Raw genomic sequence first — 54,004 nt, 5'->3', positions numbered from 1 at the left:
CTAAAAACCTTTTTTGTGCCTGACTGTTTAAAAAATCTGCTCAGTCCTTTAGATGCTGTAACTCACTACTTTTAGGGTAATCATCTAATCATCGATCATGACACTTGTCATAATGGAGCGTACTTGACAAGGTGTCATCTTCTGGATGATATCATCTAAATCAGGTTTTTCGGTTAAGCCTAACCAATAGGAAAATCCTACTTGCGTTAAGTCTACACCGCTGTGAGTCGTATAACCAATGCCACCTGATGGGCGGCTGTTAATCTCAAGGACGCGCTGCTGGCCAGTATCATCTGCCTTAGTCTGTACACTGACGATACCATCGCAGCCGAAAACTTTAATCAATGGAATGACGACATTCATAACTGAACGCTCATAGCCGATGTGCTGGATTTTACCGGTTTTATGGCGAGTGATTGCTGCTAAGACTTCACCATATTCGCACACGACATCGATAGAATACTCTTGCCCGGATAAGTAAGGCATCAACAGCATTGGGATAGGGCGTTCGTGTATCATTTGGCTATTAGTATAGGCATTCAAAAACTGGTCGGTACTAATCTTCTTCTCTTCGGTAAAGTACAGATGCTCAAAGCTATCGTAGGTCCCATCCTCTTCTTTACCTGAATCAAGTCGCCAAAATCCTTGTGCAAATATACCGGTAACAGGCTTAACGCATAAGGGTTGATGACCATGTTCGGCAAGTAAAGCGTCAAGTTCAGCAGTATTATCAAAACGCCACGCATCTGCAACTGGAATATTATGCAAGTGGCAATGCTGCATAAAGGCAAACTTGTCATCGATTGATTCTAATGCTGCTACGCTAGTTGCCCCTGTCAATAGACGAATACCAGCCGCACTAAATGCTTCGCGCTGCGCCTCGTAGTCGATACCATTGCGACCCGTAAGTAGCACTTTCACGTTATGCTGCTTGGCTTGTTCCAGTACAAATTGCCAGCGTGGAATAATAGCTTCGGGTATCGGTTGCTCATTATCATCTAAGGGATTTAAAGATGGCTCAAGGTAAAAACTATCAGCAAATTCAAAAATCTCAGGTCTATTTTGGCGATGGGACGCAATGATATTAAATGGCGTATCAGATCTGGTTTTTAGGGATTGCAAGCTTGCTAACATATCACGCTGGCTGGATTGACCTTCAGCTAACCAAGCGGCTACTGTTGTATTATGATTGGTGTTTTCAGGGTTATCCATAGTTCTCTCAGCGTTATAATAAATTTTATAGGTAGTTAGATAAATCGAGATAATTATCAAAGAGTGGTTGCTTAGCGTATGCTCCATTATATACAACTGCCAGCAGTTATAAATGCTCCTGATGAAATAGTATCAAGGATTTGTAAGGCGGTTTGTTGACTATTTACTTAGCGAGTTTGCTTATTAAAACTCTAGTAATATCCGTGCTACTATATGAAGATAGTTAATACAATAAACAAAACGAGATAATAAGTAATTCAAAGGACATATTATGAGTCAAGCCCAACCTCAAAAACTGGTTGCAGGTGCTAATGCACCACTACCAACTGATAATATTAGTATCAGAATTTTAAGCCAAAATGCTATCGATTGTGCCGCTTATCGCCTAACAAGTGAAGGTAAAGTACGCGGCGATGGTGACATGATATTTTATGGACAGACGCGTAGTGATGATGGTAGCGTGAGTTTCCGAGGTCATGATAGCGATGGGTTTTTTGATATCAACTTGCCTGTGCAGCCCGCGAGTATTGATAAGATTGCCCTTGCGTTTTCTAGCGCGCAGACACTGGCTCAAGTCGGCGATGTAGATATTCAAGTGCTGCAAGGTAGCCAAATATTGATGACTTGCCAGCTCAGTAGCACTGGACGTAATGAAAAAGCCATTATCTTAGCTGAATGTTATCGTCGGCAAGGTAGCTGGAAGTTTCGTTTCATCGCTCAAGGTTTTGAAGGTGGTCTTAAACCGTTGTCTGAGCATTTCGGTGTTGAGATTGCTGATGAAGCGCCGACTCAGTCCCAAGCTCAAAGTCAGGCGCAAAGTCAAGCTCAAAACCAGTCACAGGGTCAGTCACAACCTATCAATACCCAAAGACCTATTAACACGCAAAAAGCGGGCAGTTCTGCAAATAAAGCAAGTACACCACCACCGATTCCTACAAGCTCCACTAGCCCTTCAATCAATTTAAGCAAAATCACCTTAACCAAAAACCAATCTAGTATTAATCTTAAAAAACGCGATGATTTTGGCAAAATATCTGTCAACCTAAACTGGAACCAACGCCCAAATATTGACAAGCAAGCGCCTAAAAAAGGCTTGCTAGGCGATTTATTTAAGCAGCATGGTAAAGGCGGTATTGATCTCGACGTTGGTGCAATGATTCATCTGAAAAATGGCGAAAAAACACTGATTCAAGCCTTGGGAAATCGCTTCGGTAATCTACAATCAGCGCCTTATGTGTTGTTACGTGCTGATGATAGAACCGGACAAGTCAGCGGCGGTGAGTGGCTTGATATTAATGGTCAACAGTGGTCACAGATTGAGGAAGTATTCATCTTTGCTTTTATCTACGAAGGTGCACCGAACTGGGCGCAAACGGATGGGGTAGTGACCATTCATGTGCCAGATCAGCCACCCATCGAAACACGATTAACGGAAGGGACAGGCAATTTGCCGATGTGCGGTATTGCACGTTTGGTCAACCAGCAAGGTAGTATCAATGTTGAGCGTATTAACCAATATTTTAAAGGCCATCAAGAAATGGACAAAGCCTTTAACTGGGGATTTAGTTGGAAGCGTGGGCGCAAGTAGGCGCTTCAGCTTTACTTGACATACCAGTTATGATTGCGGTCTAGTGAAAAATCTGATGGTAATTATTAGGTTGATTCTTATGTGCTAAAAGGTTTATATCCACTATAGAAATGAGAGAGTTCGATGTGGGAAATACTGACACAAATGCTATCAAGAATGACCCTTATTATCACTATTGCTTTTTTGATAACTAGACTATCTATCTTTAGAAAAATGATTTACCACCGAGTTGGAATAGTTGACTTATTTTTCTTAACCATGATATTCGGTATGTTTGGAGTAATTGGTAATTATACGGCCCTTGTTGTAGAACCAGGGAACCATACCATTATATCTGATTTATGGAACCCTACTCTTCAATCAAACAATGCAGTAGTGGACACACGAAATATTGGCATCATTATCGGTGGATTTTTTGCAGGTCCGATAGTTGGTGTAGGAGCCTCTCTAATTGCAGGAGCTCATCGCTTACTAATGGGTGGCTTTATCAGCAGCGCTACTTTTTGGGTATCTATTTTAGGCGGTTGCCTTGCAGGATGGTTTGGATATAAGTGGCGCGGAGTAGGTTTAATCAAGCCCAAATATATGTTTTTTATTAGTATTGTTATTTTAACCATTCAAATTTTAGTCATTCCAGTCTTAACTGCCGATCATACTGCTGCTCTTACATTAATTAGTTTTACAGGTCCCCCAATTATCATTATAAATAGTATTGGTATATGGATTTGTGCGATGATTTTTTATAATGCCATACAAGAAGAAGAGCGAACGAGAGCAAATCAAACGGTCAAAACATTCTCAATTGCTGATCAAACCTTTTCCTTATTTCGATCGGGTTTGAATGAAAACTCGGCTAAAAAAAGTACAGAAATTATTAAAAAATTAACTGCTGTAGAGCATGTAGCGATTACTAGAGGGTTACGTGAACTGGCTTATACTGGAGAAGTAACCAATCAAAAGAGAAATGATAAAGAAGATTTGATTTCGCGTAAGTTAGTTTTAGCAACGGGCAAATCCGTATTAAATGAATCAAAGTCAAAATGGCTGTTTTCGAATAAACCTAATAGTAGAGCTTCTGTGGTAGTCCCATTTTGCGTAAAAAATAAGGTAATTGGTACCCTGAGCTTCTACTATAGAAGCTCAGCACACATTACTTCCGTCGAAAAAGAGTTGATCGAAGGATTAGGGAAGCTGTTCTCAAATCAGTTAGAGCTTGGTGAGATTGAGCGTCATAACCAACTACTACAAAGTGCAAAAATCGAATCACTACAATCCCAACTGCAACCGCATTTTTTATTTAATGCTCTTAATACTATCGTCGCTTTATGTAGAATTGATCCAATGCTGGCGCGAAATCTATTAGTACATTTATCAACTTATTTACGAAATAATTTGACAGGTATTGGCGATTTTTTGGTCCCTATCCATAAAGAAATGGATAATGTACAGGCCTATTTAGCTATTGAGCAAGCTCGCTTTCCAGACAAGTTTGCGATGCGTATAGAGATAGATTCTGATTTAATGGATTATCTTATTCCTCCATTTATCATTCAACCCTTAGTTGAAAACGCGATAAAGCATGGTGGATTTAAAAGGTTACAAGTAAAAGGTGCGGTTTGTATTGAAATTAAAAAAGTATCAGAGATCTTAATTTCAATCAAAGTATCTGACAATGGCGTTGGTATTGAATCAAACCGAATAGTGGATTTAGGTGAGCGTGTTGTAACCTCGTCTAAAGATGGAAGTGGTACTGCACTTTTTAATATAAAAGAACGACTGACAGCATTGTATAATCAAGAGGTCCGCTTTAGTGTAGATAGTGATATTGGTATAGGAACTTGTGTTTCAATTATATTGCCAGCTAAAGATTAGGGAAGAATGCGGATGAATGTGTATGTTATTGAGGATGAGATATTAGCTAGGCAAGAGCTGATTTATCTTCTACATGATACAGGGAAGATAAAAGTGATCGGTGAGGCAGAAGACACGCATCAGGCGTTATGGGATATTAATGAGAAGCAACCCGACGCTGTGTTTTTGGATATAGAACTTGAAAATGGTAACGGCCTTGATCTTGCAAAGCAATTTAACAATATGAAAAAACGTCCTATGGTTGTATTCGTAACTGCTTATGGTGAGTACGCATTAGACGCCTTTGAGCTTGATGCTATAGATTATATCGTTAAGCCCATTGATAAAGTCAGGCTACTAAAAGCGGTGGACAAGTTAGCAAACTTGAATAGTACGTCTCATTTAGAGAATAATGTTGAACTCGTACCCTCAATAAATAAAGAGAAAAAACATAGCATTACAGTAAAAGAAAATGATCGAATCATTGTCATCGATACTAAAGATATTCTATATATTGGTACTGAAAATCGTCAAGCTTATATTCAAACTCTAGAAAAAAAATACCTGACAGATACCTTACTTTATAAAATGAAGGAAAAACTTGGTAGTAATTTTATCCAAGTGCATAGAGGTTATATCGTTAATATCAAACAGATAGCAATTTTAGAGCCTTGGTTCAATAGAACTTATTTAATTGTACTAAAAAATGGCTCTAAAATCTCGGTAAGTCGCTCGTACGTTAAAGCAATCAAAAAAGCGCTTGGATTATAATATGAATAAGAGGGATAGATGTAGGAAACCTCTATCCCTCTTATTTGTGAATGAGATTATCTCATTGTCAGTTATGACCAACCAATAATCTGAGCGATAATTAGCGCGCCAATGGCAATCATGGCCCAAACTGCAAAAATAGGTAAGAAAAAGCGTAACCACTTTTGATAAGGAACACCAGCGATAACTAATGCTGCCATAAAATATCCACTAGTTGGGAAAAGAACATGAGTAAAGCCATCACCAAGTTGATAGGCTAGAACTGCAGTCTGTCTAGTTACACCTACAAGGTCAGCAAGTGGCGCCATAATAGGCATAGTAACAAGGGCTTGTCCACTACCAGAAGAGATCACAAAATTAATTGCTGTTTGAACAAAGTACATGCCAACAGCTGCAAGCTCAGGAGGTAGATCTCCAACTAATACGCCTAAAGAATGTACAATTGTGTCCATAACATTGCCATCTTCTAAGACTACAGCAACTGCACGAGCTAAGCCAACAATGAATGCTCCCATTAATACATCTTTAAAGCCTTGGTTAAACCCATCACATATTTCAGTAAGCTTAAGACCAGCAATCATTCCAACTACGATGCCCATGATGACAAATAGTCCGGACATCTCTACCATGAACCAACCCTGCTTAAGTACTCCGTATACTAGTACTACGGATAGAATAAGCATTGCGTATGCAGCTAGCTTTTGACGAAATGACATGGTAAGAGCAGTACCGCCGACAATTTGATTAAACTCTATTCTCTTTTCACTGTCCTCTTCATAGACGTAACTTTTAGATGGATTGTTTTTAACTTTCTTTGCATATCTTATAATAAAGAAAATAACTGTAGTGACTGCTAAAACGAATACGATTGAACGTAATCCCATTCCTGAGAATACTGGTAGTCCAGATAACTTTTGTCCAAGCCCCGTATTGATTGGGTTGAGCACACCGGCGCTAAAACCAGCACCAGTTCCACATAGTGCAATTGCAGCAGCCGTTACCGAGTCGTATCCTAAGGCAATAATTAAGGGCATAATGACTGGAATATATACTAATGATAATTCCGGTGTACCAATTAATGTGGCAATAAAAGCAAATGTTGTTGTTAGTACTGCTATTAATAGCAAGCCGTTATTTGCAAATTTTCGAGCTAGCTTATCAACAGCAACTTCGATAATTCCTGTTCTTCTAAGTACCATAAACATACCACCGATAATAAATGTGAAGAACACGACTTCACCTGCATCGATAAGACCTCTAGGCACCGCAGTTAGAAATTCGGTGACACCAACTGGAGTTTGCTCTATAAGATGGTAGGACGTGGCATCAATGGTTGTTCTACCTTCTGGCCCAAGAACTCGGTCGTATTTGCCAGAGGGTACAAAGTGCGTAAGAATAGCTGCAATAGCACTAAATACAAATAATATGACGTAAATATGCGGCATCTCAAATTTTTTCTTTTGCGTACTCACTAAATCTGTATTATCAATTTTGTTCTTTGACATGCCGTTTACTCCAAATAATCCGTTTTAGAGAATGTGATGTATCTTTCAATAGAAACTAAACTGTAATATAGAAACGGCTTATAGTGTCGTGAGACGTACGAGATGAGCATATAGGTGACCAGTTGTACATTATGAGTAACGAGTTGCACACTTCTATACTATTTAGAAGTTATCAGGAGAGTGATAAAACCTCCTATTGAAGTTTTAGCTGATAAGTGTGGTAGAAAGAGGAAGTAGAGAGAAATAATCAAAGAGCTTTAATTTAATATTAATAATTTGCAAATTAAAAAGCCCAGCTATTATAAATAACTGGGCTTTTTTGACATTCTATACGCTACTATAATAGCGATCTATTTATGCATGCGGTGTAATAGCAGGCATCAAATCATGGAACGTGCGACCAGAAGCGGTTTCGCCAATAGCATGCATCTTCCATTCATCGTTGTGGCGGTATACTTTTGCCATAACCATTGCCGTATGACTACCTTGTGCAGATAGGTTGTAGCGTGCTACTTCTGAGTTATTATCAGCATTGACGATACGGCAAAATGCATTCTCTACTGTTTCAAACGTCTGTCCAGTAAAGCTATTAACGGTAAAGACCAATGACACCACATCAGCAGGTACTTTTGACAGATCAACGTTGATTACTTCATCATCACCGTCACCATCGCCAGTGCGGTTATCACCTGTATGAACGATACTGCCATCTTTTGATTTAAGCTGACTGAACCAAATAGCATCGACGGGCTGTTTATTGCTATCAAACATAATGCATGAAGCATCTAAGTCGATAGAGTCGCCGCCAGTGCCGCCGCCAAACAACTTACCTAAGAAGCCGCCTTTTTTGTCTTGAGGTCCTTGTGCGACATCCCAACCAAGACCTAGCTTCACTTGGGTAAGGTTGCCACCAGCTTCTTTGCTTAGGGATATTTTTTGACCCTTTTGTAAACTAACTGCCATGATAAGATCCTTATACCAACTCCAAAAAATATGATTAGCTGTGTCAAACTTGCTTAGTCTACAAGACGTAGTACTTGCACTCGTTTTCCTCGCTACTCTAGTTTTTGTGAATGGTATTATAATAATTGTGAGTGGAATAGTTTAAAAATTTAGTTATAAGATATTGTCTAGAAAGCCACCACTACCGCCGCGACCCCCTGAGCTAGTACCCAAGATGCTTTGTAGCCAACCTTGATAGCTGTCCCGATTGCGTGAGCAGATGATAACCTTACCTGTACCTGAGAAGTTCAAAACCATACCTTCACCACTGGTGACCGAATTGATAATGTTACTCATGATACCTTTTTTCTTACTGGTAGAGACCGACAGCTTATAATCTAGGTTTGAATCCCAGCAGACGACATGACCGTTATCGATGATAACGTCTTTATCTGGAGTTACGTCAATCTCAAATAGCGAGCCGAAACCCGATACCACGACCTGACCTTGCCCTTGGGTTTGCATAACCATAAAGCCACCAGTGTCACCGAATACAGCTCCGCCAAGGTTGCGCTGGATGTTCGCTCTGATATCCACGCCAGTTTGGGCGGCAACAAAAGCACCGTCACTCAACGTGTATTGCTGCTTGCCAACATCAATAATTTGCATATCACCGTCTAGGGTAGGCGCAAGCAAACAATCGCCCTCACCATTGACCGCTTCAATCTGCTGCTGAAAAAGTGATTCATCATTAGCGAAACGGCGCATTAATGACTGCACCAAGCCGCCTTGCAACTTACCTTTAAGCTCAAGATTGGATTCCATCATCACCATTGCATTAGCTTCGCAATAAATCGAATCGCCTTTTTTAAGGTTGCAATGCAAAAATGGCTCAATGGTACCGATTAGGCTAAACGTGGCAGTCATGGGTAGCAAATCCTTATTCTAGTTCTTGGTTTATCTTAAGATTTATTTTCAAACACTAGTCTTTAAATAAAATTTTTCAAGGTCCATTTACTTTTAAAGCTATCAAGTGCTTTTAACACACTTGATAGCTTATATAGAGTGCAATCAGCTATCCGACTGAACTCTTGTACTTATAAACGATTAGAGTCAAAAACTAAACATTTACGCCATAAGAGGCTGCTAATGGTCCAAGACCACCACTGAAGCCTTGACCAACAGCACGGAATTTCCAATCGCCACTGTGACGATACAATTCACCGAAGATCATCGCAGTTTCAGTACTACCATCTTCTGATAGGTCGTAGCGTGCGATTTCAGAATCGCCATTGTCGTTTACAACACGAATATAAGCTTCAGCCACTTGACCGAAGTTTTGATTACGGTTTTGACCTTCATAAATGATAGCGCAGATAGCTACTTTGCTGACATCAGAAGGAATGCTAGCAAGGTTGATTTTGATTTTTTCATCATCGCCATCGCCTTCACCGGTACGGTTATCACCAGTATGCTCAACTGCGCCATTGTCTGACTTTAAGTTGTTAAAGAAGATAAAATCTTGGTCGTTACGGACTTTGCCTGCTTCATTAACCAAAAAGCCGATAGCGTCTAAGTCAAATTCTTGACCGTCAGTAGCGCGTGGATCCCAGCCAAGACCAACAGTAATATTGGTTAAACCTGGTGCTTCTTTTGATAAGTTTACGTTGCCGCCTTTCGTTAAGCTAATAGCCATATAAATATCCTTTAGATTAATAATTGAGTGGATTGGGTTTTGAACAAATGAGCTAAAAATAATGCAGTAATTTATCCGTAAGAGCAAACAGTAAGTATATTTACCTGCACGCCACGTCCTGCATATCATTACGTTTTACTATACTAAGCGTTTGCCCACTAAGCAAGGCGAATTTTGTGAGCTTACCATATGCTTACTAAGGGACATAATAATCATGCATCTCTGATACTTTTTAACAATCCCAGCAATAGTCGTTAAGACATTGTTATCAAAAAGTAAATTCATCAATAGTCGCAAATTGCGTAGAAAACATCATAATAAAATGACAAATAATTTTATAAGAGTATTAATGTAAGAAATATTAAAAGTTTACCCAAAAACGAAAACAGGCTATACCAAACGTATTGGTATAGCCTGTTGTTAGTTCGATATCAATTTAAATTAAGTGGAGTTATATTTAATGTCCAACTAACCTCAAGTGATAGATTTCGCTTCTTCCTTACGGTACTTAAGTGAGGCAAGCAATGCCCAGCCAATAAAGGCAATACCAATAAGACCAGTAATAATCTCTGGCACATGGAATTTCACCGATAGTAGCATGATAATTGCTAATGCACCGATAGCATAATGTGCACCATGCTCAAGGTAGATAAACTCATCAAGCGTGCCTTTGTCTACTAAGAAGATGGTCATAGAACGCACGAACATTGCACCAATAGCAAGGCCTAGCATAATGACAATAACGTCATTGGTAATAGCAAATGCACCAATAACACCATCGAAACTGAACGAGGCATCAAGGACTTCTAAGTATAAGAAACCGATAATACCACCTTTCATAATAGCGCTAGTCGCCGCTGCGCCTGAGCCACTTTCTTCGTTTTCTAAATCTTCTTCAAGATCACCCTCAAGCATACCAGATATAACCTGTACGCCAAGGTAAACTAGGATACCCCAAACACCAGCGATTAATACCGCAGAAGCTTGCTCTGCACTGGCCCATGTTACGGCAATCATTAAGACTATAAGGGCGACGAATACGCTCATAGCATCGACTTTGCCGAGTTTAGCCAAGCGACTCTCAAGCCACTCAAACCAGTGCACGTCTTTATCATCGAATACGAAGTTTAAGAAGACCAACAATAAGAAAATACCACCAAATGCTGAGATTTCAGCATGATGTGCCATTAATCTTGCTGAGTATTCTTCAGGATTATACAAGGCTAAGTTGATCACTTCCATCATGCCAAGATCAGCGGTAACCGCGACGATGACAATAGGGAAGACCAAGCGCATACCAAATACCGCGATTAAAATACCAACGGTTAAGAAAATCTTTTTCCAAAATTCGTCCCAGCCTTTAAGGACTGAGGCGTTGACCACCGCATTATCAAATGATAATGAAATCTCCATGACGGCCAAAATAGCAGTAATAGATAGGGTGGCAATCAAGCCGCCCATACCGCCATGTGAATATCCCCACCACGCCGCTACCGCTAAGGCAATGGCCGTGAAGATAAAGTCTAAATAAAAATGTCTCATGACACATCCTGTCTGGTTGCGTAAAGCTAAGGTCGGCCTATTATAGACACTAACCACAAAAAAGCGGCTATTGCTAACCACTTTTTATGCATAATTTTAAACGAAACATAAAGCATTACTAGTCGTTTGGCTAACAATAATTGTGACTGTTTCGCAACTATATTAAATATTGATAGCTGATAAGTAGCTACTTCATATTTTGGATGTGATAACTATTCTAATATCAGTTTAAGTACTAACTTAGATATCAACACCATATTGCTGGCACATCGCTTGTAAGCCACCTGAGTAGCCTTGACCAACGGCACGGAATTTCCACTCACCGTTATGACGATAAACTTCGCCAAATACCATGGCAGTCTCAACAGAATAGTCTTCTGCTAAATCAAAACGTACGACTTCAGTACCCGTCTCTTCGTTAACCACACGGATAAAAGCATTCGCTACTTGGCCAAAGTTTTGACTACGAGCAGCAGCATCATGAATAGTAACGGTTACGACGATTTTATCAACGTCAGCAGGTACTTGGGTCAGGTTTACTTTGACGAGTTCATCATCACCATCGCCTTCGCCAGTACGGTTATCACCAGTATGCTCAACCGCGCCATTGTCAGACTTAAGCTGGTTATAAAAGATAAAGTCATGATCACCGCGTACTTTGCCAGCCGTGCTTAGCAAAAAGACACTGGCATCAAGATCGAACTCAGCGCCAGAAGTTGCGCGCTCATCCCAGCCAAGACCGATAAGCAGCTTAGTTAAATTTGGGTCAGTTTTGGTTAGCGATAAGTTACCGCCTTTATTAAGTGATAAAGCCATGGGATTGTCCTTGTTATTAGGGGAAGTTAAACGTTTTGTTGAGAGATTTGAGATTAAGATTGTGCAAGAAAAAGCGATGTTGAGCCAAAACTGGCGCAAGACCAACGCTTAATAACGCTCTATCATAACAACAAAAAATGACCCAATCAAAGCAGATTAGGTCATTGTTGCGTTTAATATAAAATTGACTATAAAACCTAAAATTTAGCGGCTTAAACTGCTTTGATTACTATTTTCAATTGTCTATTGCCTTATAAACTCTGACGGTGACGAATCTCAAAACTTTGATGAATCGGTTTTTTAACATTAAAATCAAAGCCAATCGTTTTTTGGGTAATATCGATAATATCGTAACGTTCGGTCAACTGCTCATCCAGCTCAAAGCGGGTAAAGTTGTTAGAAAAATACAATACGCCATCAGAGGTTAAGCGATTCATTGCACGATTGATGAGAGCAGCATGGTCGCGCTGCACATCAAAAGTACCTTGGAACTTTTTAGAGTTCGAAAAGGTCGGTGGATCAATAAAGATAATGTCAAATTGCTCGGTATTGTCTTTAATCCACTCAAAGATATCAGCAGCTACAAATTGATATTTGCTACGACTAACGTCCAGACCATTAAGCACAAAGTTTTGCTTGCCCCAATCTAGATAATTCTGTGATAAATCAACACTGGTGACTTTTTTAGCACCAGCTAATGCCGCGTGCACACTAGCCGTACAAGTATAGGCAAACAAGTTCAGTACGGCTTTGCCACGACTGTTGTCTTTGATACGCGCACGCATATTGCGATGGTCAATGAAAAGACCTGTATCGAGATAATCAGTGAAGTTGACATAAAAGTACGCGCCGTCTTCACGAGCCACATAAAATTTGCCACGCTTTTCGACATTGCCTTGTTTGCTATATTGGTCATTACCAGACTGGCGCGCACGAGTTTTGATAAAGATTTGTTCGCGGTTAATGTCGAACACTTCACGAATACCCATCAACGCCAAATTAAAGCGCTTTTTGGCTGTTTCAGGTGGAATGGTTTTAGGCGGTGCATATTCTTGCACGTGTGCATAATCGCCATATAAGTCGATAGCGACTTTGAAGTCAGGCAAGTCAGCATCGTAGACACGCACATTACTCACGTTGTCTTTTTTGGCGAGCTTTTTAAGTTTGGCAAGATTTTTTTGCAAGCGATTAATAAAGTCCTGTCCATCTTCCACTTCAATCTCACGCTTCTCAAAGCGACTAACGAGATTGCCCGTTTGCCCAGCGATCAGGATGCCATAGCGGAAATAAACAGTGATAGCACCATTATGACAACGTAACGTTTTTGGTTCTTTAATCGGTAAGATATCAACCTGTTCGACATTTGAGGCCAATATGCCAAGCATCGGATCGACACCGCTACCTGCAAAGCTATCTTGTAAGATAAGCCCTAATGCTTGATATAACGGCTTAATCATTTCTTCATCACCCAAACGCTCACCATAAGGTGGGTTAGTAATGATTAAAGGATTGCTTAATCTACCATCGTCGGCCAGCGGCTTTAGAACAGTACTTAGTTGATCGAGGGCGCGAGTCTCAAGGTCAAGTAGCGGCAGCAAATCTTGCAAACCTGCAGCAATCAGGTTCTTTTCTGTCGCGAGAATTGCGCCACTATCCGCATCAAAACCCAAAATTAGCGGTAGGGTATCTGGCTGCTCGTTAGCGATTGCTAAGGCTTCTCGGAAGCGTGTTTGGGCATCACCAATCATCTGTTGCCATAATGCATCATCATGATGTTGCCACTGGTAAAAGCCAAACTGATTGGCGGCTTTATCGATACCAACCGCATAATCGCAATGCATGAGCAGCGCTTCAATGATAAATGTTCCAGAGCCACACATCGGATCGACCAAAGCATTATAGAAAGGCGCATTGCCAGCGTCGTTTTTCTTATGCCAGCCTGCGCTGTAGAGCAAAGCCGCTGCCAAGTTTTCTTTTAATGGCGCTTCTGTCATTGCCACGCGATAACCACGGCGATGCAAACTGGTACCTGATAAATCTAGATACAGCTCAGCTTGTTTATCATTGACAGTTGCAAACACAGAAAAGTCTGGGTTTTTACTATCAACGTTAGGACGACTGTCATAAACTTCATTAAAAGTATCCGCAATCGCATCTTTGATACGCAGCATAGCAAACTGCTGACTGACGGCAACGCGCTTATCGACAGATAGACGAATAGCAAACGTTTGCTCTAAGCTAAATTGCTCAGTCCAGTTGACCGATTTTGCCAGACCGTAAAGCTGCTCAGCCACATCATATTCAGTATTGATGTTTTTGCGTTTAATTAACATCAATACTCGCGAGGCCACCCGTGACCAGAGGCAAATCGTATAGAGATCACGTAACGTACCTGTAACGGTCAGACGACCTGTACTTTTAATGTCACTTGCAATCCCAAAGCTTGTCAGCTCAGTTTGTAGCGGTGCCTCAAGCCCATCGGCGCAGGTAATGATAAGGTCAAGCGACAACTCTGGCGAAGAAGCTGTTGAAGATGCGGGCGAGGTTGTTTCGGTCATACGGATACCTGTGGCTAAATTAATAAGTAATGCACATCATACAATAAGATGTTTAACCGGTAATTTTACCATATTTCAAGATAGGATGGTTTAAAGTGGTTATGTTTAAAAGCTCTTAACCCAAAAATACTTGGTTTAAAAGGCTGTGTTTGAGATGTAAAAAATTCATACACTCTAATACCGTTACTTATCATTCTTTGTCATTGAAACTTCTTCTGATACGATCTGAGTCGTGGTCGCAAAGGGTTTAGTAGCGATAGGATAATCGACGTCTTTTGGCATGAGTAAACGCATATGAGGGTAGGGGGTTGAGATATTCGCGGCATCAAAAGCGCGCTTGATATCTTCTTGTAGGCCTTCTTTAATTTTGGGCATACGAGCCACGGCGGCTGGCTTAACCCAAAAACGCACGATAAAAAACACTCCGTATTCGCCAATCTCCGCTACTGTTGCTGAAGTTTCAGGACGACTGAGTACTACATCGGTGTCAGTAAGTACTTGCAAGATCTCCTTGCGTGCAGTGTCAATATCATCCTCAAAAGCAATACGCATACGAATATCAAATCGTATAAAGTTTTTGGAGGTTAGGTTGGTAACCTCGGACGAGGCTACATTAGAATTTGGGATAATAACGGTGATGTTATCTCGAGTTAAGATATGGGTTGTACGCAGCGAAATGAGGACAACGCGTCCTTCTTGGTCGTTGATATTAATCCAGTCGCCAACTTGAAATGATTGTTCAAGCAAAATAGTAATACCAGCGATAAAGTTGGCGAGCGTTGACTGGGCAGCAAAGCCAACCGCCAAGCCAACGATGCCCAAACCAGCTACCAGCGACACAATATCGAAGCCAAATTGTGCCATGACGCTGGCCAGTCCCAGTACCCAAATCAGTACAGATAAAATATTCTTAAGTAGCTGTTCAATAGAAGCATTAAGGCCATAATGTTGCAATACTCTATGAATAATTTGTCCCGATGATGCCCATAATATATAGTAGATACCCGCCCAAGTACTGGCTTTTGCTGTAGCTTTGACAGTACTTGGCTCAAAGTTAATCTGACTCATAATTGCGATTAAGCTGGCAACCACCCATATGTAACGCAGCACTGAACGTGCAATATTGTTACGGCGTTCATTAAAGCGAAAGCGTGCTTTATTGTGTTTAATAATATAAATGGTCAGCCAATAAAAAAATCCTAATATCGCAAGCAGTATTAGGATTTTGATGCCAGTGCTAACCAACTCTACCGCTTGAGAGGACCAATCGAAAGAGTCTTCCTCTACTGAGCCACCAAGAGCAAGATATAAGCTAGTATGCAGGTCACGGATAATCTCTTCAAAAAAATCAGTAATACCAGCAATTGCCATCGTCTTGTCCATGCAAAGTTAAGTTTCAAATTCTGTCAGCTTAATACCGATCAACCATGACCTGAGTCATGGCTGGCACTACGCCTATCTCTTATTTGAAAGTGTAACCGAGCAGGTGATTAAAAGCTATCTTCCTGTGCATCTTGAGATTGATAAGGTATTTTCATTTTATGCTGTACATCGCGTAGAGCAGTGCGTAGACCTTCCAAAATAGTAGGGTGGTAAAAAGGGGTATCAAGTAATGCTTTGACGCTTAAATCATTGGTAATCGCGGTGGCTAATATATGTCCGATATACTCGGCATCAGGACCAACCATACTAGCGCCTAGAACTTTATCAGTCTTTTTACAACCATAGATGTGCAATAGGCCACAATTGACTCCCATCACACGGCTACGTCCTTGATTATCAAAACTGACGCTACCAACCACATATTCAAGATCTGGATTTTGCTGGATTTCTGGTAGAGACAGGCCAACGTTGACAATTTGTGGTGAGCAAAAAACGATTGAAAAAGGAATAGCAGGTGGACGTATATAAGCATCCGCTTCGTTTTTACAAACCATACTGCCCGCACTATACCCTTCATCACTGGCCACGTGTAATAGAGGGATATTCGCATTAGCGTCACCAACGATATAAACATCAAGATTACCGATTTGTCCGGTCTTTTTATCTAGTTGTTTTGGGCGGTTTTTATCATCAAGCTCAACACCTAGGTTTTCAATGCCCAATTGCTCGATATTGTTACGGCGACCAGTTGCGACCAGTACATACTCACCTTGCCATTGCTGTGACTGACCAGCACTATCTTCATAATCAATGAAAGCAATCGACCCTTTAGCATTATCTGCTACTTGGGTACCCACATCATTGATTTTACTGCCTAGATGCATCGTTAATTCGCGACTTAAGCAATCGATGGCTTTATTACTAATATCAGGATCTTTAAGCCCAGCCACCCGTTTGACTCGATTAAATACTGTTACATCTACGCCCAATCGTTGAAATGCTTGAGCAAGCTCTAACCCAATAGCACCTGAACCGACCACTGCCATGGATCTTGGTAAGTCGGTAAGTTCAAAGGCAGTGTCAGAGGTTATCATGGTATCGCCAAGTCTATCAGCCCAGCCATCTGGAATGAATGTTGAACTACCAGTAGCGACGATGATTTTCTCAGCTTCTATCAGCTCATCATTTACCTCAATCAGTCCTTGCTTATTGATATGAGCACGGCCATCTATTTTTTTATCTTCAGGCCAGCCTTCGACCTGTTTTTTGATATAGCTGGCAAAATGGCTACGCTCATCACGGACCCGCTCCATCACTCGTTTGCCATCTATCTGAGCAGTAGCATGAATACCGAAATCTGCAGAATGGTTGGCCTCGTATGCACGATCAGCCGCTGCAATTAATAGCTTACTCGGCATGCAGCCAACTTGGATACAAGTCGTTGTCCAAAATCCATCATTAATAATGACAACGTTATCATTGGTTTTTCTGGCTTGGCGAAAGGCGTTTTGGCCCGCAGTGCCAGCGCCAATTACAGCTACATCTACCTTACGAGTGACGTTGCCATTGGTTTCATTAGATGATTTGCTCATATTGTCCTCAATTAATTAGGTATTCAGATTAATACTTCAGTAGTCGATTATTTTTAATAATAGCTTTCAATATTAAAGGTTATCTTAACGTCATACATCTATCTATACGTAGCAAGCTGTTGCAAAAATGTGTAGTCATTTTTTCAAGACTATGTTGACTAGTTCATTAGATTCGAATAGGAACTACGCTAAACGAAAGTAGTTTTGCAGTCACTTCCACATGACTTTTTACCTCAAAATAAAACCATCTATCGTAAAAAAACACCGTCTATCATAAATAAGCAAGCTAATTTGTTAATAAATATTACTAACAAGTCATATTAATGAAAGAAGCTAGATGGGTTTTGGTATGCAAATTGCACAATTCTTAATCAAGTGCTTTATCTTTTTTTACTGACATAAATATAAATGTCGTTTTTATTATAGCAAACCAAATTAACGTTAAAAGACAGTCTGGAAAAAAATCAGATATTCGAAAGAATACCTGATTTTTTTATTCAATATAATGCCTTGTGCTCTAACTTATTGAAATAAAAGACCATAAGTTGCGTTTTTTAAACATGGTAGAGATGGCATCAAGATTTCTGTGTATCAGTGAGAATATAGATTAAGAAACATATCAAACCCTATTATTTAAGGCAATTGCATGGAAAACGTGGGCAAGAGAGCATCTTTATCTACGATTAATGAATGGACTCCTACTAACGCATTAAAAGAAACTCATCTCAAACATTCCAGTGATAGTAAGAGATTTTATCCGGTTAAGATGCAACACCCTGTCATAGCCTCTATGCCATTATTCCTCATCGGTTGTGGAGGAGGTGGCTCATCAAGCGGCTCTAGTACGGCAGGCTCTAGTACGGCAGGCTCTAGTACGGCAGGCTCTAGTACGGCAGGCTCTAGTACGGCAGGCTCTAGTACGGCAGGCTCTAGTACGGCAGGCTCTAGTACGGCAGGCTCTAGTACGACAGGATCTAGTACGGCAGGCTCTAGTACGGCAGGATCTAGTACGGCAGGCTCTAGCACGACAGGATCTAGTACGACAGGATCTAGTACGACAGGCTCTAGTACGACAGGATCTAGTACGACAGGATCTAGTACGACAGGATCTAGTACGACAGGCTCTAGTACGACAGGATCTAGTACGACAGGATCTAGTACGACAGGTCCTAGTACGACAGGTCCTAGTACGACAGGTCCTAGCACGACAAGCCCTGATGCATCCAGCTCTAATCCAACCAGCCCAGCTGAAGATAATATTATGGGGATAGAACCACTGAATGATATTAACGCTGCTAGGTTTTTGCAGCAAGCGCAGTTTTCTTCAACCAAAGCAGAGATTGAAGATCTTAAAAGCATTGGTATAAGTCGATGGTTAAATGAACAATTTTCTATGCCAATCGAGATTACGGGATATAACTGGTTATTGAAAGAAGGGCATAATACTAAAAAAAATCAATATTCTGATAGACCTGGAGACTGGATGGCATGGCAACAATTGCTGTCTTCTAAAGATACTTTACGTAAGCGTATGGCATTAGCACTATCTGAGACTATGGTATTGTCCACTATTGGCTTGAGCCTTCCTCATCCATCATTTGCAGCTGCTGCATATTGGGATCTACTTAATAAGCATGCGTTTGGTAGTTTTAGAGATTTATTGAAGTCAATTACTCTAAATATAGGTATGGGTGCCTATCTAGATTTAAGACACAGTAGAAGAGCCAATGATTCAGGGCGCAGACCAGATGAGAATTACGCTCGAGAAGTCATGCAGCTATTTACCATTGGATTAGTTGAGTTGAATCTTGATGGTACACCTAAATTACGCAATGGCAAACCGATAGAAACTTATAACCAAGAAACCGTCACCAATATTGCTCGAGCTTTAACTGGTTGGACGGTAGATAATAGGTCTAACGTTGATAAATCAGATACTTACGTTGAATTCACGCGTAATCCTATGATTAATATACGGAGCAGGCATGATACTCGTAGCGCAAGCTTTTTTGGGGTGACTGTACCTGAAGGCACAAGTGGCGAGCAAGCACTAGATATCGTGATCGACACTTTATTCAATCATCCCAATGTTGGACCGTTCATAAGCAAGCAGATTATCCAGCGTTTAGTTACCAGTAATCCAAGCCCTAATTATGTAAGGCGAGTCGCTACTATCTTTAATAGCGATAATAAAGGCGAGCGCGGTAACTTAAAGTCAGTTTTAGAAGCTATTTTAACTGATAAAGAGGCTCGCATTCTTCCTGATATATATGAACCAACTATTGGTAAGGTTCGAGAGCCTATGGTTAGGCTGATTCAATGGGTTCATACCTTTAGTAATCGTCAGAGCGAATCAGGTGAGTGGATGGTGAGTACTACCAGTAGTAGAAAATGGTTCCTGAATCAAAGTCCTCTTAGGGCACCCTCAGTATTTAACTTTTTTGATATGGATTATACGCCTAATACAGATGCGTTTATCGATAATGGGATGGTCGCGCCAGAGCTTCAGCTACATAATGTGACCTCTACAGTAGGTTATATTAATCATATAAAACGTGTGATCGAAAAAGGCATTTTTTATGGGTTTATTGAAACTGTCATTGAGATAGCACCAGATTATAGAACAGAGATGAAGTTATATGATCAACCTGAAGAGTTAGTAGATCACTTGAACCTTATCTTATGTGGCGGTCAGATGTCATCTAAAACGATAGGTTTAATAAGATTCGCTTTAAAAGAGTTGACTGATAATTCTCCCGACTGGAAAGAGGATCGCATTCATTTAGCTATATTTATGACTATGGTTAGCCCAGATTATCTCGTACAGAAATAAAAAGACTATTAGAAGCGAATTATTATTATGAGTGAATTATCAAGAAGAGCATTTTTAAAGCGTTTAGGATATCTAACCGCAGCAGGCGTTGCCAATCCTTTCACTATAAATCTTATGGGTATGGCTGAAGCAGCAGCAGCAACGGCAACAGATTATAAAGCCTTGGTTTGTGTGTTTTTAGATGGAGGTAATGATCAGGCTAATACCCTTATTCCTTTCGATTCGAATAACTACAAGACTTATAAAGACGTACGCCAAAGTATTGCTATAGACCAATCAAAGATTCTGCCTTTGATACCATCATCAAGCTTAGCAGACGGACTAAAATGGGGTTTTCATCCCAACCTTCAACGTTTAAATAGCTTATTTCATCTAAAAAAACTGGCGGTCTTACAAAATGTAGGTACTTTAATTCAACCAACCTCGCTTGATGAATACAAAAGAAAAACAGTACCCCTGCCAAATATACTGTTTTCACACTCTACACAGAAAAAAATATGGCAAAGCACTTCTTCTGAAGCGTTTAAGGAAGGCTGGGGTGGAAAGATCGGTGATCTTATTTTGAATCAAAACTCGCAAGCCATGTTTTCTTGTATTAGTACAGCTAACGACTCTCTATTTCTGACGGGAGATAAAACAATCCCACTTAATATTGAATCAAATGGCATTATTCCCATTTCACCAGCACAAGAAAATGCCAGACTTTATGGTTCACGAAAGTGCGCATCGGCTTTTAGAGAGCTTATTACCTCGAATCGTGACAATATTATGGAAAACCATATTAATGAAGTTACATTGCGTTCAATAGACGCTGAATACACTATGTCATCGGCTTTAGAAAGTGCAGGCGAACTGAATACGCAGTTTTCAGCCAATAACTCTTTAGCTGAGCAGCTAGAGGTTGTTGCAAAGCTAATCAAAGCACGCGGCAATTTTGGTGTGAAAAGACAGGTATTCTTTGTGAGTCTTAAAGGTTTTGATACTCACTCTAGCTTATTAAGTAGGCATGGCAAGCAAATGTCATTAGTTGATGATGCATTAGCAAGCTTCTATGAAGCGACTGAAGAATTAAATATGACTCAGAGTGTGACAACCTTTACTGCATCAGACTTTGGCCGTACGTTTAGTAGTAACGGTAACGGCTCTGATCATGGTTGGGGTAGTCATCATATGATTATGGGTGGTGCGGTAAATGGCAAAGACTTTTATGGTCAAAGTCCTGAAATCGGCCTTGATACGGCAGAAGATGTAGGACAAGGGAGAATGTTACCTACCACTTCTATTGACCAGTATTCCGCAACTTTGGCTAAATGGTTTGGCGTACCGAATAGTGATTTAAGACTGATAGCCCCCAATCTTCACAATTTCAATAATCAAGATTTAGGGTTTATGAGAGTCTAGTAAGAGAACGATAGCAGATATAAGAAGCCTTACTAGTACTGATACATATTAATCAGTGTTGGTAAGGCTTTTTATATTCTTATCTATTCTTTCGACCTTAAACTTACTTATTAAGAGGTTAATGTGTCGAGCAAACGCTCAGTATATCCTTTTGCACGTAAATTGCGCTGTGCATGGGTGAGCTCGCCGTCCTTATTAAACACAAATGCTGAGCGCACAAGGCCGATAGTCGTCTTACCATACATGTTTTTTTCTTTAATGACATCGAAGTACTGACATAGCTTTTCATCGCTATCGCTAATCAATGGAATCTGTAAATCATATTTGGTGATAAATTTTTCATGAGACTCAACGCTGTCTCGCGATACACCAATGATGTCATAGCCAAGCGTATCAAAGGCATTAAGATGCTCAGTAAACTCTGTGGCTTGAGTGGTACAACCAGGCGTACTGTCCTTGGGATAAAAATAAAGAATGAGCCCTTTATCGGTATGCTGAACCAACTCTTTTAAACTAATATCATCGTGGATAAAGTTATTATCGAGATTACGTACTATAGTTACTGGAAAATCTGGTAGAACAATGCTTTCTGTTGTTGGCTTAGCCATGTTAAATTCCTTATTATGTCAAACTCAAAAAATATGATTAAAATCATTTAGCCTAATATATGTAGGGTTTATACTTATTTTCAGTATTATTTTAATCTTTGAAAATAGGGTCAATTTTGATTATTGGTTAGCTTATTATAATTAGATTAACAGAAATAAATGATGAATTTAATATTCTACTCATTTATTAGCAAAAAAGACTGACACTTGCCAGTCTTTTTTATTATACGTTTTTAACTGATAGTTTAAGCAGGTTTTTGTGGTTGCTTTAAGTCTAGTCCTTTCGTGCACTGTTGTAGATCTTTTTGCATTTTTTTCACGTAAGGTAGGCCTGAAGGATCCTTTTTGTCTTGCGCATAGCTTTCAATTTCCCACATCTGACCAATAGTCATCTCACTACGTACACCAATAGTGCAATCACAGAGCTTAGTAGCAGTATTTTTATCAGCAACTTTATATTTGACTGCACCAGTGACACATTGATTAACGTTGTTTTGCTTAATATCGATAGCATTTGCTTGCGGCATAGCGATCAGACCAATTAATGCTAGGGGTAGTATTTGTAATAGCTTCATAAATATTCTCTTATAAATAGATACAGCGTCAATAGAATAAAAAACGAACAGACGCTAAATGGGTAATGCTAGGGCGTATCACCATTTAGATGACTATCAATTGAATTGAGGACATGCCCTAGTATTAACTAAAAATTTCTTTGCGCCACTTGTGTAGATGTTATTTAATAAAAACATAGGTCGTAAAAACATAAGGACTCATACCATAACAATTATAGTTGTCAAAAAACACCACGCGCTTGCTGTGTTGATGCAATCAAATGTTACGCTTATGTTTGTAAACTTCGTAAATTACGCTGCACTTATCAGATAAAATTTAGACACAAAGTATGATTTAGTTTTAGCTTTGGTACTGTGCTTGATAGTGCGTAGGATCAGCGACCCCAGCTTGGATAAAGCCTTGACGGCGTAATGCACAGCTGTCACAGACACCGCAAGCAAGGCCGTTTACGTCTGCTTGATAGCAAGAAATTGTCTGTCCATAATCGACACCAAGCGATAGTCCAAGCTCAATCGTTTGTGCTTTAGACAGCTGCTGTAGTGGTGTTTGAATACTCAAATGATGACCAGTGACACCCGCTTTGGTTGCAAGGTTTGCCATGTGTTCAAAGGCGGCGATATATTCAGGACGGCAGTCAGGATATCCAGAATAGTCTACTGAGCTGACCCCAATGACGATGTGATTGGCATCAGCCACTTCAGCGACGGCTAGCGCATAAGATAAGAATATAGTATTGCGCGCAGGCACGTAAGTATTTGGAATTGCGTCGTTATCAATCTCATCATGTTTTTTGTTAGGGAATTTATCCGCATCGCCATCAGGAACGATCATGCTGTGGTCAGTTAACGATGAACCCCCAAGCTGGGCGATATCGATATCAATGATTCGGTGATTAACCTCTGCAGTTTTAGCGATCGCTTTTGCCGCGACAAGTTCACTATTATGGCGCTGACCATAATTAAAGCTTACGGCAGTGACAGAGGCATAACGTGCTTTGGCCCAATACAGACAAGTTACCGAGTCGAGACCACCTGACAATAGCACAACAGCATTTTGGCTTTTATGAAGATCATTCAAGGTAGCCTCGGATGCGTGATTAGGAAGGTTGGTTTGCGGATTAACGTTAGTCATAAGGATGTCTATTATTGATTTGCGAAAAAAGGCTATTTTAACAAAAATACCGCTACTATTACACAACCATAAAGACGATAAGATGTCAGAACATCGCATAAGATTTTTAAGACTGTATTTGTAGCGTTGGCAAATAGATGTAGCATTTAAACCTTATAATTTAATCTCAGCTTTTCAATCTGTTAGCAATTTTTGTTATAATCGCTCCTGTTTTGGAAGTATCAGTAGTAATACCTATTCATAGTCCGTTTTATTGCAAACTGCTTTCTTATAAAATAATCCTTGTAGAGATATTGAGTAATTTATGACCGCAGCGACCTTGTTTACGCCCAAAAATACGTCTCAGGTTGACAATATGTCTCCTGAAGTTGATTTGGATAGCCACACTTCAGAGACTGATTTCTATAGTATGGAAGATGATGAAGCTGATATGAATGTCGCTATTGAGCTTGCTTCTGGACAGTCAGATGACGAACAAGCATCTACAGAGCATGTATATAAAGAGTCTGCATCGTTTCTCAAATTACAAAAGAAACTGCGTAGACAAGTATCGTGGGCGATTCGCGATTTTAATATGATCGAAGATGGCGACGTGGTAATGGTTTGCGTCTCAGGCGGTAAAGATAGCTATACACTGCTAGATATTTTGCTGTTATTGAAGCGTATTGCACCGATTAGCTTTGATATCGTCGCAGTTAATCTTGATCAAAAGCAGCCTGGTTATCCAGAAGATATCTTGCCCGCTTATTTAAATGAGCAAGGAATTGCACACTATATTTTAGAAAAAGATACTTATAGTATCGTCAAAAGCGTAGTGCCAGAAGGAAAAACCTATTGCTCGGCGTGTTCGCGTCTGCGTCGTGGTTCGTTATACGGTTTTGCCAAACAAATTGGCGCGACCAAAATCGCCCTTGGACATCATCGCGATGATATGTTGGCGACTTTCTTTTTGAATCTATTTCATGGTGGTGCGCTAAAATCGATGCCGCCCAAATTACTCAGCGACGATAAACAAAACATACTTATTCGTCCATTAGCGTATGTTGAAGAAAAAGACATTATCGAATATGCACGCTTAAAGGAATTTCCAATTATTCCCTGTAACTTATGCGGTAGCCAAACCAATCTACAACGCGCAATTATCAATGACATGCTGCGCGAATGGGATGATGCTCATCCGCAGCGTTTGGCTTCTATCTTCAAAGCCATGCAAAATGTTGCGCCTTCACAATTAGCAGATCGTGAGCTATTTGATTTTGAACAGTTAAGTTTAGAGCGCGATGATAACGAACGCTTATTTGAAGGTGATAATATCCAAGCAGGGCAGACTGCTAGTCTCGCTGAGATTGGTCTTCCTATAGCGCCAAAAACTCAGACTTTTAATCCAAAATTCGCTAGTACTCATAATTATAATGATAATCAGCAATCAGTAAGCACTAATAAAACGATAAGCACGGATAAAACGACAGAAAGTAGCGGTACTACACTAAAAATTCCCACAATTAATCCCGTTATTTAGCTGTCTATTTCACTAAGTAAAATTGGTTAGTAGGCGACACAAGCCAAATAACACTCACAAAAAAACCAGCTGATTAATAGCTGGTTTTTTGTATTTTAAAACTAATTTTTCAAGACTCGCTTTAACTTTTAGCAAAGACAGGCAATGGATCAAAGCTAACTTCTGGACGTGGCAACTTTGCGACATCCTGCATACGCCAGTCATCTTTACCATCATTGCTGACTTGTAGATAGTACTTAGCTTTTACTGGGTCGATATCTACTTTGGCACTGTATCTATTGCCATCTTGATGCTGTAACACCACGTCACGATCCTTTTTGACATCTGTTGCATGCGAGATAGATAACTCTAACTTATCAGGATAGGTGAGTGGTTCACCGTTCAGCAACTTGCCTGTTTGCAGACTCTGCTGTGGATAGTCAAGATAAAAAGTAATATCGCCGTCTGATGTAAACTGCATTTTGCCATGCAGGTTTAAATCGTATGTAAGCTTATCGCGTGACACATCATGATAAAGGGTCTTACCATCCATATACCAGTCATCACGTACTACACTGTCACGAATCTGGTAAGAGTAGTAAACAAACCAAATACAGGCGATAACCACAAAAGCTGGCATACCGATCACAAAGATGACCACCATATAGTTCTTATACCAAGGCTGGCTATCTTGATGCTTAAAGTTTGGCGTAGGAGTTGGTGTAGACATAGAATACCTATTAAATGTATGAACTGATAAACATGACCGTTAAATGAAGTCTGCTTAAGGATAATCCATAAGCACAATCAATATAGTTTGATTAATGCGCTGTTCTATCGGTTAAGTGTCTGATATAACAACACTTAACCATAGATTATACGTTATATTTCAGATGTTTACTGACCTTGCGTAGTAAAAATATTTTGCTTACTTACCTTGTACTGACCATCTTCGCTAACCACATTTAACGTAATAGGCGTTTGACCCGATTCAACGATATCAGGGTCACCATAAATACTGACTGGCATATCAAAGCTCTCGCCAGCTTCTAATGGTACATCGTTAAAACGCAGCTCTAAACTCAGACCATCTTGCGGCGCAAGCGCGATCGTATAAGCATGGGGCTCTTGCGTTTTATTGGTTAGCTTCACAATATAGCTATTTTCAATCATACCTTGAGTAGTCATAGAAGACAGCTGGTTACGGTCACGGCGAATATCAATTTCTAGTGGCACACGATCAGTCAAAGCATAGATAAGACCACCACATAACACAGCCAGTAACGTTAAATAAGCAAATAAACGCGGACGTAGGACACGGCTAGGCTCTTTTTCAGCAAGCTGCCTCTCCGTCGTATATCTGATGAGCCCCCGTGGATAGCCAACCTTATCCATGACTTCATTACAAGCATCGACACAAGCCGCACATTGAATACAGGCGACTTGTAAGCCGTCTCGAATATCAATACCAGTAGGGCATACCTGCACACACATTTGGCATTCGATACAATCGCCTAAATCGTCAGGATTAGTGCCCTTTTTACGCGCGCCACGAGGCTCACCGCGCTCATAATCGTAAGAAACAATGAGTGTATCCTTATCAAACATGACACTTTGGAAACGACCATAAGGACAAATTTGGACACACATTTGCTCACGCATGTAGCCCGCATTAACATAAGTTGAAAAAGCAAATATAAATACTGAGACCCAAACCCACGTTGACCAATCAGGAAATGGAATAAAACCTATCATCTGCCAACTACTATACAAATAGTCAGTTCCTGCCACATAACTGACAAAAGTGGTGGCAGTTATCATCGAAAACACAAACCAAATAAAATATATCAGAAAACGTTTAAAAGCTTTGGTAGCACTCATTGGGGATTTATCGAACTTGATACGTTTGTTGCGATCGCCAATGACTACTTTTTCGACATATTGATAAAGATGCGTCCAAATCGTTTGTGGGCAAGCATAGCCACACCATACTCGGCCAGCGTAAACAGTTACCATAAACAAAGTAAAAGCGGCAATTAGGGCAAATGCGGCAATAAAATAAAAATCTTGCGTCAAAAAAGTCATGCCAAAGATATAGTAATGCTGCGATGGCACATCAAACCAAATTGCCTGCCTACCGTTATAACGCAACCAAGGTAGAATCAAAAACAATGCTAAAAATGCATACATGCTAATGACACGAATGTTTTGATAAAAACCTGTGACAAACCGAGGGTGGATACGATACTTTGTCGCATCAAGATCTATTTGTTGTACTGGGATTTTATTAGGTTGTTGTGCTGACATAAACTTGCCTCTTTTAAAAAAGAATCAGTCTGCTGGCATGAGTAACATACACCTGTGATAAAAATAAGATGTAAATGCTTACGATGTTATCAATGTCAGTAAGTAACAGGATAGCTTTATAAATATGGATATTAAAATAGGTTTAACCAGCTAAAAAATGAGCGATTATATACAATTGGTTGGAATTGAATAAATATTGTCTAAATGAATAATTCACGGCCTATTTACAATCATTACTATTTTAGCATTCCCCTTACTTTAAATGGGGTGATACCCTTAAAAAACAATTATTATTAGCGTAAAAATAATGGGATTTATCATAGTCTGACTATAGGGTTAAGGGCTGTAAATAAACGCTTAACTAAAAAAGGAGGACTGTAATGACAGTCCTCCTTTTTTTAAATAACATCCATCTATTTGCGCCATAATATAACTGTTAACTAAAAAAGCTTAGTTAGTAGAAACTTCTGCAGTTTCGGCTGCATTAGGAGCAGTGGCAGTAGCCATAACAGGTAACGCTTTAGGTTGAACTTTTTTATCTGATAGTGAATAAACGTAAGCAGCAAGAAGCATAATACGCTCATTACCAAGCTTAGTTTGCCACTCTGGCATTACACCAGCACGTCCATAACGTAAAGTCTCACGAATGGTTTCACGCTCACCACCATATAACCAAATATTATCAGTCAAGTTAGGTGCGCCAGTAGAAATCATACCTTTAGCATCTGGACCATGACAGAGTACACAGTTAGTAGGCTCATTAAATATCAATTTACCCTGTGCAACCATTGTCTGATCAAGGTCATAATCTTCTTGATTACCAGATATTGATAAAACATACTCAGAGACAGCACGTATACCGTCTTCACCAAGTTGATCACGCCATGCTGCCATACCACCGACGCGGCCGTTATGAAGCGTAGTCAGGATATTCTCAGGTGCACCACCATATAACCAATCATTATCAGTTAGATTTGGATAACCTGTTGCACCTTTAGCGTTAGAGCCATGACACACTGCACAGTTCTGTAAAAACAGGCGACTACCGACTTTCAGCGCATTTGGGTTCTCAGATAGTTTCTCTACATAAGGTGCAAGTTCTGCAACTTTTTGATCAATCTGAGTTTGCAAATCTGCTGGCGGATTCTCACTACGACGCATGGTCGCTTGCATGTCAGCAAGTGTCGCTAGAGTCGATGTAGCACCGCTGGCATTAGCTTTTGCTAGAATGTTTTTCTCAAAGTTATCTGTAAATACTTTATTGTTACTCTCAAGCTCACTATATAGCTCGTTTTTTGATGTCCAAGGCAGAGTTTCGCCATCGACTTCTACTGTTGCAATACCGTCCCACTTTGATGGGAAAAGAGCTGGGAAAAACACCCAATATGCAACACCCCAAACGATTGAGCCAAAAAATATTACTAACCACCATTTAGGAAGTGGTTTATCGTATTCTTGAATACCGTCGTAAGTGTGACCTGTAGTACCGTCTTCCTCGAGATCTGGTTTATATTTTAATACAAATAATAAGACCCCAAGAATAAAAAGCCAACAACCAATACTTAGTATGGTAATCCAAGAACTCCAAAAAAATGTCATCGTTCATCCTTATTGCGCTGCTCTTCAGACAAAGTCTCTTTGACCTCGTCATCAAGCGCAAGTTGTGCATCTTCTTCGAAGCGTTTTTTGTTTTTTGGCGAATACGCCCACCATGCAACGCCCAAAAAGGCAATAAAGGCAGAGACGGTCGCAATTGTTTGTAATTCACCAATACCCATTAGCGCTGTCCTTCCATAGCGGTACCCAGTTGCTGGAGATAGGCAACCAGAGCATCAAGCTCAGTGGCGCCAATAACCGCATCAGGAGCACCTTCAATATCTTCTTCAGTGTAAGGCACGCCAAAACGATCACGGAATAGACGCATCTTAGCTTGAACGTTTTCACCGTTGACTTCGTTAGTTGCCAACCAAGGGAAGCCTGGCATAACAGATTCAGGCACCAGTGAACGTGGAGCGATTAAATGCTGCTTTTGCCAATCTTCAGAGTAGCGTCCACCAACACGTGCTAAGTCAGGACCTGTACGTTTTGATCCCCATAAGAAAGGATGATCCCACGTAGACTCAGCAGCACGTGAATATGGTCCATAACGCTCAACTTCAGCACGCAATGGACGAACCATTTGAGTGTGACATACGTGACAACCTTCACGAATATAAATATCACGGCCTTCAAATTCAAGTGCAGTCCAAGGCTCCATGGCGGGAAGGGGCGTATTCACCCCGCCGTCTTCAGGATTCTTGTTATCATATATCAATGGTACGATTTCAACTAGCGTTGCAAAGCTAATTGCGATAACGATAAAGATGACCAACAAGCCTGTATTTTTTTCAATAATTTCATGCGGTGTACCAGCCATGATAGCTCCTTATACGTTAGCTGTCTTTGAGTCATCGACACTGGGTTGATGATCAGTAGGGTCTGCGATATCTACAGGCTTACCCTCTGGCATTTTGAGCGTTTTATAACAGTTATATGCCATAACAAACATACCCGATACATATAAGAACCCACCAAAAGCACGGCCAATATACGGATAATGCGAGAACTCAACGGTATCAACAAAGCTATATACTAAAGTACCATCTGGGTTCGTAGCAAGCCACATCATGCCTTGGCCAATACCTGAAATCCACATTGATACGATATAAAATATAGTACCAGCAGTTGCTAGCCAGAAATGCGTAGTAATTAAGCTGATAGAGTACATTTTTGGCTTGTTATAAATACGTGGTAACAATACATATAATGAACCAATCGTAATCATACCTACCCAACCAAGCGCACCTGAGTGTACGTGACCTATCGTCCAGTCAGTGTTATGCGATAACGCGTTGACCGTCTTGATCGACATCATTGGACCTTCGAAAGTTGACATCGCATAGAACGACAATGCAACAATCATAAAGCGAATGATTGGATCGGTACGCAGTTTATCCCAGCTACCTGATAGCGTTAATACACCGTTAATCATACCACCCCAAGATGGAGCGAATAGGATGATTGAGAATACCATTGCAAGTGACTGCGTCCAATCTGGAAGCGCTGAATAATGCAAATGGTGACCACCAGCCCACATGTAAGACGCAATTAGCGCCCAAAAGTGAACGATAGACAACCGATAAGAATAAATAGGACGGCCAATCTGTACTGGAACGAAGTAATACATCATTCCAAGGAAGGCTGCTGTTAAGTAAAAACCTACCGCATTATGTCCATACCACCACTGTACCATGGCGTCAGTTGCACCGCCGAATAGTGAGTAAGATTTAAACGCGCTAACAGGAATAGCCATACTATTTACGATATGAAGTAAAGCAATCGTAATAATAAAAGCAGCAAAGAACCAGTTAGCCACATAAATATGTGAGGTTTTACGTTTGATCAGTGTACCGAAGAAAACAATGGCATAAGATATCCAGACCAAAGCAATCAAGATATCGATAGGCCACTCAAGTTCAGCATATTCTTTAGTAGAGGTTAAACCTAGAGGTAGAGTAATGACGGCTGATACGATAACCGCTTGCCAACCCCAAAAAGTAAACCAAGCTAGATAAGGCGCAAATAACCTTGTTTTACAAGTCCGCTGGACAATATAGTAGGACGTTGCGAATAGGGCACAACCACCGAACGCAAAAATGACCGCATTAGTATGTAGCGGTCTTAGACGACTAAAGGTCAGCCATGGAATGTCAAAGTTAAGTGCTGGCCATGCCAACTGTGAAGCAATGAACACACCAAGACTCATGCCGACGATGCCCCATGCTACGGCCATGATCGTAAAAAATCTTATGATAGTGATTTCATATTCACGGTCAACTGGGGCGACTGCTGTGTTTTGTAAACTCATTGGATGATTCCTTTACAGCCCGAATTATCAACAGAATTAACTAACTCTCCACGATACTTATGCTATAAAAATATAACGATCGTGGCACATGCTGTTGTCTGACTCACTTATCAACGTAAAGGTTTATTAACTACCACGTGAAATTTCTCGCAGGGGATTGACTAATAATGACGATAAATGAGCACTAAGAAGCGCTATTATCACTATTCGGCGAGATTGAGGCGATTAATACATCGTTAAGGTTAATAAGGAAACAAGCCGTACTTGAGCATCAAACATCTATTATATAGAGTATGAATCATAGACGTATGCTAGCGGCAGCTGACAAAAAACATGTTTACGTAATGTTTAGTTAAAACTCCCGACTCTGTTTAAGGTATTGTAACGCAATCTTAATAAAATATCATCAGAACTATGCGCCAAAATACAAACTCTTTGGTAAACAATTTGGCTGACAACCTTCACTAATATTCTAGCAAAATGACTGTAAACCTCTATGTTCGTGGTAAAAATAAATAAGATTTTGATATAACGTTAATGAATAGTCATCCTATTGTCATTATCCTCTTATAGTGCTCAGTATCACTAAACGGCTTTATCAACATTGTCAGCTTATGTGTCACTAACCATATGATTTAACTTATGATACTCCTATAGAGTGGATATGTTAAGACAAAAATAATTGAAGGTTATCAGTATTTTTCATTAAGTTAACCCAATTTGATTGTCACATTGACAATCTTCGTAGGCTATCTATTTATCTATAACTATCGGCGCTCATCATAACAAAAACCCTGTATATATCAATACAAAATGTAAGGGTTTGCCTCATTAGATCAATATAAGCTCATATTTAGCGAGAGATATCAATATATATTGATTTATGACTATGTCAGGTAGATATAAAAATATGATAATTTGTTACAGTTTGACAAATAGTGGCATCTTTGGGTTTTACTTATCCTAAAACCGCGCCATAATGAGACGCAGTAACATCAACCGTAAGTTTATAAAGGATAATAATATGGCAGTTTTTTTGACGGATGCATGGTTTGAGCAAGTATCACAATTAGGCAATGAAGCTGGTGAGCTAAACTTACCGCCAGCATTGGCAAACATGATTATTAATCTAAAAGTTTCTGATGCTGAGCAAGATATCGAAGCCAGTTTTTCAGATGGTCTGCTTCATAAAGGCTTAAACGATAGTGCTACTACTACGCTATTGCTCGATCGTGATACTCTGCAGTCTATTATCACAGATTTTGATATGAATGAGATTATGGGTGCTTTTATGGGCGGTAAGATTCGTGTTGAAGGTGATATGTCACAGTTGATGGCCTTACAAACTGCACGTGTGAGTACGGAACAAAAAGAGCTATTTAAACGTATTAAATCAATGACTACGATGGCTTAGAGTTGTTTAGCCATGCACAAAAAAGCCCCTAATTAAATATTAGGGGCTTTTTATTGGAACCACAGATTGTTAAAAATTCATATTTATACTTAGTAGATAATAATATTATGCCCTAGCTAAATTAATTTTTTTAAGATGTTTAACTGGCTTGTATCTGATTCTGTATCTATACTTTTGAATTTTCAGATGTCTGATTTTCTTTATAAATTGCTGCTTGTAGCCAGATATTTGCTTGTATGTAATCGTTTACTTGGATAGCTTTGGTAGTCACCGTGCTCAGCGCACCGACACGTACGACAAACGGGTCTGCATCTTGCTCACGTAGTATAACCACATCAAACAAAATGATAGGCTTATCATTGAATATAGTGTCTTGTTTGCCAATTACCTGTCCTTGACACCATGCTTCGTCTTCTTGTCCTAGCGTGTCACCAAATAAATACGCACACATATGACCCAAGTTGATTTCTACAGGTGCCATTTGTTCTTTGGTTTCTGGTTGCCAGTCTTTAATTTGTTCTTGAATATCATCTGGTACTTGTCCATCATTAGCAGCCACTATGTCATTAAAGGCACGATGATAGCGAATGGCTTCTTGATCCTCGACCATAATAACTTCATTCTGCTCGCTGATCGTAATTTCATGCGCCCATGCACTAAAATTCACAAAATAGGGCGTGTTTTGTTGGTACAAATTACGATTGGCAGTATAGAGCTGATCGAAAGCATAAATGATACTGCCATCAACGCTACGTAAACGTAGAACCGCATCGTGTGTACTCTCATTGACGATCGTACGTTCAATCGTACAAGTCAAACCGTAAGGGCCATTGACGCAAGGATAGGCGTTGATAAAGCACTCAGGCTTGCCGTCTTTCATCGCTAATACTTGATTGATATGACAAGGTTGATCTTCTGAGAGTAGCAAGCAAGTATCTTGAGCACTAACGTTATTATTTAGTCCCTTTGGCATAGCCGCTTGCTCGATCATCTGCTGTAGCCATTCCGGCACATCACGACTCATATCATCAGTTAAAATACGCCAATGATCAGCATGACCAGCAGTTTGCTCGTCTGTTAAGGTAATTTTGGTAGGAGATTGTACGTTTTTATATTGATAATTAATGGTCATGAAAATACTCAAACTTAAGTCAGGCATGAAGTTTGGACACCAAATATCGCTAGTTAGTCTTTATTTGTTACTGACGCAGTAAGCCAATACCTAAGCAATATATTATATACATGCTTATTATTGTGCTATGTTTGCGCAGCAACATTAGCGATGGGTCAACAAACAACAATGAGGGGTTAATGACAATTGTCCTTAGCATACAATATATAGGTATAGACGCAACTAATAGCAAGCCCCCCATAAAAAAATAATAACAAAGCACTATGTTTTGTTAAAAAAGACCCGCAGTTTTTGCTAATGATTGGCACATATTGGAAAAATTGTGTCAAACTATCCACTTTTTTGACACCCATAGTTGGCGTGTCTGAAACTACGTTATGTGTTTACTTAATATTAATACAACCATCGCCCTTGTTGGCTCAGTTGTTTGCCAAGCACATCAGGTTTGCTAGTTTGCATTGATGTGCTTATATGAAAGTTGCTCACCCAGATAAGATAAAGAGTTTTAATATGTTTCGTCCTTTAGCGTTATTTATCGGTTTACGGTACACCCGAGCAGAGCGCAGTAATCGCTTTATCTCTTTTATATCGCTCATCTCAATGATTGGTCTAACCCTTGGGGTGGCGGTATTGATTACCGTACTATCAGTTATGAATGGCTTTGATCGCGAGTTGAAAACTCGTATCTTGGGAATGGTTCCGCAAGCGACTGTGACTTCGCCCGAAGTTATCAGTGACTGGAAGCAGCTTGCTGATCGCATCAAAGAAGATCCAGAGGTTGCAGCAGTAGCACCATTCATTCAACTGCAAGGTATGCTGACGTCAAACGGTCAGGTTGCAGGGATTATGGTCACAGGTGTCGATCCTGAGTACGAAAAAAATGTTTCGATCATTAATGAGCATATGACGGAAGGCAGCATTGATACTCTAAAAGGTGGCGACTTTAGTATTGTACTGGGCGAAGAGATGGTGCAGTCTTTAGGTTTGAGTATCGGTGATAAAGTTACTTTGGTGCTACCAGAGGCATCGCCATCTCCAGCTGGCGTGATACCACGCTTTAAGCGTTTTACTTTAACCGGTATATTTAGTATCAGTCCAGAAGTAGATAGCTTGATGGCATTCATTCCAATGAACGATGCGGCGAAACTGCTGCGCCTACCAGAAGGTGCACAAGGTATTCGCATGAAGCTTGATGATTTGTTCAATGCACCGATGGCAGCGCAGAAAGCGGCTGCCATCGCGCCAGAACAACTGTACCCCAACGATTGGACCCAAACCCATGGCAATCTATTTGGTGCTATTCAAATGGAAAAAGCGATGGTAGGCTTGCTACTATTCTTAATTATTCTTGTTGCAGCGTTCAATATTGTCTCAAGTTTAGTCATGCTAGTGACTGATAAAAAAGCAGATATAGCGATTTTGAAAACCTTTGGTGCGTCCCCACGTTTGATTACGCAAGTATTTATGGTACAGGGTGTTGTGATTGGTGTTATTGGTACGGTAGCTGGTACTGTGCTCGGGGTTATATTTGCATTAAGTATTAGTGATATTTTAGGTTGGATTAACCAAAGTTTCGGTCTAAATCTGTTTGACGCATATTTTATCAATTACTTACCGTCGCAGCTACGTTTGGTTGATGTGGTACTGATTACAGGCGCCTCATTTGTCCTAAGCTTTTTGGCAACCATATATCCTGCACGTCGAGCTGCTAAAATTCAGCCTGCACAAACATTGCGTTATGAATAGAGTGCTTTAATACTTTACGATAACAGCGTGGGAAAATATAATTATAAATTTCATGTGTCAGTTTTAAATTGACAATAAATATGAATAAAGGAAGTAGTATGGCGGCCATTTTAGAGGCAAGCAACATCAATAAGATATATGACGAAGGCGCCGTGCGCACACAAGTACTGACGGGCTTGGATTTGTCCGTTAATGCTGGCGAGCGTATCGCTATCGTTGGTACCAGTGGTTCAGGTAAGAGTACTTTGTTGCATTTGTTGGGTGGTCTAGACACACCAACTGAGGGTGAAGTATGGCTGCATGGTAAGTGCTTAAATCATATGAATGAAACTGAGCGCGGTGCGATGCGTAATAAGCATTTGGGTTTTATCTATCAGTTTCATCATTTATTGGCGGAATTCACTGCAGTAGAAAACGTCGCAATGCCGCTATTGATGCGCCCAAAAGTATCAACGACCGAAGCGCGTAAGCAGGCGGTTGAGCTGTTAGAGAATGTAGGTTTAGGACATCGATTAGACCATAGACCAGGTGAGCTATCAGGTGGCGAACGTCAGCGAGTGGCAATTGCTCGCGCATTGGTTACTAAGCCCTCGCTAATATTGGCGGATGAGCCGACCGGTAACTTGGATTACGATAATGCCCAAAGCGTATTTGGCTTGTTGTCAGAGTTGCAGAGTACGATGCAAACGGCATTGCTTATGGTGACTCATGACCGTAATCTAGCAGCACTTGCCGATCGCCAATTATTGCTACGCAATGGTCACTGGGCTGAGTATTAAGCCACTAAACGGATAACAGATAACAGATAAGTACGATAGCAATTTGATAACGACAACTGCTCATATAATTGACAGTCTGAGCAAAATTCATGAGGACGAATATTATGAATGAAAATGATGACCCAGTGGCTGCTTTTGGTAGTGCTGAAGAAGGCGATGACCCATTAAAGACATATATTGATCCAACTTTATTTGATACGCTTGATAGGCAGGCACAAATAGAGTTACTAACACCAGCTTTTGATGCCATAACGCTTGCTGGTGCTGATTACGACATAAAAGCTCAAGATAGTGCTACCGGCAAGCGTTATACTTTACTTAAAGATAAGGAAGTGATCGATATTTTAGTCATGGATAATAGTTTTACGGATCAAGTTATTGAATCTATAAACAAAAACCAAGAAGATGAATAAGGTTTTCGTATAATAAAAACAGTTAGGAATGACTAAGTTTTATTAGGGTTTTGGTGGTTTATCCAAAGTCTCTTTTTGTCGCTTTTGCCAGCTAGTAACGGTTTTATAGCGCCAAATTGCTTTGAAGGCTAAACCACAAACAATACTAGTAACCACTGCTAGCAACGTTAATCCCAAACAGAATGCAGCCAATGATACAGTACCGCGATAAGTAACGAAAGGATTAGCACCACTTGACAATACCCACAAGCTAAAGTCAGTAATCATCCTACCAATTACCCTCAAACTAATCATTGGCTCGCCCATAATCTTAGCACCAACATAATAACCAGCGTAGAAAACTGGAAGGGTGGTAAGGGGGTTCGTGATCCATGTTAAGCCAAGTGCCATAGGTACGTTAGCGCGAAAAATAAGCGCGCCGATTAAAGCCAACAGCATCTGTCCTGGCAACGGAAAAAATGCGCTGAGCACGCCAATATAAACTGCCTTATTCAAACTATGGCGGTTGAATTGCCATAAACGCGGATCAGCCAGATGCGGCGCAAATAGCTTTAAGGTGCGACTTTCTAAGATTTTTTCGGGCGTGGGTAGTAGGCTTTTGAGACGTTTTTGGGGCACAGGTTTGCCTTTGATCATTATCTACAGTCCACTCAGCAGAGTGTAAGAGGCTGGTATGTAGCAATATTAATAAAATATCGTCAGTAAAATAATAGGAAGGGTAGCTATAAGTAATGGCAACCGCGACATGTTTAATTAGTATAGGGTAATATAGTTAATAATGCTATCATCGGTATTTAGTCGTCTTATGTTAGATAATAGACAGTGCAATAAATAATAAGCCATTCAGAACAGTTCATCACTATCTTTTTAAGGTTACTTGCCATCTTATACAGAAGGTTGCAAGTTGCATCAAGCTAAAATTTATTTAATAAACTATCAAGCAAGGAGTGCTGGTGTATTGGTTGGTTGGCATTTCAATAATCGTAGTTATGATAGGGACATTAACGATAGCAACATTGAACCTTGTTGAAGATATGGCTCTACCGTTAAATTCGCTCGTAGTGAGCTCTACAATTTGGCTCTTGTTAATCTTAACGACGGTTATCTTACTTCTCGTTATTCAGCGTAATGCATTGTTACCGCTATCAACTAACTTAACTAATAGCTCTCTTCTCAAATATAAAGCACAGAATACAACCTTGCCTTTTAAATTCATCCGTTATCTGCTGGTGATTATATTGGTAGGCCTACTCATTATTGGCAGTGCACTGCAAGCTTTGTCTGGCTATCAACAAACAGAGAGTACGAAAATTGATGAACCTATGCGAGTTCAAGCGTTGGTTACTATCGAAGGTATCAGCGATAGCGTCTATAATCCTGAAATAAACAGTGGCTATCGGCAAGTGGCAACCTTACAAGCCGTGTCGCCATTAGTCTCCGAATTAACCTCTCAAGATTTACATGCACAAACACGCGATTATATTAATAATAGCCTAAGCAATAGTAATTTACATGATAAGAATTTATATGATGACACTGGTGTAGGTTTAGAATATCGCGTATTACTCAATGCCTATTCTAATAAATCATCTAATAATAAGCAGACATCAGATCTCAATAATTTACAGCCTGGCGATCAGCTGCTAATGACCTTGAATCTTATGCCTTTAGCTACCTCCGAGCAAGCAATCAATAATCCAACAGGTTTTGATAGCTATCGTTGGCTACGTAGTCGTCATATTGATGGTATGGCGACTATCATTGCGATTGGAACACCCGTTAATTCATTAGACAGTGCGTCAGCTTCGAATTCTGCGTCTGAATCATTCTTGAAACGTTTGCGTACTCACATTGACCAATGGCGTTGGCAACTGCGACAACACTTTTATCAAAACTGGGCGGCGCAAACCATAGCTGAGCAGCAAGCAAAAGCAGTAACATTGAGTTTGCTCACCGGTGATCGCAGTTTAATTAACCGTGACACTAAAGATTTATACCAACTGGCTGGTATCTCCCATCTTTTGGCTATTTCCGGCACCCATGTTTTGTTTTTAGCAATTATGCTCGCAGGTGCAGCCGTATTGTTAGTCGATCGCATGGGGTCTGCGCTATATCGTGTTATACCGCGTTGGCAAGTGCGCTGGTGGGTCATGATTAGTGCCGCCTTTATCTATGCTTTGTTTACAGGTTTTGATGTACCAGCTGCACGTACTGCTTGGATGTTGCTGATAGTAGGATTGGTACGATTAACGCTACTACCGATTAGTACTATGCGTGTATTGCTAGCACTGGCAGTGCTGATGGCATGGCATGATCCTTATGTGTTATGGCAGGCAGGTTATTGGCTATCTTTTATCGCAGTAGCATTATTGCTTAAATATGATGATATGTCGCACCAGCAAGACAAATCAGTTTTGCCACAGCAGTATCGACCTAGTATTAGTCATGATAATCGTACAAGCAATATTTTTCTCACGCAATTATGGATAACGGGCAAACGCATATTCAAACTGCAGTTTTGGTTATTTATCGCGCTGCTACCGATAACGTTGCTATTATTTGGTAAGGCATCGTTGTGGGGGCTAGTCATTAACCTATTTGCTATTGGTTTGTTCGGCTGGATAATCGTCCCATTGAATCTGTTAGCAGGACTTTGTTATCTCGTACTGCCTGCGGTGGCTGATAGTATTTGGTCATTGGTAAGTATGATAGTCGCAGGCTTACATGAACTAATAATGTGGTTAACCTCGTTACCATCACTATCAGATGCATGGTTATATACACCAGTGAACATGGCTATATTATTAATGGCCTTATTGGCTATGTTGCCATGGTTGCTACCGCGCGGGCTTATCAGTCGCTGGCTAGCACTACCGCCACTGAGCTTATTAGTGATGACGGTGTATGCCAATCAGCAGTCATTAGCGATAACGCCAACCCTATATGTGCTACCAACTGGCGATCAATATTTGAGCGCTACGGTGCTGCAATATCCAGTAGTAAATGATAAGACTGATAAAAAAAATAGCAATAGCAATAACAGTACATTGATTTCAGCTAACGTTAGCTGGCTATTTTTAGCAGATCATAGACCATTTGATAAAAGGACGATGTCAAGCGCACTGACTGCAGATAAGTTGACCGCAAGTTTAGAGCAACAGCTACGGACTTTATCGATTAAGCATTTAGAAGGTATCGTCGTACAAACCAATGCAACAGCACTAATGAGAACATTCCCTAGCAAGAATGGAAATAGTAGTAATGCTAAGACTAATACCCAGCTGCTACCAATGACTGTATTGCAGCTACGTCAAAGTATACCTACCAATCAATATTGGCAAGCAGGACGTCATGAACGCTGGACGGCCTACCAACAGTCATATCTAGACAGTAATCAATCTACGAAAAAAACAACGATCAGTGCTCAAAATTGCGAGCAAGGTAAGAATTGGCAGCTGGCTAATGGTGCTTTAACACTGCATGCTATGACAGGCTGGAGTGAAATAGAGGATAATAGCGTTTGGGATTGCACCATAGCAATTGACAGTCAGCAACCAATACGTGTGGTTCGGTATAACGCTAACGACCCACAACAATCCCTGCTTGCAACTACTCAGATACTTAATCCAATGACATTACAAGCTACTCAACAAAGTCCTTATCAAAATAAACAAAACGAACAAGACAAGTCTTATAAAGCGCGTATTATCTTGGATGCTGATACTCACCAGCGCATTTGGCACATGTGGTCATTGCTGTGTTCAGCTGAGTCATTTACTAATGACAAGACTTCAAGTTATCCTATACAGTGGCTTGGTCACAGCGCATCGCAGATATCTGCTGACGTACTAAAGCGCCAACAGGTTGATGAAATAATTACTCACGATCATAATCCCTTAGAAGTAGCATTGAGTTTCAACACGCCCTAACATCATAATATGATGATAATTCACGGTTTCACTATTGAACCATGACTAAAATACCACCATACTTAGTGGCATATTAAGACAGAATATTCATATATTTCAATTTTTACTATATTTATGTTCTAGACCATTTTTTTATTGTTTTAGATTGTTTCTTACCTAGGAAGTTATATGCCCAACTGGCCACCAGACCCTAATAAACGTCCTGATAATTCAGAAAATCAGCCGGTAACATCGCAGCAAATCTCGCCTAATCAGCCAAGTGGACAAGAATGGCGTCTCATTGAAAAAACTTTATTAGCCAGTGTAGAAGAGCAGCGCCGCTCAAGGCGTTGGAGTATCTTTTTCAAATTGCTCACTTTCGGTTATATCCTATTGTTATTTTTAACGGTAGGTCGTAGTTGCACTAGTGAAGCGCCCTCTGGTCTGGACGGAATTGATACCAGTAAGCCACATTTAGCCGTAGTTGAACTACAAGGGACGATAAGTAACGCTGACGCTGCCAATGCCTATGACATTAGCAAAGCATTGACGCGCGCCTTTGAAAATAACAACTCAAAAGCGGTAGCGCTAGAGATTAACTCACCTGGTGGGTCTCCGGTACAATCAGATGAAATCTGGCAAACCATGATGGACTTGCGTCAAGAGTATCCAGATAAGAAGCTCTATGCTGTTATTGGTGATATTGGTGCATCTGGTGCTTATTATATTGCATCAGCTGCAGATGAGATTTATGTTAATCCATCAAGTTTAGTGGGTTCTATTGGCGTCATTATGCCAAGCTATAATATCGAAAGCCTGATGGACAAAGTAGGTGTTGAAGATCGTACTATCACGGCTGGCGAGTATAAAGATATCTTGAGCCTGTCACGTCCGTTAAGTAACTACGAAGAGCAACATGTCGAAAAAGTCCTCGCTAATACGCATAAGCACTTTATCAATGCCGTAAAAGAAGGTCGTGGCGACCGTTTGAAAAATCCAGAAGACAACAAACTATTCTCAGGATTGTTTTGGACTGGTGAGCAATCGATAGCTTTAGGATTAGCCGACAAGACTGGTAGTATTGCAAGTTTGGAAAGAGATTTAAAATTAGACAATGTGGTTAACTATACGCCGATGGATCCGTTCCAAATGTTTATGGATCGCTTCGCAGTCAAACTAGGCGCAGGCGTTGGTTCAAGTATCAATCTTGATGTATTACCGCAAGAAGATGGTAACGTGCAAATGCGTTAAGCATTTTATGTTTTATATTTAATGTGTATGATTGTTGAGGCTGAGCATATAGTTATGCTCAGCCTTAGTTATATATGATGTTTCATAATTCTAAATAACGTACCAAATAATAATATGAACCAATGAGAGCCTGTCATGAGTGAAATCAATTTGCAGACCTTTGCATCGTTGCCTGTATCCAAAATAACCCAGAAGCCGGTCATCCATTTTGCCCATGCCAATGGGATGCCAAGTGCGGTCTATCAACCATTCTTTGAGAAGTTGGCTGAGTTTTTTACGATTGAATATATACCGATGCTAGGTGGAGATCCAAATTATCCTGTTGATAATCATTGGCGCAGTCTAACCCAGCAGATTATCGATAGTGCACAGACTGCCTGCGAAAAACATGGTGTTACGCAAGTGATAGGAGTTGGGCATTCACTTGGTGCTATGTGTACCTTGCAGGCGTTATACCGTGCACCCGAAATCTTTAGTCAAGCGGTACTCATGGACCCGCCTTGGATTTATGGCAAGTCCAGTTTGATTTGGCATGTGGCAAAGGCGGCTGACAAGCTACCCCTGATGGATAATCGCATGATGGATAAGTTGTCACCATCCGGAATATCTAAGAATCGTCGTGACGTTTGGGACAGTCGTGCAGATGCTTACAAGAAGATGCGTCATAAAGGTTTTTTTAAGCATTTTGATGAACGTAGTTTTGAGGGCTATATTCAGCATGGCTTATGTGAGCGCGCAGATGGTAAAGTAACGTTGGCAATCCCTAAAGACAGTGAGGTTGCTGTGTTTCGTACCAATCCATCTTGGTACTGGTTATCTCCTAATCGCAGGCCTAAACCGCCAGTTACGCTAATTATTGGAGAAGATAGTATATTTTTAAAGCGTCGTTTCCCGCAGCAAATACAAACACGGCTGGGTATTCCTTACGAAACGCATGCAGGTGGTCATATGTTTCCACTTGAGCATCCAGAGTCTGTAGCATTACAGGTATTAACATTAATTAAGCAGCAACTGCCAACGTAAAGGCTAGATATTATTAATATTAATTTTCTATTAGAATTGACAGTTTACCGTTTTGAGTCATAACGTTATGCCAAACCATGCCACCGCTTCGAACGATGTATTGACACTGCAGTCTAAGCGTTTACCATTATTTTCACGCTTAGGTGCATTCCTACTTGTTATAGGGATGGTCATCGCTTTTTTTGGCAGTCAATTGATTGGGATATATATCGCTGGCAAGCTATGGTTGCCCATCGTCAAAAACTCAACAGTGGGTGATATATTCTTTTTTGGTAGTAATGATGGGACAGTAGTAAGCGCATCGATTATTATTAGCTGCGTGTTACTAATGGCACTCAGCTATTTGATTGTGCGCTTAAAATCTGGTGACATGCGTCAGTATTTAGCACTCAAACCGTTCTCAATAGCAGTCGGCATGGGTGTGCTTGGATTGCTATTGATATTTATGATTGGCAGTCAGGCATTGACTTACTTGTTGGATAAATCACCACTGGTCTTCGTAGATCCTTTATATCAATCTGTCAGTTCAGTGTGGTTGTTAATCTTTGCAATGGTGATTGTCGCACCGATATATGAAGAGTTGGTTTTTCGCGGTATATTATGGTCAGCCATTGCTGAGCAGTTTGCTGCAACGTCATATTCGAAGCAGCGCGGTACACTGGTAGCGAGTATCGTGACTAGCCTTATATTTGCCATTATTCATCTGCAATATGGTATTTATGAAATCACTACTATCGTAGTACTAGCATTTATATTTTGCTACGCGCGGATCAAGTCAGGCTCGCTAATACTGCCAATGCTATTACACATTATTAATAATGGTGTTGCTATGTGGCAGTATTTAGCACAAGTGGCTTAGTCAAAAATCTGTTTAGCCAAAATAAGTTTAATCAAAACAGTCTTACCCAAGACAAACTACGCATCAGGGTTTAACTGTAGAACCTCCGATGCTGCCTGCTTGATGTCTTCAATCGTTAAATGAGGCTTACCACTTAACGCTTGTCGCCACTTGCGTGCGCCAGTCATTCCTTGGAACAGTCCTAAATAGTGTCGCGCCATCGTAGAGAGTGCTTCACCTTTTGCGACCTGTTCATCCAGATATGGATACAGCTGCGCTAAAATATCTGAGCGCTTGGGTACAGGTTGCCCCCATAAGCCATTGGCTTCTGCTAATAGATAAGGGTTGTGATAAAAGGCTCGTCCGATCATAACGCCATCAATGTGCTGCAAGTGCGCTGCAATATCGGCTATTGTATCGATACCACCGTTAATTTCGATCTCAAGCTCTGGAAAATCTTGCTTGAGACGATAGACATCATCATAACGTAGCGGCGGTATCTCACGGTTCTGCTTAGGACTAAGACCTTGTAGCCATGCGGTACGTGCATGAACGATAAAGCGCGTGCAACCAGCAGCGGCCACAGTTTGTACAAAATCTGCCATGAACTCATAACTGTCAAAATCATCAATACCAATGCGATGCTTAACCGTCACTGGAATATCGACAGCAGCCTGCATGTGCTTCACTAAATCAGCGACCGTATGGGGTTCTGCCATTAGGCAAGCGCCAATCTTATTATGCTGTACGCGGTCAGAGGGGCAGCCAACATTGATATTGACCTCGTCGTAACCATGCTGCTGGGCAAATTCAGCACACTGAGTCATTTCGGTAGTGTCTGCACCTCCTAGCTGCAATACAACAGGATGCTCAAGTGCATCAAAGCGTAAATGCCGCGCACGGTTGCCATGGATTAACGCACCGGTACTGATCATCTCGGTGTATAAATAAACTTGCGGATTAAAGAGCCGCGCAAAGTAACGATAATCTGTCGTTGTCCAGTCAATCATCGGTGCGACTGAGAGTCGTTTATTGGTCATATCAACCATGGTTGTTAAGCCTTAATATTTTATTTTTTAAATATTTATATTGGATGCAATGGGTTAAAAAGATTATTACACTCAACTTTTAAACAAAGAAGTTATAAAAATGAATAATAGGTAAGTTGAATAATACCGATGCTAAATAAGCTGATTGATTTTTTTATATTCGGGCAAATTATAAAAATAAACCCCCATAATAATTCCAATACAGCCGATAAAAGCGATGTACAGTGCTGGTGAAAAACTTACAAACGTAGTGGCATAGCCAAGCCCAAAAGGTACTGATACGCCTACAATACCATAGGTCACGTTGTAGCAAAACGCCATTCCTGTTAGGCGTACATTGGTCGGAAATAACTGTACGAAAATAGCTGGCACCATTCCAACAATGCCAGCACAAAATCCTAAGAGTGCATACATGATTAAAATATAATCGCCACCAGCCTGCATATGGTAAAAAAAGGCAAACATTTGAGCGATTAGTAAGATAGAACCAGCGACTAAAATTTTACCGAAATTTTGATAGTTAGATAGTATTCCATAAAACACACAACCAAAAATCATAAACACAATACCTAAGCTGTGTGAAAACCCAAACAAATCTTTGTCCAAGCTAAAGCGCAATTCAATCAAATCTGGGAGCAATAGTACGATTACGGTAGTAATGCTAGAAATAATCAAAGTTAACATCATGCCGATAAATATTGAATGTTTACAATGCTTAAAGAGTAATGTGAATGGTTTGGCAACATAGTTACTAGGCTTTGACTTGTTCATCTCTAAAAAAAACGGTGACTCGTCAATAAAGCGCCATGCCAATAATGGCAAAAAGCTCATGGCCGCTGCAACAAAAAATGGCAAGCGCCAACCATAAGTGGTTAGTTGCTCAGGAGTCATAGAACCAGTCAGCCATACAAAAAAAGCGTTGGAGAGTAGCACACCTATAAAAAAACTGGCGGTCACATAACTACAGCCAACTGATAAATACTGCCGTGGTACATGCTCTGCCACAAAAACCCAAGCTAATGGCACATAAAGACCAAACGCCATGCCTTGTATAAGCCTTAATATTATAAATAAGGCTGGAGCTACTAATCCCCATTGTGCATACGTTGGCAAACATGCCATTGCCAGCAAACTACCTGCGATGATCAGCATACTGATTAATAAAGTCGGCTTACGGCCCTTGATATCACCATATCGACCAAGAATGATGCCACCAAGCGGTCGTGCCAAATAGCCCACGGCAAAAAGCCCAATTCCTCGAAGTTTTAGAACATCAGGATTGGTACTAGCGGGGAAAAAAGCAGAGGACACAATGTCTGCAATATATAAATAGATCAGAAAGTCGAAAAAAGCAATAGCGCTGCAAAAGCAGATAAATAGAACGATATTTTTGTCTTTAGAAGACATTAGTGCATATTGAGAACGAGACGGCATAATAGATCACGCATCCACATATTAAAGTGGTTGTTAAGACGGTCATCATGGAGATAACCGGCCATAATGAAAAGCGGCAAACCAACATAATTAGATGCTGATTTGCCGAAAAAATAAATTAGAACGTTTTAAGCTAAGAGGATTTTGCTTGAAAGCTCACTAACCAATTTAAGGACATCTTTAGAAATTAAACAGTTTTAAATTTTATAATAGCCAGTCGATAGGTAGCCAAGACATGATAGTGAGCCATACGTGGTCAGAGAAACCTACTCGTGGCTCTGAATTATAAACCACCTTTTTACCATCTTCGATGGTATGCCACTGTAATTGATTGTTATCTATTAACTTTACTTCATAAGCTTGACTCAATAGATCATCACTAAGCGCCTCATGCAACTGACTGGCTAGCTCATCATCATTGATAATTACACCCATTTCAGTATTAATATTGGCTGAACGTGGATCAACATTATAAGAGCCAATGAAGACCTGATGGTCATCTACAGCAAAAGTCTTAGCATGTAAGCTGGTTGATGACTGACTGCGCGCTTTCCATAATTTATTTTCGCGTTTCTCTTCACTAGCAGTCGATTTTAGCTCATATATTTTGACACCAGCACCCAGCAAGTGAGGACGCCATTTACTATAACCAGAATGCACTGCAGTCACGTCAGTAGCATCAAAAGAGTTGGTCAAAATCTTTATATCGATACCTGATTCTGCCAACTGTACTAGAGTATCTACTCCATCCTTAGTTGGGACAAAGTACGATGAAATGATAGTGAGTTTTTTAGACGGACTGCCTAATAAGGTACGTAATTGATGAACCAAGTTGCTGTCGGTAGGAACTGTTTTGGTCAATTTGCCAACGTCATCACTCAAAAACTGCATGTCTGTCCAACGAAATGGCACGCGTTTATTGACCAAATCAACATCAATAGAGGAGTCTTCAATAGCTGTTTTGTAGATAGCTAAACTGCTGCGTGAACTACTCTTTTCATCTTCATCTAACTTATCTAAACCGATTAAAAAATTACTGGTAGTCCCTTTATCTAGAGTGACCAGCGTTTCAATATCGAAGGATATCGGTGCTGACCAGTAGCTCATAAAGCTATTATCAATATCTGCAACTACTTTGCCGATGAGCAGCACATCTAAATCAGCAAATTGACTGTTTTGATCATTACTAAGATACTCATTGCCAATGTTACGACCGCCAATAACGGTAATCTGCTTATCGAAAGTCATGCTTTTATTATGCATACGCCGGTTGATACGTGGTAGGCCAGTGACAAAGTTCATCGCTTGGAACTTGCGGTGCATCAAAGGATTAATAATACGTACAGCAATATTTGGATGACTGGCAAAACGCAGTAAATGCTGATCAAATTTTGCATCGTTATTAAAGTCATCGAGCAACAAGCGTACAATAACTCCGCGCTCAGCTGCTTCCCATAAGTCTTTCAATAGTAATTGACCTGCCTGATCGTCATGCCAAATATAGTACTGCACATCAATACTGCGAGTAGCCATATCAGTCAAAATGCTACGTGAGGCAAAAGCGTTCGCACCAGTTACAATCGGATGATAGCCTGATAACTCAGGGTGAATGTCATTTTGTTCACTAATGGCTGCAACCAAGTCGGTATTACTAATGTCAGTATTTTTACTTTGAGAGCTGTCTAGGCTACTGTCTTGTTGGTATAAAGCATTAACGCGCGCTGATAGCGCTTGGCTTTCAGGCAAATGTGGCTGCTTTGGCAAGCTTTGGCATCCACTAAGGCCTAAGGTTAGTCCAAGTGTTAGACTCAGCGTCAAGCTGCTTGGCTCTATACTTAACATCGACATAACTGGTTTACCTTAATGAGCTTAAAAAAGTGAGCTTAAAAATATACTGGAATTTATACAGACTAATGTAGAGTAATAATAGCATTGTTTATGAGCTATATAATAGCAACGTTTAGAACACGAATTAAATCGCTGCTTAGCTTAGCAGGTGTCGCAATATCTGCCTATTAAAAATACGTTATTTTTCTTAGACTGAGATATTGATCGAGTTGAAGCGACAACTTATCTTAAGCTCTATTGCTTGGCAAGATAGTTTTCAAAAATAACCTTTTAGGAATACTCAAAACTAATCATCAATTTTAGCTGTCTTGAAAGATATAGGTAGTTAGCAGCGATACCTGAAAGCTACTAACTAAACCTACTAACTAAACCTACTAACTAAACCTACTAACTAAACCTACTAACTGAAATCTAATGTCTGAAATATAGTGGCATGATATGATAAACGCCTTCATCAATCTATAATTAGAAAGATAAGCAGTAATCTCAATACTCACCATAGCAACGGAAAACTTATGAGTCAGTCGCAAGTGCAAGATGAAAGTAATCTAAATAAATTAGATCCAAACTGGCGTAATGATGCCTTAGATTTAGGCCTCGATTATGGTATGCAGACCATTGCGGTTCGTGCAGGGCAACACCGTACTGACGAGGGCGAGCACTCCGAACCTATATTTACTACCAGCTCTTATGTCTATACTTCAGCAAGCGATGCCGCCGCGCATTTTGATGGCACCAAGACTGGTAACGTCTATTCACGGCATACCAATCCTAGCGTGCGCACCTTTGAGCGTCGTTTAGCAGCACTTGAAAATGGCGAGCGCGCTGTCGCTACAGCTTCAGGCATGGGCGCAATTTTGACCATGTGCTTAGCCTACTTAAAGGCAGGCGATCATCTGCTTGCCGCCAATCAATTATTTGGCTCATCTATTGGGCTGTTTAATAATTATATGGCTAAGTTCGGCGTTGAGGTTAGCTACGTCGATTGTTTCGATAATGATGCATGGGCAAATGCCATACAACCAAATACTAAAGTGATTTATTGCGAAAGCCCGAGCAATCCTTTGGCACAGATTTGTGATATCGGTTATTTAAGTCAGCTCTGTAAAGCCAATGATGTGTTACTAGTCGTTGATAATTGTTTTGCTACGCCAGCGCTGCAACGCCCATTAGATTTGGGTGCTGATGTGGTGATTCATTCTGCAACCAAATACTTAGACGGGCAGGGTCGAGTATTGGGTGGTGCGCTGGTCGGTAGTGATAAGCTGATGCAAGAGGCATTTACAGTTGTGCGCTCAGGCGGTATCAGTATGAGTCCGTTTAATGCATGGGTCTTTACCAAAGGACTTGAGACACTTAAATTACGTATGCAAGCTCACTGTGCCAATACTAATAAAGTAGCAGCGTTCTTGGTCAGTCATCCTAACGTCAGTAAAGTGCACTTTTCAGGACTCTCTGATCACCCATCTCACGAGCTTACCAAGCGTCAACATCATATGAATGAAGGCTATGGCGCCATCATGGGTTTTGAAGTTGAGGCATCTGCTCATGCGGATAGCCGTGATCCAAAGGTTGCTGCTTGGCATGTTATCGACTCGACTCAAATGGTCTCTATCACCAACAACTTAGGGGATGCCAAAACCACCATTACGCATCCTGCGACCACAACTCATTTTCGACTGACACCTGAGGCGCGCGCTGAGGCTGGTGTCAAAGATGGGCTTATCCGTTTGTCGGTAGGTCTAGAAGATGTAGAAGATATTATCAAAGATTTGGCACGTGGTTTAGACAGTTTATAAAGATGACGGTATAATCAACGTTATCGTATCAATTTTATGATTAACAGCTATTCATCATTTATCATTCATTACTATAAAAGAAAGAGGCAATTATGAACATTCAAGCACTTATGCAACAAGCACAAACGATGCAAAAGAAAGTTGAAGCTAATGTTGAGACGGCAAAAAAGGATTTAGCTAATAAAGAAGTCCATGCAGAAGCGGGTAGTGGTCTAGTAAAAGTCACTATGACTGGTCGTCATGTGGTCAAGCGCTTAAGTATTGATCCAAGCTTGCTTGAAGATGAGCCTGATATGATCGAAGACTTAATCGCTGCTGCTATCAATGATGCGGTTCGTCAAGCAGATGAGCTATACGAAGAAACAATGGCTGGCGCGACTTCAGGCATGGGTCTACCACCAGGTATGCAAGGTTTATTCTAAGCCTTAATTTGCGGTAAATACTGCATATTGAAGACAATAATGGGGTTGTTATCTATAGGATGCGACCCCATTTTTATAGCTACGGTTTATAGATAAAGGAAGCAACTTTGCTTACAGCCAAATTTGATCAGCTGGTTAAACAGCTGCGTATTTTACCGGGTGTCGGTCAAAAGAGCGCTCAGCGCATGGCGTTACATCTGCTCACTAAGAAACGTCCACAAGGTATGGCACTTGCTCAAGCACTTGATGAGGCAATGCGTGATATCGTTGAATGTCAGCGTTGTCATAGCTTTAGTGATGATGCAGTTTGCCCGCTGTGCCAAGATCCAAGACGCGATGATGGGATACTGTGTGTGGTCGAGACCGCTGCTGACGTTATGGCAATTGAGCAGACTGCAGGCTACCGTGGACGCTATTTTGTCTTAGGTGGGCATCTGTCACCGATTGATGGTATCAGCGCTGATGATTTAAATATTGACCAATTGGTATGGCGCGTCAAACAAGAACCAGTCGAAGAGCTCATACTGGCAACGGGTACTACTGTTGAAGGTCAGACGACTGCGCACTTTATTAGTGAGGCTGTCAGTCGTCACGTCAATAAAGTCACGCGTTTGGCACAAGGCGTACCTATGGGCGGTGAACTTGAATATCTTGATAGTATGACTCTTGGGCAAGCTCTACAAAATCGCTCTTTTTTATAATAAAAATAAGTCATGTATCTTTTGGATTGGTACATAGCAGCTCTCAGAATTTAAATTTCTAAGCGCTTATTTATCATTTTATACTTGGTGTTGTTATACTAAGCGTTTTGAACTAAGCATTTCAAACTAAGTATCGTGTTTTGCTATAATAATTTAATTTTCTATCTCTAAGCGCTATTGTTAGCGCTTTATTCTCTTTTATCTATGCAGGTATCTGCCCGTGTCTGACCTTAGCTCTTTTGATTCAACCTCCCAAACCCACTATTCTCAAGATAGTGATTTGCAATCTAACCCGACTGAAAGTGTTAATGATAGCCAGATGCGCGCAGTTGCTAATTTAGCAGCAGTGCCTGCCGAGCCAGATATTGATGCATTACTAGATGTAGCGGATGAGGCGTCTGTCACTTGGGTGCGGGAACAAGAGCAATTAGACGAAGTCATTAGGGCCTTGGAGGTTTGTGGACGAGTAGCTCTAGATACTGAGTTTATCAAGCGTGATACTTATTATCCGCGTTTGGCACTCGTGCAGCTAAATACGGGCGATCATATTTATTTGTTAGATGCGCCGCAGTTACAATTAGCTGAACTTTGGCAAGCGCTAAGTAAAGTTGATGTTGCAATTTGGCATGCTTGCGGAGAAGATTTAGGTATTTTTTATCTACTATCTGGTTGTCCGCCATTGACCAATATTTTTGATACGCAGATTGCCTTATCTTATTTAACTGGGCAGCTACAAATGGGCTATCAGCAAGCACTTGATGATCAGTTGGATATGCATATTGATAAAGAACAAAGTCAATCTGATTGGTTGCAACGCCCATTATCAGATGAGCAAGAGCAATATGCAATTGATGATGTACGTTTTTTACCAGCGCTATATTTGAGCCTTGAATATGAGTTAAAAAGACAAGGTCTGTTTGAATATGTATGGGCAGATTGCCAGTTGTATGCTTATGAGCTATACCAAACGCAGCATGTAGAAGATGAGGCCATGTACTTAACGATGGCAGATTATCGCTATAATTCGCAACAAATGGCGATATTGCAAGCGGTTGCTACTTGGCGTGAAGCGCTGGCACGTTCGACCAATCAGCCGCGTACTTTTGTGATTAAAAAACAAGCAGTGCGTGAGATTATCACCGAAAAGCCAACCAGTATGCGTGAGCTTGCCCATAAGACAACAATTCACCGTAGTATGTTGCGTCTTTATGGTGAAGAGTTGCTAAAGGTCATCAAAGAAGCAAAAAACCTAGCGCCTGTTGAGCATCCAGAGTGCTTACTACCGCCATACCGCTCTAAAAATAAAGTGCTGTCAAAAGCCGTTCAACAAGCGGTAGATGCACAAGCAGAAAAAATTGGCGTGCCAGCTAACGTGCTTATGCGCAAAAAATGGCTGGGGCAGCTTTACGAAGTGATTGCCTTTGATAAAGATTTAGCAGAACTACCGCAAGGCTTAAAGGGCTGGCGCAATGATTGGGTAATGCAAACTTTAATTCCTGTCATTAAAAAGCATAAAACAGAATTGCAGCAAGGTATGGGTATCAACGTTTAAATCTTCCATACTGTAGGAAATATTCTGTTTGCGCCGCCACTGACTCATTAACTAACATGCCTGTATGTGAGACGGGCATGACAATATGGTCAGTAGCAGCATCAATTTTAGTCTCCTTTACATATACCGTCCCATCATGCACAAGCTCCTGCTCAAGTTGCGATCGGCCTGCTTTACGCAGCTTGCGATTATGATATTGCAAAAATAGCTGCCCCAAGCCATAGGGCTTATTGCCCGCAATCACGCCCAAAGTAACATGTTCTGGCAATGTCGCAACCGTCCCATCCAATGCATCAACATATGAGCGACCTACGACAATAGGGGTCAATCGCCAAATGTAATCGGCACAAACGCTACCAACATGCGGTGTCCCGAGGGTCACGCAGCGTCCAATCTGCCACTTTGGGTAATGATAAACAAAATCGCGAATAATCAAGCCACCTAAACTATGCCCGACCAAATCTATCGGCAGGTCGGGATGATGGTTATGCTCAAGCCATGTATTGAGACGCTGACTATTGGTTGTGATGCCATCACGCATACTACGGTAGCTGTATTGATGAGTATCAAAACCTGCTGCTTGTAAGCGTTTAGCCAATGGCCGCATAATCCATGCGGTTTGATGTAAGCCATGAATAAGAATGACCCGGTTTTTCTGTTGCATGATATTGTCCAAAAAAGCTATTTTATTACAGTGAGTTAAGCTAATTTCTATCGCCTTCAGCTTTTATTATATCGCTAAATAATAGGATTGTTTATCGGTGATGTTATAGTCGATTTAGTTTAAAATTTATACCAGCATAACGCTATTTTGAACGTACTTGTTTTATGTTGAACTGACTATAAATATTATATACATAAATAGTAAACAAAATAAAAACCTCCAAATCAGCTACTGACTTGGAGGTTTGTTTTTATATAAGACAATGTATTGAGACGACTTTTTGTATATCAAATACTACATGTAGTTCTCGATAC

Annotated in this window: 45 protein-coding genes (1 of these 45 cut by a window edge); 18 read left to right on the top strand and 27 right to left on the bottom strand. The window is 40.5% G+C overall.

What is annotated here, in order from left to right:
- Positions 1 to 84: 84 nt before the first annotated feature.
- On the bottom strand, positions 85 to 1,212 hold the full coding sequence (locus tag ACTQ9S_RS03045) for an ATP-grasp domain-containing protein (RefSeq protein WP_440453657.1): 1,128 nt from the start codon (positions 1,210 to 1,212) through the stop codon (positions 85 to 87).
- A 271-nt stretch (positions 1,213 to 1,483) separates the two neighbouring features.
- On the opposite strand from ACTQ9S_RS03045, the gene ACTQ9S_RS03040 reads away from it, so the two are divergent.
- The 3 genes from ACTQ9S_RS03040 (at position 1,484) to ACTQ9S_RS03030 (ending at position 5,422) form a co-directional block, all read left to right on the top strand.
- The gene (locus tag ACTQ9S_RS03040) at positions 1,484 to 2,800 is read left to right on the top strand and encodes a TerD family protein (protein WP_440453655.1); all 1,317 of its coding nucleotides are present in this window, start codon (positions 1,484 to 1,486) and stop codon (positions 2,798 to 2,800) included.
- 123 nt (positions 2,801 to 2,923) lie between these two features.
- Positions 2,924 to 4,672 carry a LytS/YhcK type 5TM receptor domain-containing protein gene (locus tag ACTQ9S_RS03035; RefSeq protein ID WP_082787225.1) on the top strand — a complete coding sequence of 583 codons (1,749 nt, stop codon included), beginning with the start codon at positions 2,924 to 2,926 and terminating at the stop codon, positions 4,670 to 4,672.
- A gap of 12 nt (positions 4,673 to 4,684) precedes the next feature.
- Positions 4,685 to 5,422, top strand: a complete 738-nt coding sequence (locus tag ACTQ9S_RS03030) for a LytR/AlgR family response regulator transcription factor (protein WP_440453653.1) — start codon at positions 4,685 to 4,687, stop codon at positions 5,420 to 5,422.
- A gap of 71 nt (positions 5,423 to 5,493) precedes the next feature.
- On the opposite strand, the gene ACTQ9S_RS03025 is transcribed toward ACTQ9S_RS03030, so the two are convergent.
- From ACTQ9S_RS03025 to ACTQ9S_RS02980, 10 genes are all read right to left on the bottom strand, one after another.
- Positions 5,494 to 6,927 carry a YfcC family protein gene (locus tag ACTQ9S_RS03025; protein WP_068328482.1) on the bottom strand — a complete coding sequence of 478 codons (1,434 nt, stop codon included), beginning with the start codon at positions 6,925 to 6,927 and terminating at the stop codon, positions 5,494 to 5,496.
- Positions 6,928 to 7,281: 354 nt separating this feature from the next.
- Positions 7,282 to 7,890, bottom strand: coding sequence for a TerD family protein (locus tag ACTQ9S_RS03020; protein ID WP_068036617.1), 609 nt, complete (start codon positions 7,888 to 7,890; stop codon positions 7,282 to 7,284).
- 153 nt (positions 7,891 to 8,043) lie between these two features.
- Positions 8,044 to 8,796, bottom strand: coding sequence for a TIGR00266 family protein (locus ACTQ9S_RS03015; RefSeq protein ID WP_068036615.1), 753 nt, complete (start codon positions 8,794 to 8,796; stop codon positions 8,044 to 8,046).
- 193 nt (positions 8,797 to 8,989) lie between these two features.
- A complete protein-coding gene (locus ACTQ9S_RS03010) occupies positions 8,990 to 9,565 on the bottom strand; it encodes a TerD family protein (RefSeq protein ID WP_068036612.1) in 576 nt (191 codons plus the stop codon).
- A 474-nt stretch (positions 9,566 to 10,039) separates the two neighbouring features.
- Positions 10,040 to 11,107 (bottom strand): DUF475 domain-containing protein, encoded by a 1,068-nt coding sequence (locus tag ACTQ9S_RS03005; RefSeq protein WP_068036609.1) that lies wholly within the window; start codon positions 11,105 to 11,107, stop codon positions 10,040 to 10,042.
- A 240-nt stretch (positions 11,108 to 11,347) separates the two neighbouring features.
- Complete coding sequence (locus tag ACTQ9S_RS03000; protein ID WP_440453651.1) at positions 11,348 to 11,923, bottom strand: TerD family protein; 576 nt, start codon at positions 11,921 to 11,923, stop codon at positions 11,348 to 11,350.
- Between the two features lie 251 nt (positions 11,924 to 12,174).
- On the bottom strand, positions 12,175 to 14,481 hold the full coding sequence (gene rlmKL, locus ACTQ9S_RS02995) for a bifunctional 23S rRNA (guanine(2069)-N(7))-methyltransferase RlmK/23S rRNA (guanine(2445)-N(2))-methyltransferase RlmL (RefSeq protein WP_440453649.1): 2,307 nt from the start codon (positions 14,479 to 14,481) through the stop codon (positions 12,175 to 12,177).
- Positions 14,482 to 14,664: 183 nt separating this feature from the next.
- On the bottom strand, positions 14,665 to 15,852 hold the full coding sequence (locus ACTQ9S_RS02990; RefSeq protein ID WP_227514047.1) for a mechanosensitive ion channel family protein: 1,188 nt from the start codon (positions 15,850 to 15,852) through the stop codon (positions 14,665 to 14,667).
- Positions 15,853 to 15,971: 119 nt separating this feature from the next.
- Positions 15,972 to 17,456, bottom strand: coding sequence for a dihydrolipoyl dehydrogenase (locus ACTQ9S_RS02985; protein ID WP_440453648.1), 1,485 nt, complete (start codon positions 17,454 to 17,456; stop codon positions 15,972 to 15,974).
- Between the two features lie 753 nt (positions 17,457 to 18,209).
- Complete coding sequence (locus ACTQ9S_RS02980; RefSeq protein WP_440453646.1) at positions 18,210 to 18,662, bottom strand: hypothetical protein; 453 nt, start codon at positions 18,660 to 18,662, stop codon at positions 18,210 to 18,212.
- 55 nt (positions 18,663 to 18,717) lie between these two features.
- Here ACTQ9S_RS02980 and ACTQ9S_RS02975 point away from each other — a divergent pair, with 55 nt between their 5' ends.
- The gene (locus ACTQ9S_RS02975) at positions 18,718 to 20,289 is read left to right on the top strand and encodes a DUF1800 domain-containing protein (protein ID WP_440453645.1); all 1,572 of its coding nucleotides are present in this window, start codon (positions 18,718 to 18,720) and stop codon (positions 20,287 to 20,289) included.
- A 27-nt stretch (positions 20,290 to 20,316) separates the two neighbouring features.
- Positions 20,317 to 21,690 carry a DUF1501 domain-containing protein gene (locus ACTQ9S_RS02970; RefSeq protein ID WP_350657013.1) on the top strand — a complete coding sequence of 458 codons (1,374 nt, stop codon included), beginning with the start codon at positions 20,317 to 20,319 and terminating at the stop codon, positions 21,688 to 21,690.
- Positions 21,691 to 21,800: 110 nt separating this feature from the next.
- Here ACTQ9S_RS02970 and ACTQ9S_RS02965 read toward each other — a convergent pair whose 3' ends face one another.
- The 3 genes from ACTQ9S_RS02965 to queC form a co-directional block, all read right to left on the bottom strand.
- Positions 21,801 to 22,298, bottom strand: coding sequence for a peroxiredoxin (locus tag ACTQ9S_RS02965; protein WP_068328442.1), 498 nt, complete (start codon positions 22,296 to 22,298; stop codon positions 21,801 to 21,803).
- Positions 22,299 to 22,543: 245 nt separating this feature from the next.
- Positions 22,544 to 22,873: a hypothetical protein gene (locus ACTQ9S_RS02960; protein WP_068036589.1), complete on the bottom strand. Its 330-nt coding sequence runs from the start codon at positions 22,871 to 22,873 to the stop codon at positions 22,544 to 22,546.
- Positions 22,874 to 23,213: 340 nt separating this feature from the next.
- Positions 23,214 to 24,005 (bottom strand): 7-cyano-7-deazaguanine synthase QueC, encoded by a 792-nt coding sequence (gene queC, locus ACTQ9S_RS02955; RefSeq protein WP_440453643.1) that lies wholly within the window; start codon positions 24,003 to 24,005, stop codon positions 23,214 to 23,216.
- Between the two features lie 304 nt (positions 24,006 to 24,309).
- On the opposite strand from queC, the gene ttcA reads away from it, so the two are divergent.
- Complete coding sequence (ttcA, locus tag ACTQ9S_RS02950) at positions 24,310 to 25,524, top strand: tRNA 2-thiocytidine(32) synthetase TtcA (protein WP_440453642.1); 1,215 nt, start codon at positions 24,310 to 24,312, stop codon at positions 25,522 to 25,524.
- Positions 25,525 to 25,645: 121 nt separating this feature from the next.
- On the opposite strand, the gene ACTQ9S_RS02945 is transcribed toward ttcA, so the two are convergent.
- The 6 genes from ACTQ9S_RS02945 to ccoN form a co-directional block, all read right to left on the bottom strand.
- Complete coding sequence (locus ACTQ9S_RS02945) at positions 25,646 to 26,233, bottom strand: FixH family protein (RefSeq protein WP_068036580.1); 588 nt, start codon at positions 26,231 to 26,233, stop codon at positions 25,646 to 25,648.
- A gap of 167 nt (positions 26,234 to 26,400) precedes the next feature.
- The gene (gene ccoG / locus ACTQ9S_RS02940) at positions 26,401 to 27,810 is read right to left on the bottom strand and encodes a cytochrome c oxidase accessory protein CcoG (RefSeq protein WP_068036578.1); all 1,410 of its coding nucleotides are present in this window, start codon (positions 27,808 to 27,810) and stop codon (positions 26,401 to 26,403) included.
- Positions 27,811 to 28,260: 450 nt separating this feature from the next.
- Positions 28,261 to 29,409 (bottom strand): cytochrome-c oxidase, cbb3-type subunit III, encoded by a 1,149-nt coding sequence (ccoP, locus tag ACTQ9S_RS02935; protein ID WP_068036575.1) that lies wholly within the window; start codon positions 29,407 to 29,409, stop codon positions 28,261 to 28,263.
- On the bottom strand, positions 29,406 to 29,588 hold the full coding sequence (locus tag ACTQ9S_RS02930; RefSeq protein WP_068036573.1) for a CcoQ/FixQ family Cbb3-type cytochrome c oxidase assembly chaperone: 183 nt from the start codon (positions 29,586 to 29,588) through the stop codon (positions 29,406 to 29,408). The genes ccoP and ACTQ9S_RS02930 overlap by 4 nt, the downstream gene beginning before the upstream one ends.
- Entirely contained in the window at positions 29,588 to 30,226 is a 639-nt protein-coding gene (gene ccoO, locus ACTQ9S_RS02925; RefSeq protein WP_068036572.1) for a cytochrome-c oxidase, cbb3-type subunit II, read from the bottom strand. Before ccoO ends, ACTQ9S_RS02930 begins: the two co-directional genes overlap by 1 nt.
- Before the next feature lie 9 nt (positions 30,227 to 30,235).
- On the bottom strand, positions 30,236 to 31,717 hold the full coding sequence (gene ccoN, locus ACTQ9S_RS02920; RefSeq protein ID WP_068036571.1) for a cytochrome-c oxidase, cbb3-type subunit I: 1,482 nt from the start codon (positions 31,715 to 31,717) through the stop codon (positions 30,236 to 30,238).
- 1,024 nt (positions 31,718 to 32,741) lie between these two features.
- Here ccoN and ACTQ9S_RS02915 point away from each other — a divergent pair.
- Complete coding sequence (locus tag ACTQ9S_RS02915; protein ID WP_068036570.1) at positions 32,742 to 33,131, top strand: SCP2 sterol-binding domain-containing protein; 390 nt, start codon at positions 32,742 to 32,744, stop codon at positions 33,129 to 33,131.
- A gap of 166 nt (positions 33,132 to 33,297) precedes the next feature.
- Here the strand turns inward: ACTQ9S_RS02915 and ACTQ9S_RS02910 are convergent, their stop codons facing one another.
- Complete coding sequence (locus tag ACTQ9S_RS02910; RefSeq protein ID WP_350657016.1) at positions 33,298 to 34,263, bottom strand: hypothetical protein; 966 nt, start codon at positions 34,261 to 34,263, stop codon at positions 33,298 to 33,300.
- Positions 34,264 to 34,773: 510 nt separating this feature from the next.
- On the opposite strand from ACTQ9S_RS02910, the gene ACTQ9S_RS02905 reads away from it, so the two are divergent.
- From ACTQ9S_RS02905 to ACTQ9S_RS02895, 3 genes are all read left to right on the top strand, one after another.
- Positions 34,774 to 36,009: a lipoprotein-releasing ABC transporter permease subunit gene (locus ACTQ9S_RS02905; RefSeq protein ID WP_068036568.1), complete on the top strand. Its 1,236-nt coding sequence runs from the start codon at positions 34,774 to 34,776 to the stop codon at positions 36,007 to 36,009.
- A 98-nt stretch (positions 36,010 to 36,107) separates the two neighbouring features.
- A complete protein-coding gene (lolD, locus tag ACTQ9S_RS02900) occupies positions 36,108 to 36,788 on the top strand; it encodes a lipoprotein-releasing ABC transporter ATP-binding protein LolD (protein ID WP_068036567.1) in 681 nt (226 codons plus the stop codon).
- Between the two features lie 104 nt (positions 36,789 to 36,892).
- A complete protein-coding gene (locus ACTQ9S_RS02895) occupies positions 36,893 to 37,201 on the top strand; it encodes a hypothetical protein (protein ID WP_350657017.1) in 309 nt (102 codons plus the stop codon).
- A gap of 42 nt (positions 37,202 to 37,243) precedes the next feature.
- Here the strand turns inward: ACTQ9S_RS02895 and ACTQ9S_RS02890 are convergent, their stop codons facing one another.
- Complete coding sequence (locus ACTQ9S_RS02890; protein ID WP_350657018.1) at positions 37,244 to 37,819, bottom strand: DUF2062 domain-containing protein; 576 nt, start codon at positions 37,817 to 37,819, stop codon at positions 37,244 to 37,246.
- A 335-nt stretch (positions 37,820 to 38,154) separates the two neighbouring features.
- Between ACTQ9S_RS02890 and ACTQ9S_RS02885 the strand changes: the two genes are divergently transcribed.
- From ACTQ9S_RS02885 to ACTQ9S_RS02870, 4 genes are all read left to right on the top strand, one after another.
- Entirely contained in the window at positions 38,155 to 41,130 is a 2,976-nt protein-coding gene (locus tag ACTQ9S_RS02885; RefSeq protein WP_350657019.1) for a ComEC/Rec2 family competence protein, read from the top strand.
- Between the two features lie 168 nt (positions 41,131 to 41,298).
- The gene (gene sppA, locus ACTQ9S_RS02880) at positions 41,299 to 42,360 is read left to right on the top strand and encodes a signal peptide peptidase SppA (RefSeq protein ID WP_068036563.1); all 1,062 of its coding nucleotides are present in this window, start codon (positions 41,299 to 41,301) and stop codon (positions 42,358 to 42,360) included.
- 135 nt (positions 42,361 to 42,495) lie between these two features.
- A complete protein-coding gene (locus ACTQ9S_RS02875) occupies positions 42,496 to 43,383 on the top strand; it encodes an alpha/beta fold hydrolase (RefSeq protein ID WP_440453640.1) in 888 nt (295 codons plus the stop codon).
- Positions 43,384 to 43,450: 67 nt separating this feature from the next.
- The gene (locus tag ACTQ9S_RS02870) at positions 43,451 to 44,242 is read left to right on the top strand and encodes a CPBP family intramembrane glutamic endopeptidase (protein WP_350657020.1); all 792 of its coding nucleotides are present in this window, start codon (positions 43,451 to 43,453) and stop codon (positions 44,240 to 44,242) included.
- Between the two features lie 56 nt (positions 44,243 to 44,298).
- Here ACTQ9S_RS02870 and dusA read toward each other — a convergent pair whose 3' ends face one another.
- The 3 genes from dusA to ACTQ9S_RS02855 form a co-directional block, all read right to left on the bottom strand.
- Positions 44,299 to 45,270: a tRNA dihydrouridine(20/20a) synthase DusA gene (dusA, locus tag ACTQ9S_RS02865; protein WP_350657021.1), complete on the bottom strand. Its 972-nt coding sequence runs from the start codon at positions 45,268 to 45,270 to the stop codon at positions 44,299 to 44,301.
- Positions 45,271 to 45,402: 132 nt separating this feature from the next.
- Positions 45,403 to 46,677: an MFS transporter gene (locus ACTQ9S_RS02860; protein ID WP_227514159.1), complete on the bottom strand. Its 1,275-nt coding sequence runs from the start codon at positions 46,675 to 46,677 to the stop codon at positions 45,403 to 45,405.
- Between the two features lie 231 nt (positions 46,678 to 46,908).
- Positions 46,909 to 48,552: a phospholipase D family protein gene (locus ACTQ9S_RS02855; RefSeq protein ID WP_068036557.1), complete on the bottom strand. Its 1,644-nt coding sequence runs from the start codon at positions 48,550 to 48,552 to the stop codon at positions 46,909 to 46,911.
- A gap of 515 nt (positions 48,553 to 49,067) precedes the next feature.
- Here ACTQ9S_RS02855 and ACTQ9S_RS02850 point away from each other — a divergent pair.
- The 4 genes from ACTQ9S_RS02850 to ACTQ9S_RS02835 all read left to right on the top strand — a co-directional run bounded on the left by ACTQ9S_RS02850 (position 49,068) and on the right by ACTQ9S_RS02835 (position 53,026).
- Positions 49,068 to 50,351 (top strand): O-succinylhomoserine sulfhydrylase, encoded by a 1,284-nt coding sequence (locus ACTQ9S_RS02850; RefSeq protein WP_350657022.1) that lies wholly within the window; start codon positions 49,068 to 49,070, stop codon positions 50,349 to 50,351.
- Positions 50,352 to 50,443: 92 nt separating this feature from the next.
- Positions 50,444 to 50,773 (top strand): YbaB/EbfC family nucleoid-associated protein, encoded by a 330-nt coding sequence (locus ACTQ9S_RS02845; protein ID WP_068036555.1) that lies wholly within the window; start codon positions 50,444 to 50,446, stop codon positions 50,771 to 50,773.
- 107 nt (positions 50,774 to 50,880) lie between these two features.
- A complete protein-coding gene (gene recR / locus ACTQ9S_RS02840; RefSeq protein ID WP_350657023.1) occupies positions 50,881 to 51,474 on the top strand; it encodes a recombination mediator RecR in 594 nt (197 codons plus the stop codon).
- A gap of 220 nt (positions 51,475 to 51,694) precedes the next feature.
- A complete protein-coding gene (locus tag ACTQ9S_RS02835) occupies positions 51,695 to 53,026 on the top strand; it encodes a ribonuclease D (protein ID WP_350657025.1) in 1,332 nt (443 codons plus the stop codon).
- On the opposite strand, the gene ACTQ9S_RS02830 is transcribed toward ACTQ9S_RS02835, so the two are convergent.
- Both ACTQ9S_RS02830 and gcvP read right to left on the bottom strand, forming a co-directional pair.
- Positions 53,016 to 53,690, bottom strand: coding sequence for an esterase/lipase family protein (locus ACTQ9S_RS02830; protein WP_350657026.1), 675 nt, complete (start codon positions 53,688 to 53,690; stop codon positions 53,016 to 53,018). The genes ACTQ9S_RS02835 and ACTQ9S_RS02830 overlap by 11 nt on opposite strands.
- A gap of 294 nt (positions 53,691 to 53,984) precedes the next feature.
- A protein-coding gene (gene gcvP / locus ACTQ9S_RS02825; protein ID WP_068036551.1) for an aminomethyl-transferring glycine dehydrogenase crosses the window boundary here: on the bottom strand, positions 53,985 to 54,004 show its 3' portion. Its footprint extends 2,881 nt past the window's final position; 20 of the gene's 2,901 nt are visible here — the last part of the coding sequence; its start codon lies beyond the right edge, outside the window; it ends in the stop codon at positions 53,985 to 53,987.

Origin of the sequence: Psychrobacter sp. ASPA161_9, from assembly GCF_051970275.1 — a bacterium.
Lineage (GTDB): Bacteria > Pseudomonadota > Gammaproteobacteria > Pseudomonadales > Moraxellaceae > Psychrobacter.
The sequence above is the reverse complement of the archived record's forward strand: the minus strand, read 5'-3'. Positions and strand labels throughout refer to the sequence as shown.

Coding starts and splice junctions, on each gene's coding strand:
- ACTQ9S_RS02895 (WP_350657017.1), top strand. CDS start 36,893: ATGAATGAAAATGATGACCCAGTGGCTGCTTTTGGTAGTGCTGAAGAA.
- queC (WP_440453643.1), bottom strand. CDS start 24,005: ATGACTAACGTTAATCCGCAAACCAACCTTCCTAATCACGCATCCGAG.
- ccoO (WP_068036572.1), bottom strand. CDS start 30,226: ATGGCTGGTACACCGCATGAAATTATTGAAAAAAATACAGGCTTGTTG.
- ACTQ9S_RS02970 (WP_350657013.1), top strand. CDS start 20,317: ATGAGTGAATTATCAAGAAGAGCATTTTTAAAGCGTTTAGGATATCTA.
- ACTQ9S_RS02965 (WP_068328442.1), bottom strand. CDS start 22,298: ATGGCTAAGCCAACAACAGAAAGCATTGTTCTACCAGATTTTCCAGTA.
- ACTQ9S_RS03010 (WP_068036612.1), bottom strand. CDS start 9,565: ATGGCTATTAGCTTAACGAAAGGCGGCAACGTAAACTTATCAAAAGAA.
- ACTQ9S_RS02850 (WP_350657022.1), top strand. CDS start 49,068: ATGAGTCAGTCGCAAGTGCAAGATGAAAGTAATCTAAATAAATTAGAT.
- ACTQ9S_RS02975 (WP_440453645.1), top strand. CDS start 18,718: ATGGGGATAGAACCACTGAATGATATTAACGCTGCTAGGTTTTTGCAG.
- ACTQ9S_RS02830 (WP_350657026.1), bottom strand. CDS start 53,690: ATGCAACAGAAAAACCGGGTCATTCTTATTCATGGCTTACATCAAACC.
- ACTQ9S_RS02875 (WP_440453640.1), top strand. CDS start 42,496: ATGAGTGAAATCAATTTGCAGACCTTTGCATCGTTGCCTGTATCCAAA.
- ACTQ9S_RS02945 (WP_068036580.1), bottom strand. CDS start 26,233: ATGTCTACACCAACTCCTACGCCAAACTTTAAGCATCAAGATAGCCAG.
- sppA (WP_068036563.1), top strand. CDS start 41,299: ATGCCCAACTGGCCACCAGACCCTAATAAACGTCCTGATAATTCAGAA.
- ACTQ9S_RS02905 (WP_068036568.1), top strand. CDS start 34,774: ATGTTTCGTCCTTTAGCGTTATTTATCGGTTTACGGTACACCCGAGCA.
- dusA (WP_350657021.1), bottom strand. CDS start 45,270: ATGGTTGATATGACCAATAAACGACTCTCAGTCGCACCGATGATTGAC.
- ACTQ9S_RS03005 (WP_068036609.1), bottom strand. CDS start 11,107: ATGAGACATTTTTATTTAGACTTTATCTTCACGGCCATTGCCTTAGCG.
- ACTQ9S_RS03025 (WP_068328482.1), bottom strand. CDS start 6,927: ATGTCAAAGAACAAAATTGATAATACAGATTTAGTGAGTACGCAAAAG.
- ttcA (WP_440453642.1), top strand. CDS start 24,310: ATGACCGCAGCGACCTTGTTTACGCCCAAAAATACGTCTCAGGTTGAC.
- ACTQ9S_RS02860 (WP_227514159.1), bottom strand. CDS start 46,677: ATGTCTTCTAAAGACAAAAATATCGTTCTATTTATCTGCTTTTGCAGC.
- ACTQ9S_RS03045 (WP_440453657.1), bottom strand. CDS start 1,212: ATGGATAACCCTGAAAACACCAATCATAATACAACAGTAGCCGCTTGG.
- ACTQ9S_RS02870 (WP_350657020.1), top strand. CDS start 43,451: ATGCCAAACCATGCCACCGCTTCGAACGATGTATTGACACTGCAGTCT.
- ACTQ9S_RS02985 (WP_440453648.1), bottom strand. CDS start 17,456: ATGAGCAAATCATCTAATGAAACCAATGGCAACGTCACTCGTAAGGTA.
- ACTQ9S_RS03020 (WP_068036617.1), bottom strand. CDS start 7,890: ATGGCAGTTAGTTTACAAAAGGGTCAAAAAATATCCCTAAGCAAAGAA.
- ACTQ9S_RS02990 (WP_227514047.1), bottom strand. CDS start 15,852: ATGGCAATTGCTGGTATTACTGATTTTTTTGAAGAGATTATCCGTGAC.
- ACTQ9S_RS02855 (WP_068036557.1), bottom strand. CDS start 48,552: ATGTCGATGTTAAGTATAGAGCCAAGCAGCTTGACGCTGAGTCTAACA.
- ACTQ9S_RS02845 (WP_068036555.1), top strand. CDS start 50,444: ATGAACATTCAAGCACTTATGCAACAAGCACAAACGATGCAAAAGAAA.
- ccoP (WP_068036575.1), bottom strand. CDS start 29,409: ATGACATTTTTTTGGAGTTCTTGGATTACCATACTAAGTATTGGTTGT.
- ACTQ9S_RS02930 (WP_068036573.1), bottom strand. CDS start 29,588: ATGGGTATTGGTGAATTACAAACAATTGCGACCGTCTCTGCCTTTATT.
- rlmKL (WP_440453649.1), bottom strand. CDS start 14,481: ATGACCGAAACAACCTCGCCCGCATCTTCAACAGCTTCTTCGCCAGAG.
- ccoG (WP_068036578.1), bottom strand. CDS start 27,810: ATGTCAGCACAACAACCTAATAAAATCCCAGTACAACAAATAGATCTT.
- ACTQ9S_RS03015 (WP_068036615.1), bottom strand. CDS start 8,796: ATGACTGCCACGTTTAGCCTAATCGGTACCATTGAGCCATTTTTGCAT.
- ccoN (WP_068036571.1), bottom strand. CDS start 31,717: ATGAGTTTACAAAACACAGCAGTCGCCCCAGTTGACCGTGAATATGAA.
- ACTQ9S_RS03040 (WP_440453655.1), top strand. CDS start 1,484: ATGAGTCAAGCCCAACCTCAAAAACTGGTTGCAGGTGCTAATGCACCA.
- ACTQ9S_RS02915 (WP_068036570.1), top strand. CDS start 32,742: ATGGCAGTTTTTTTGACGGATGCATGGTTTGAGCAAGTATCACAATTA.
- lolD (WP_068036567.1), top strand. CDS start 36,108: ATGGCGGCCATTTTAGAGGCAAGCAACATCAATAAGATATATGACGAA.
- ACTQ9S_RS03000 (WP_440453651.1), bottom strand. CDS start 11,923: ATGGCTTTATCACTTAATAAAGGCGGTAACTTATCGCTAACCAAAACT.
- ACTQ9S_RS02960 (WP_068036589.1), bottom strand. CDS start 22,873: ATGAAGCTATTACAAATACTACCCCTAGCATTAATTGGTCTGATCGCT.
- ACTQ9S_RS03035 (WP_082787225.1), top strand. CDS start 2,924: ATGTGGGAAATACTGACACAAATGCTATCAAGAATGACCCTTATTATC.
- ACTQ9S_RS02910 (WP_350657016.1), bottom strand. CDS start 34,263: ATGACCATTAATTATCAATATAAAAACGTACAATCTCCTACCAAAATT.
- ACTQ9S_RS03030 (WP_440453653.1), top strand. CDS start 4,685: ATGAATGTGTATGTTATTGAGGATGAGATATTAGCTAGGCAAGAGCTG.